At 57.5% G+C, this 56,674-nt stretch carries 56 protein-coding genes (2 of these 56 only partly in view); 26 read left to right on the top strand and 30 right to left on the bottom strand.

Translation table 11 applies throughout. From position 1 onward, the window contains the following. The 3 genes in view from trbG to trbI are tightly spaced (at most 15 nt apart) and all read left to right on the top strand, a layout consistent with a single transcriptional unit that may run on beyond the window. On the top strand, positions 1–480 hold the 3' portion of the coding sequence (gene trbG / locus AC27VQ_RS22040) for a P-type conjugative transfer protein TrbG (RefSeq protein WP_488717987.1). Its footprint begins 351 nt before the window's first position; only the last 480 of its 831 coding nucleotides appear in the window; its start codon lies off the left edge, out of view; the stop codon is at positions 478–480. A 3-nt stretch (positions 481–483) separates the two neighbouring features. Next, positions 484–930 carry a conjugal transfer protein TrbH gene (gene trbH, locus AC27VQ_RS22035; protein WP_488717986.1) on the top strand — a complete coding sequence of 149 codons (447 nt, stop codon included), beginning with the start codon at positions 484–486 and terminating at the stop codon, positions 928–930. Between the two features lie 15 nt (positions 931–945). Next, on the top strand, positions 946–2,247 hold the full coding sequence (gene trbI / locus AC27VQ_RS22030) for an IncP-type conjugal transfer protein TrbI (RefSeq protein WP_488717985.1): 1,302 nt from the start codon (positions 946–948) through the stop codon (positions 2,245–2,247). Positions 2,248–2,291: 44 nt separating this feature from the next. Here trbI and AC27VQ_RS22025 read toward each other — a convergent pair whose 3' ends face one another. Then, a complete protein-coding gene (locus AC27VQ_RS22025) occupies positions 2,292–2,957 on the bottom strand; it encodes an acyl-homoserine-lactone synthase (protein WP_488717984.1) in 666 nt (221 codons plus the stop codon). 116 nt (positions 2,958–3,073) lie between these two features. Beyond that, positions 3,074–3,793 carry a helix-turn-helix transcriptional regulator gene (locus AC27VQ_RS22020; RefSeq protein WP_488717983.1) on the bottom strand — a complete coding sequence of 240 codons (720 nt, stop codon included), beginning with the start codon at positions 3,791–3,793 and terminating at the stop codon, positions 3,074–3,076. 467 nt (positions 3,794–4,260) lie between these two features. On the opposite strand from AC27VQ_RS22020, the gene AC27VQ_RS22015 reads away from it, so the two are divergent. Then, on the top strand, positions 4,261–4,560 hold the full coding sequence (locus tag AC27VQ_RS22015; protein WP_488717982.1) for a transcriptional repressor TraM: 300 nt from the start codon (positions 4,261–4,263) through the stop codon (positions 4,558–4,560). Positions 4,561–4,571: 11 nt separating this feature from the next. Here AC27VQ_RS22015 and traR read toward each other — a convergent pair whose 3' ends face one another. Then, on the bottom strand, positions 4,572–5,276 hold the full coding sequence (gene traR, locus AC27VQ_RS22010; protein ID WP_488717981.1) for an autoinducer-binding transcriptional regulator TraR: 705 nt from the start codon (positions 5,274–5,276) through the stop codon (positions 4,572–4,574). A gap of 418 nt (positions 5,277–5,694) precedes the next feature. On the opposite strand from traR, the gene AC27VQ_RS22005 reads away from it, so the two are divergent. Both AC27VQ_RS22005 and AC27VQ_RS22000 read left to right on the top strand, forming a co-directional pair. Beyond that, entirely contained in the window at positions 5,695–6,333 is a 639-nt protein-coding gene (locus AC27VQ_RS22005; protein ID WP_488718002.1) for an XRE family transcriptional regulator, read from the top strand. Further along, entirely contained in the window at positions 6,334–6,948 is a 615-nt protein-coding gene (locus AC27VQ_RS22000; RefSeq protein WP_488717980.1) for an RES family NAD+ phosphorylase, read from the top strand. It begins immediately after the preceding gene. Positions 6,949–6,970: 22 nt separating this feature from the next. Here AC27VQ_RS22000 and AC27VQ_RS21995 read toward each other — a convergent pair whose 3' ends face one another. The 4 genes from AC27VQ_RS21995 to traA are packed head-to-tail and all read right to left on the bottom strand — an operon-like array spanning position 6,971 to position 12,918. Next, positions 6,971–7,582, bottom strand: a complete 612-nt coding sequence (locus AC27VQ_RS21995; protein WP_488717979.1) for a TraH family protein — start codon at positions 7,580–7,582, stop codon at positions 6,971–6,973. 17 nt (positions 7,583–7,599) lie between these two features. Beyond that, entirely contained in the window at positions 7,600–8,766 is a 1,167-nt protein-coding gene (locus tag AC27VQ_RS21990) for a conjugal transfer protein TraB (protein WP_488717978.1), read from the bottom strand. Beyond that, on the bottom strand, positions 8,756–9,325 hold the full coding sequence (traF, locus tag AC27VQ_RS21985; RefSeq protein ID WP_488717977.1) for a conjugative transfer signal peptidase TraF: 570 nt from the start codon (positions 9,323–9,325) through the stop codon (positions 8,756–8,758). The genes AC27VQ_RS21990 and traF overlap by 11 nt, the downstream gene beginning before the upstream one ends. Then, positions 9,322–12,918 (bottom strand): Ti-type conjugative transfer relaxase TraA, encoded by a 3,597-nt coding sequence (traA, locus tag AC27VQ_RS21980; RefSeq protein ID WP_488717976.1) that lies wholly within the window; start codon positions 12,916–12,918, stop codon positions 9,322–9,324. The genes traF and traA overlap by 4 nt, the downstream gene beginning before the upstream one ends. A gap of 263 nt (positions 12,919–13,181) precedes the next feature. Between traA and traC the strand changes: the two genes are divergently transcribed. The 6 genes from traC (at position 13,182) to AC27VQ_RS21950 (ending at position 16,808) form a co-directional block, all read left to right on the top strand. Then, the gene (gene traC / locus AC27VQ_RS21975) at positions 13,182–13,484 is read left to right on the top strand and encodes a conjugal transfer protein TraC (protein ID WP_488717975.1); all 303 of its coding nucleotides are present in this window, start codon (positions 13,182–13,184) and stop codon (positions 13,482–13,484) included. 4 nt (positions 13,485–13,488) lie between these two features. Then, entirely contained in the window at positions 13,489–13,704 is a 216-nt protein-coding gene (gene traD, locus AC27VQ_RS21970; RefSeq protein WP_488717974.1) for a type IV conjugative transfer system coupling protein TraD, read from the top strand. Continuing rightward, positions 13,691–15,628, top strand: coding sequence for a Ti-type conjugative transfer system protein TraG (traG, locus tag AC27VQ_RS21965; RefSeq protein WP_488717973.1), 1,938 nt, complete (start codon positions 13,691–13,693; stop codon positions 15,626–15,628). Before traD ends, traG begins: the two co-directional genes overlap by 14 nt. Positions 15,629–15,656: 28 nt before the next feature. Further along, positions 15,657–15,854 (top strand): hypothetical protein, encoded by a 198-nt coding sequence (locus AC27VQ_RS21960; protein WP_488717972.1) that lies wholly within the window; start codon positions 15,657–15,659, stop codon positions 15,852–15,854. A gap of 208 nt (positions 15,855–16,062) precedes the next feature. Next, on the top strand, positions 16,063–16,371 hold the full coding sequence (locus AC27VQ_RS21955; RefSeq protein ID WP_488718001.1) for a WGR domain-containing protein: 309 nt from the start codon (positions 16,063–16,065) through the stop codon (positions 16,369–16,371). A 65-nt stretch (positions 16,372–16,436) separates the two neighbouring features. After that, entirely contained in the window at positions 16,437–16,808 is a 372-nt protein-coding gene (locus AC27VQ_RS21950) for a thermonuclease family protein (RefSeq protein ID WP_488718000.1), read from the top strand. A 34-nt stretch (positions 16,809–16,842) separates the two neighbouring features. On the opposite strand, the gene AC27VQ_RS21945 is transcribed toward AC27VQ_RS21950, so the two are convergent. Beyond that, the gene (locus AC27VQ_RS21945) at positions 16,843–17,016 is read right to left on the bottom strand and encodes a hypothetical protein (RefSeq protein ID WP_488717971.1); all 174 of its coding nucleotides are present in this window, start codon (positions 17,014–17,016) and stop codon (positions 16,843–16,845) included. A 384-nt stretch (positions 17,017–17,400) separates the two neighbouring features. On the opposite strand from AC27VQ_RS21945, the gene AC27VQ_RS21940 reads away from it, so the two are divergent. Further along, on the top strand, positions 17,401–17,784 hold the full coding sequence (locus AC27VQ_RS21940) for a hypothetical protein (RefSeq protein WP_488717970.1): 384 nt from the start codon (positions 17,401–17,403) through the stop codon (positions 17,782–17,784). A gap of 87 nt (positions 17,785–17,871) precedes the next feature. Here AC27VQ_RS21940 and AC27VQ_RS21935 read toward each other — a convergent pair whose 3' ends face one another. Beyond that, entirely contained in the window at positions 17,872–18,021 is a 150-nt protein-coding gene (locus tag AC27VQ_RS21935; protein ID WP_488717969.1) for a hypothetical protein, read from the bottom strand. Between the two features lie 315 nt (positions 18,022–18,336). Continuing rightward, positions 18,337–18,648, bottom strand: a complete 312-nt coding sequence (locus tag AC27VQ_RS21930) for a DUF736 domain-containing protein (RefSeq protein WP_488717968.1) — start codon at positions 18,646–18,648, stop codon at positions 18,337–18,339. Positions 18,649–19,095: 447 nt separating this feature from the next. Here AC27VQ_RS21930 and AC27VQ_RS21925 point away from each other — a divergent pair, with 447 nt between their 5' ends. Next, the gene (locus AC27VQ_RS21925) at positions 19,096–19,272 is read left to right on the top strand and encodes a hypothetical protein (RefSeq protein WP_488717967.1); all 177 of its coding nucleotides are present in this window, start codon (positions 19,096–19,098) and stop codon (positions 19,270–19,272) included. Between the two features lie 23 nt (positions 19,273–19,295). Here the strand turns inward: AC27VQ_RS21925 and AC27VQ_RS21920 are convergent, their stop codons facing one another. The 18 genes from AC27VQ_RS21920 to AC27VQ_RS21835 form a co-directional block, all read right to left on the bottom strand. Continuing rightward, a complete protein-coding gene (locus AC27VQ_RS21920; protein ID WP_488717966.1) occupies positions 19,296–20,222 on the bottom strand; it encodes an ArdC family protein in 927 nt (308 codons plus the stop codon). A 290-nt stretch (positions 20,223–20,512) separates the two neighbouring features. Continuing rightward, positions 20,513–21,112: a hypothetical protein gene (locus AC27VQ_RS21915; protein ID WP_488717965.1), complete on the bottom strand. Its 600-nt coding sequence runs from the start codon at positions 21,110–21,112 to the stop codon at positions 20,513–20,515. Between the two features lie 319 nt (positions 21,113–21,431). Then, positions 21,432–21,881: a hypothetical protein gene (locus tag AC27VQ_RS21910; protein ID WP_488717964.1), complete on the bottom strand. Its 450-nt coding sequence runs from the start codon at positions 21,879–21,881 to the stop codon at positions 21,432–21,434. Further along, complete coding sequence (locus tag AC27VQ_RS21905; RefSeq protein ID WP_488717963.1) at positions 21,859–22,218, bottom strand: hypothetical protein; 360 nt, start codon at positions 22,216–22,218, stop codon at positions 21,859–21,861. Before AC27VQ_RS21905 ends, AC27VQ_RS21910 begins: the two co-directional genes overlap by 23 nt. Before the next feature lie 11 nt (positions 22,219–22,229). Further along, positions 22,230–23,126 (bottom strand): DUF7007 domain-containing protein, encoded by an 897-nt coding sequence (locus AC27VQ_RS21900; protein ID WP_488717962.1) that lies wholly within the window; start codon positions 23,124–23,126, stop codon positions 22,230–22,232. A gap of 89 nt (positions 23,127–23,215) precedes the next feature. Next, the gene (locus tag AC27VQ_RS21895; protein ID WP_488717961.1) at positions 23,216–24,973 is read right to left on the bottom strand and encodes a ParB N-terminal domain-containing protein; all 1,758 of its coding nucleotides are present in this window, start codon (positions 24,971–24,973) and stop codon (positions 23,216–23,218) included. A 723-nt stretch (positions 24,974–25,696) separates the two neighbouring features. Continuing rightward, positions 25,697–30,787: a DEAD/DEAH box helicase family protein gene (locus AC27VQ_RS21890; RefSeq protein WP_488717960.1), complete on the bottom strand. Its 5,091-nt coding sequence runs from the start codon at positions 30,785–30,787 to the stop codon at positions 25,697–25,699. A gap of 90 nt (positions 30,788–30,877) precedes the next feature. After that, entirely contained in the window at positions 30,878–31,480 is a 603-nt protein-coding gene (locus tag AC27VQ_RS21885) for a DUF1419 domain-containing protein (RefSeq protein ID WP_488717959.1), read from the bottom strand. 117 nt (positions 31,481–31,597) lie between these two features. Further along, entirely contained in the window at positions 31,598–32,566 is a 969-nt protein-coding gene (locus AC27VQ_RS21880; RefSeq protein ID WP_488717958.1) for a DUF3991 and toprim domain-containing protein, read from the bottom strand. Positions 32,567–32,746: 180 nt separating this feature from the next. Then, positions 32,747–32,923, bottom strand: a complete 177-nt coding sequence (locus AC27VQ_RS21875) for a hypothetical protein (protein WP_488717957.1) — start codon at positions 32,921–32,923, stop codon at positions 32,747–32,749. A 450-nt stretch (positions 32,924–33,373) separates the two neighbouring features. Continuing rightward, on the bottom strand, positions 33,374–33,601 hold the full coding sequence (locus AC27VQ_RS21870; protein ID WP_488717956.1) for a hypothetical protein: 228 nt from the start codon (positions 33,599–33,601) through the stop codon (positions 33,374–33,376). Between the two features lie 304 nt (positions 33,602–33,905). Continuing rightward, complete coding sequence (locus tag AC27VQ_RS21865) at positions 33,906–34,685, bottom strand: amino acid ABC transporter ATP-binding protein (protein WP_488717955.1); 780 nt, start codon at positions 34,683–34,685, stop codon at positions 33,906–33,908. Then, entirely contained in the window at positions 34,682–35,563 is an 882-nt protein-coding gene (locus AC27VQ_RS21860) for an amino acid ABC transporter permease (RefSeq protein ID WP_488717954.1), read from the bottom strand. Before AC27VQ_RS21860 ends, AC27VQ_RS21865 begins: the two co-directional genes overlap by 4 nt. Before the next feature lie 63 nt (positions 35,564–35,626). Beyond that, entirely contained in the window at positions 35,627–36,526 is a 900-nt protein-coding gene (locus AC27VQ_RS21855; RefSeq protein WP_488717953.1) for a transporter substrate-binding domain-containing protein, read from the bottom strand. Between the two features lie 49 nt (positions 36,527–36,575). Then, positions 36,576–37,784, bottom strand: a complete 1,209-nt coding sequence (locus tag AC27VQ_RS21850) for an amidohydrolase (protein ID WP_488717952.1) — start codon at positions 37,782–37,784, stop codon at positions 36,576–36,578. A gap of 51 nt (positions 37,785–37,835) precedes the next feature. Then, on the bottom strand, positions 37,836–38,729 hold the full coding sequence (locus AC27VQ_RS21845) for an amidohydrolase family protein (RefSeq protein WP_488717951.1): 894 nt from the start codon (positions 38,727–38,729) through the stop codon (positions 37,836–37,838). Between the two features lie 122 nt (positions 38,730–38,851). Then, entirely contained in the window at positions 38,852–39,520 is a 669-nt protein-coding gene (locus AC27VQ_RS21840; RefSeq protein ID WP_488717950.1) for an RraA family protein, read from the bottom strand. A gap of 100 nt (positions 39,521–39,620) precedes the next feature. After that, positions 39,621–40,448, bottom strand: a complete 828-nt coding sequence (locus AC27VQ_RS21835) for a creatininase family protein (RefSeq protein ID WP_488717949.1) — start codon at positions 40,446–40,448, stop codon at positions 39,621–39,623. Positions 40,449–41,427: 979 nt separating this feature from the next. Here AC27VQ_RS21835 and AC27VQ_RS21830 point away from each other — a divergent pair. Next, positions 41,428–42,135 (top strand): GntR family transcriptional regulator, encoded by a 708-nt coding sequence (locus AC27VQ_RS21830; protein ID WP_488717948.1) that lies wholly within the window; start codon positions 41,428–41,430, stop codon positions 42,133–42,135. A 499-nt stretch (positions 42,136–42,634) separates the two neighbouring features. On the opposite strand, the gene AC27VQ_RS21825 is transcribed toward AC27VQ_RS21830, so the two are convergent. Then, positions 42,635–43,831: an ABC transporter substrate-binding protein gene (locus AC27VQ_RS21825; protein ID WP_488717947.1), complete on the bottom strand. Its 1,197-nt coding sequence runs from the start codon at positions 43,829–43,831 to the stop codon at positions 42,635–42,637. A gap of 124 nt (positions 43,832–43,955) precedes the next feature. Beyond that, on the bottom strand, positions 43,956–44,885 hold the full coding sequence (locus AC27VQ_RS21820) for a cyclase family protein (RefSeq protein ID WP_488717946.1): 930 nt from the start codon (positions 44,883–44,885) through the stop codon (positions 43,956–43,958). Between the two features lie 541 nt (positions 44,886–45,426). On the opposite strand from AC27VQ_RS21820, the gene AC27VQ_RS21815 reads away from it, so the two are divergent. From AC27VQ_RS21815 to AC27VQ_RS21765, 11 genes are all read left to right on the top strand, one after another. Then, on the top strand, positions 45,427–46,362 hold the full coding sequence (locus AC27VQ_RS21815) for an acetaldehyde dehydrogenase (acetylating) (protein ID WP_488717908.1): 936 nt from the start codon (positions 45,427–45,429) through the stop codon (positions 46,360–46,362). Positions 46,363–46,367: 5 nt separating this feature from the next. After that, a complete protein-coding gene (dmpG, locus tag AC27VQ_RS21810) occupies positions 46,368–47,387 on the top strand; it encodes a 4-hydroxy-2-oxovalerate aldolase (RefSeq protein ID WP_488717945.1) in 1,020 nt (339 codons plus the stop codon). A 23-nt stretch (positions 47,388–47,410) separates the two neighbouring features. After that, on the top strand, positions 47,411–47,662 hold the full coding sequence (locus tag AC27VQ_RS21805) for a GntR family transcriptional regulator (protein WP_488717999.1): 252 nt from the start codon (positions 47,411–47,413) through the stop codon (positions 47,660–47,662). Between the two features lie 894 nt (positions 47,663–48,556). Further along, the gene (locus tag AC27VQ_RS21800) at positions 48,557–49,579 is read left to right on the top strand and encodes an Ldh family oxidoreductase (protein WP_488717944.1); all 1,023 of its coding nucleotides are present in this window, start codon (positions 48,557–48,559) and stop codon (positions 49,577–49,579) included. Positions 49,580–49,581: 2 nt separating this feature from the next. Continuing rightward, positions 49,582–50,793, top strand: coding sequence for an iron-containing alcohol dehydrogenase (locus AC27VQ_RS21795; RefSeq protein ID WP_488717943.1), 1,212 nt, complete (start codon positions 49,582–49,584; stop codon positions 50,791–50,793). A gap of 30 nt (positions 50,794–50,823) precedes the next feature. Continuing rightward, a complete protein-coding gene (locus tag AC27VQ_RS21790; protein ID WP_488717942.1) occupies positions 50,824–52,269 on the top strand; it encodes an NAD-dependent succinate-semialdehyde dehydrogenase in 1,446 nt (481 codons plus the stop codon). Between the two features lie 269 nt (positions 52,270–52,538). Further along, positions 52,539–52,964: a DUF2000 family protein gene (locus tag AC27VQ_RS21785; RefSeq protein WP_488717941.1), complete on the top strand. Its 426-nt coding sequence runs from the start codon at positions 52,539–52,541 to the stop codon at positions 52,962–52,964. 873 nt (positions 52,965–53,837) lie between these two features. Further along, entirely contained in the window at positions 53,838–54,635 is a 798-nt protein-coding gene (locus AC27VQ_RS21780) for a helix-turn-helix domain-containing protein (protein WP_488717940.1), read from the top strand. Between the two features lie 379 nt (positions 54,636–55,014). After that, positions 55,015–55,785: an ABC transporter ATP-binding protein gene (locus tag AC27VQ_RS21775; protein ID WP_488717939.1), complete on the top strand. Its 771-nt coding sequence runs from the start codon at positions 55,015–55,017 to the stop codon at positions 55,783–55,785. After that, positions 55,782–56,489: an ABC transporter ATP-binding protein gene (locus AC27VQ_RS21770; RefSeq protein WP_488717938.1), complete on the top strand. Its 708-nt coding sequence runs from the start codon at positions 55,782–55,784 to the stop codon at positions 56,487–56,489. Before AC27VQ_RS21775 ends, AC27VQ_RS21770 begins: the two co-directional genes overlap by 4 nt. An 11-nt stretch (positions 56,490–56,500) precedes the next feature. Further along, on the top strand, positions 56,501–56,674 hold the 5' end (the start) of the coding sequence (locus tag AC27VQ_RS21765; protein ID WP_488717937.1) for a branched-chain amino acid ABC transporter permease. 699 nt of this gene lie beyond the right edge of the window; only the first 174 of its 873 coding nucleotides appear in the window; the start codon lies at positions 56,501–56,503; the stop codon falls past the right edge of the window.

Raw genomic sequence — 56,674 nt, 5'->3', positions numbered from 1 at the left:
ATTGTGAAGCCTTCGGAGCCCGGCCTTGTCACCTCTATGGTGGTGACAACCTCGCGACGCACCTATCATATCCAGCTGAAATCGCATCCTTCTCAATACATGGCACGGGTAGGGTTCGAATATCCGGAAGATGCCGCGAACAAGCTTTCCGACATCAACGCACGTATCCAGGCTTTTAGTGGGCCGGCTGGTGGCACCGCGCCAGAGCAGCTCGCCTTTTCATTTTCGATGAGCGGCAGTGCGCCGTGGCGGCCGAAGCGCATCTATTCCGACGGGCAGAAAACCTACATCCAGTTCCCTCGTACGATCTCCGGACAGGATGCACCGGTCCTGTTCGTCGTATCGGGTGGCCAGAACCGGATCGTCAACTACCGGATGAAGAACGACATGATGATCGTCGACTACAATATCGACAAGGCAATCCTGGTTTCAGGGGTCGGGCGGCACCAGCAGAAAATCACCATCCAGCGGGGAGGTTAGGCCATGCGGTTTCAAATTGCCATCCCGATCGTCTTCACCCTCGGCCTAGCCGGATGCCAGACCGCGACCGATGGATTGTCCACAAGTGCCGCGCCCGCAGACATCACCGGTCCCGCTGCGAGTTCCATCGCCGGCGACCTGGCCGGGCGATATGCGGAGCAGGCCGGCCCGGCAAAAATGCCGATCAAGCTTCACAAGGACACGTCCGACTTTGCGGTCGCACTCGAGGCCGCGTTGAAAGGCTGGGGCTACTCAGTCCTGACCGATGACATGAGCGCAACCTCCACGGACGGGCCAAAGCCCGTCGAGTTGGCCTATTCGATTGTCTCGGCCGAGGGTCAGGTTCTCGCGCGCCTTTCGACCGATACGATGGAGCTTGGCCGCGCTTACTCGGTCAGCAGTGGCGTAGCGACGCCGGCAAGCCCCCTTTCCCTCATGAAGCGAAACTGACAGGCGGAAACGATCATGGTCCAATCGCTGGAACTGGGAACCTCTAATCGGTCCGCTGACGACAAAGGGATGAAGCGCCTCAATCGCATACCTCTTTTTTTCGGCATAGGGATCCTCGTCCTCTTCCTTGCGGTCCTCGTATACGGACTATCCTCACGGGGACTGCGGTTCGGCCAACCGAACCCGAATGAAAATGGCTCAAGCACCCCTGCTTCCACTTTCGCCGATCAACTGAAGAGAGGCGTGAAGGATGGTATCATCGGCGACCTGGAAGAAACGCCTCAGGTGTTTCAGCCAACACCGGTCTCACAGCGCCAGGATACCGTCCAGACGTTGGAAGTGGAATCGAAGGTGCAGCCGAGGGAAGATCGCCGCCCCCGCACGGAGACGGACGAAGAGTGGAACGCCAGGATGCTCCGTGAACAGCGCGAGCAGATATTTCGCGAGCAGCAGCGCCAGCGCATGGCGAGCCTCCAAGCCCGCGCCACCGCCTTGGATTCACCGCTAACGGTCGACATTTCAGAGATCCAGGAGTTGAAAACAGATGGCCGGGCATCGGGCAGAATATCTGACGCAACTGCGGCAAACAGCGCAACGGACCTTTACTCTGCGGCAATGAAATCCGGTCTCACGGGTCAAAACATCGACCCGAACGGCCAAACTGCGAAAGAAGAATTCTTCAACTCAGATCTTGCAAAGTTGGGATATCTGCCAAACCGCGTCGTACCGCAAATGTCTCGCTATGAGCTGAAACGAGGCTCCGTTATCCCCGCCACGATGATAACCGGCATCAATTCGGATCTGCCTGGTCGCATCACCGCACAAGTTAGCCAGAACATCTACGACACGGCGAGCGGACACTACCTGCTTGTGCCGCAAGGAACGAAACTTCTCGGCCGCTATGACAGCAAGGTCTCCTTTGGTCAAAGCCGGGTCCTTGTGGTGTGGACCGACGTCATTTTCCCCAACGGGTCGACCCTCCAAATTGGAGGGATGGCTGGAACAGATTCGCAGGGCTACGGCGGGTTCTCCGACAAGGTGGACAATCATTACTTCCGAACCTTCGGCTCAGCAGTGTTGGTCGCGCTTATCGGGACGGGAATTGATATGGCTGTCCCGCAAAGCTCAACACTCGCCACGCAAGACACCGCATCGGACGCCGCTCGTCGGAATTTCGCTGAGACCTTCGGCCGAGTTGCGGAGCAGACAATCTCGAAAAACCTCAATGTCCAGCCAACGATTAAGATCCGGCCCGGATACAAATTCAACGTGCTCGTCGACCAGGATATCGTATTCCCGGGCATCTATTCGAATTGAGCTGGCATGTCGCACAGGCTGCGACATGCCAATAGACGATATTGTTAGGCGGAGACCCTAGCAGGCTCCTGACCTGTAGCTAAGCCCCGTGCGCGGTATCCTCTGAACAGCGGGCTTTTGATGCCGAGAGAATGCTGCATACGCACTCGGACCGGTTCCGATACCTCGAAAATCCCGCAGCAAACCGGTGAACGCCCGTATCCCTCTGCACGACCAACCTCATGGACTCTCAGCCCAGCACGGCGATATATCCGGGCGAGGTGAGGCTCGTAGTTCGAGACGAGAGCCTTGATCCCATGCGCCAACCCGCATTCGCAAAGCGCGAGCAAGAGCATGCAAAAGGCTTTGCTGCTGTCGAGGGCTGGGAAGTCGACCGCGAGGTTCGCCTCATCGATGCACATCCTCGTCCCCTCATAGATGCCAGGTGCCGCAAGGCTGGCGTCAGGAAAAGTGTCACGGAATACATCGTAAAGAAGGGTCGGCCCGGTCGTCGGCATCAAGCGAACGGCGCCATACAGCCGATCGCAACGATCATTGCACCACATCAAGTAGGCCGGCCGCAGTGCATCATACTCATCTTTCTCACTGTCACCGGTGATCTTCACAGCCCATCCAAGCTGATCGTGAAAGACGCGCTTGCGTAGGCGAAAGGCCTGCTTCATCAGGTTTTCGTACCGTGCGTATTGATGAGCTTCAATCAAAATGAACATCGATTTCTCCAGCCTTTTCTGTGCGGCTGGAAGATGCTTCGAACGTGCTGGAGACTAAATTCCCGCAGATGGGCTCGCTCAAATGCGGGTATTGCAGTGCCTTCGCGCGACGAAGTTTAGATGGTGATCAAGCGTAGCTTCAGAGCGAGCGTGGCTGCTGCTGATATTGTCGCGCAGCCAAGTTTTGTACGGGCCGACTTCAGATAGGTCCGGGCTGTATGATGAGATATATCGAGGATTAACGCGATATCCTTATAGTCCTTTCCAAGCGCACTCCAGTAAAGGCATTCCCGTTCCCGAGCGCTGATTGCCGGCACGGGATCACTTTCACCATGCAATTCGAACACTGCCTTCTGATGGACAAGCTGCGCGAGATCTAGCCAGTCACCCCGATATGTCTCGACAAGCTGATCCCAAGCGTCAGCAGTCCACTTCGAGTTAAGAGAGAGAATGGCGCGGCGGCCAGCTTTGTCCGAAATGGGAATTGATAGGCCGAACGGCCCGACGCCATGTCGCATAGCGTCTTCAAGAAAAGGCAATGCCTCGATAGTTAGTTCGAGCTCCCGCCAATCGAAGGATAGCTGTCTGAGAAATCCCTCGCGCACGACGGGGTCGATCCTGACATATCCATTCAAAAGGTATCTTGAAACCCATGCCTCCGGATAGGTCGTCCGAACGAATGGCGCATCGAAGGAGCCGACGATCGTGGACGCTAGATGATAGGTGACGAAGTCGATGCAGTAGGCGGACTGCACTATCTCCAGAGCATCGGCGACCAAGCTTACCTCAGACACCCGACTTGCGATCTCATCATAATCTACCTTCGACTTTTGCAATCTGGGATTCCATGAGCGTGAGCGGGTTGCGCTAGATATATTTGATCGGCCAAAGTATTAACCGTGCGTCAGTTGCGCGCATGACCCTGTGAGGCTGCAACTCTTTGCTGCACTGCAACAAAAAATGCAAGTCCAGAAGCTCATAACTATTGGGCATCAATACACTCGCGGATTCGATGCCTGATCCAGCAGCAAATCTGCGGTGGCGCGGGCGGCGCGATCTCGCTATAAGCGCGGATGTGGCAGTACGCGCTGCCTCCGGGCTTTGTAACCCGAAGCATACCGGTTTGGTGCCCGCCGTTAGGGCTCCAGATTCCTCGACCTATGGTCGGGGAGCCGTGGACGCATGTCCAGGTTCCTCGGAACTAAAGGTCCATGGGCTGAGTATGCTCGGTTACAAACTCCCCGATCGCCAGGGGTCAGGATCAATGCGGGGGCGTACCGCGCATTCTTGATTTGGAGTAGCGATGGACGGCAATGAACGATTGAATAGGGATCTGATCGATCTGAAACCGCTTATCGGTTTGCTCGATGGGCTTCCGACGTCGATCGTTGAGAAGCTAACGATCGACGCAATCCGGGAACACCGGGATCTTGTTGAACAGGCGGAAACCCTGTTCAACGCACTGCCTGCAGAAATCAAGGCTGGCAAGCAAGCGGGTGGGGAGGCCCACACCACCTATCTCGAGGCCACAATCCGAATGCACGCTCAGATGTCAGCACTAACAACGCTGCTACATCTACTCGGTTACACGCCGAAAGTTTGACTGAGGCATGCTCAGATCAGTCCGCGACGGATCGCCAACGCAACGACTTGGGCGTGGTTTGAGAGATTGTAGCGCGTCCTGATGTCGTCGATCGCGGACCGCACGCCGGCATATTTTGCCTGCTCCAGCTCGGCGATGACCTCGACAGTCTTCCCCAGTGAAAGCCATCGCACATAGGTTGCCTGCTTCGGTGTCAGGATCACCTTTTCCTCAATAGACGGAGTGACCCGCAAATATTCGATGCGAGTATGCAGTTGCGAAACCGCAGAAGCAGCCATGATTGCGTCGATTTCAGTATCATTTGCGATTACCGGCTTCGACGAGGCAAAGGTCAGCATGGACATGGCACCGTTGGCAGTCGCGACCGGTATCGAGACTCCGGACCGAATGTTGAAGTCGGATGCGTCCAAGAAGAATTTCTTCTGCTCTTTGGAAAGGGCGCCCTTATCGTGCTCGCCTGACCACGCGAATGCTCGCTTGACGAGCTGAGCTTTCCGCATGACTGGATCGATAAACCGATGGTCGAGCTGATCGTAGATCTGCTGCCATTCGAGATCGTAGTTCGAAACGGCATATGTCTGCCCGGGTCGCAGGTTTACGAAAGCGTATCCCACAAAATCAAATCTGTCGGCAAGGTTGGCCAATGCTCCCTTAAGCATTGACTGATCATTCCCTATTGCCGTGACATCGAGAAGTTTTTCGACCCACTTGGTCACGTATATTCTCCTCTATCGATCGCAATCCTGTCTAGCTCAATGAAAGCATCCACAGTCAAACCGACTGTGGTGCGATCAAACAGTGTTTTTGCGAAGATCGAAGCATATTCAACCGCTTTTAGGTGACAATTCCACCTTGGGTTCTAATCGCTTTTTGTTTGAAATCAAATATTAGATTTACTTTCCGGCCGGACAAAATGGATTTTCGCGGCCGATTGCGATCATCACATGCCCCGCCGCTTTACGAACTTGACGAACTTGACGAAATTTGCCATATAGCGAGACACACGGAGGCAACGTTATGGCATCCCCTAAGGCAAAGTCCGGCGATCGAAGCGGCCCTCAACGTCAGCGCGAAGCAGGTGATCGTTCGATGGCCTTTTTTCTGGCTACAGGCGCCGGCGCGTTGCCGGAAGGCATGAGCGGCTTCAAGATCAATGTCCCGGATAATGCGTCCAAGGTGCTGTCCGACAAGCCGAAGCGCGTGCAGGCGCTGTTGCAGCAGTATGGCAAGGCGATCTCAAAAAGCCGCACCGCCGGCCGGCGTGTGAGCTTTCGCGTCGATGTCGATCCGGAAGGTGAGATGGTCGTTACCCCCGTCGAAGAGGAAGCGACGGTTGTGCCGGCACTCGTACAGGAAGGCGATGGTGCGGATGCAGAACTGGAGCAAGCACTCGCAGCAGCGCGTGGTCGCGGGCGCTCGAAGGCAGCGGAGATCTTAGGCGGCGCCGACATGCTCAGTGCCGAGGACTTTGCGCGCCTGCTGGGAACGACACGGGTTACCGTCAACACCAAACGGCAAAACGGCCAGATCCTCGGATTAGACGGTGCCAAGCGCGGATATCGCTTCCCCGATTGGCAAATGGATTCCGATGGAAAGCCGTTTTCTGCGCTCCCGATCCTACATGAACGACTGGGTGGGGCATGGGCGGTGTATCGTTTCTTGATCCAACCACAAAGCGAACTGGATGGCATGACCGGCCGCCAGGCTCTGGAGCGCGGGCGGACTGAGCAAGTGCTTAGCGCCGCGGAAAGCGTCGGACGAGATTTCCGGTAAATGGTACAGATTGTACCGCCTGCCGGTTTCGAAACATCAAACCTGCACCTGCAAGTCGTTGTGCCCGGATCACTGTTCGGCCGCATCTACCTCGCTCGATACCCTGATCCGCTTGGTTTTGGAAAGACGCCGAGCCGGTTCAGCGATCCGCGCCGCCGCAAGGCCGACAATCGCTTCGGCGTTCTCTACCTCGGGGATACCGTTAAGGTCTGCTTCCTCGAGGCCGTGCTACGGGACCAGCGTGACGGACTGATCGGAGATCTTCCAATCGCAGAGAGCGAACTCCACGACAGACAATACGCGCAGATTGAGGTCGTCGAGCCGCTGAAGATGGTCGATCTGCGCGACGATGGTCCGATCAAGATGGGCGTGCCGACAGATGTGGCGAAGTCATCCAGACAATCTCTCGCACGCGAGTGGGCTGTCGCTTTCCATGACCATACCGATCGAATTGATGGGATCATCTACCCGTCGCGGCTGAATGGGCATACCAATCTTGCGGTTTTCGACCGGTCTGTCGGCAGACTGAAAACGGTCGGTGCGACCAGGCTGATACGAGCGCCGGGTCTCGCCAGCGTTCTCGACGACCTCAATGTGGCGATCGTCGATCCTTGACATCGGAACTTGCTGCTCGGAGCTACTTCTGGCCGCTGATCCGCGAGAGATCAATCCTGATCCCTGCCGTTCCGACATCTTTTTCAGCAGAGGGCACCGCCTCGCTTTCAGACGGTGTTTCATCTGCAGGTCCAGGCTCCACCGCTTTTGCCCTGTCTCCCTGTTCCGCGATAGCTCCACCCGGGTCCTCCGCCTGAAACACGGCCTGGCCTTCGAATTGACCGGTGTTCCAAGCGTAGATCGCATCCTCGAACACCTGCGGGAATACCTCGGCATTTGTGGGATTTCCGTACCACTTGCTCACGATCCGGAGGATCTTTGCGAACATGGCCGACCCTTTGCGAAGATTTTCGCAGGGCTCGACGAGTTCTGGTCCGAGTTCCGAGACATCCTTGATGCCAACACCCGCCGGGAATTGCGTCACTCCGACACGCACCACCGCCTGACCGACATATTGTCTGACGACCTCCATGGCCTCGGCGGGGTTCTTCGGCTTGGGGACGAGGATAAGCCGTCCTCCCGATTTGACGGTTATCGCGAGCGGATCGCCAGAACCGACTGCTGAAACGAACTGCTCGACAATAGCAGGTTTCAGCCCTGGGTCAGCGCATTCCTTGATGAAGGCAGGGTCCATGACGATGGCTCCAAAGATCAAATGTTGAAGGATATGATGAGCGGAGTTCCGAACAGATCGGACCACGCCTTAGCGCTTGCGCGCTGTATCGCGACGATATTGCTGCCGGCCGTCCACCAGCCATTACCGATCAGCACGATGGCATCAGGTCGATGCAGCATTGACTGGAGAACCGGCCATAGAACGAGTTGTTCGTAGCAAATCAGAGGCGCGATCTTCCGTCCCGCAACCTCGACCACAGGTTTCTCGAAAAGGCTGGCTCGTGCGCTACCGACCTGGCCGGTCCAGCGCTCCCACGGCCGCCACATCGACACCGGAACCGGCATGCGCTCGTGATAAAGGATACGCCCTCCTCGCGCATCGATCGCCACCATGACGTTGTCGTAGCCATCGGGATCGACGAGGGCCGCACCGGCGATCACCGTGATCTGGGCGTTTCGCAGCTGGTTACGCCAGAAGCCTTCAAGCGTCGGCGTCCAGAAGCCAAGGCTACTTTCCGGGAGAACGATGACTGCTTTTTGTCCGCCAGCCGCAATACGAACCTTTTCGACCAGATCGCGTTGCCGAAAAAGAGACTGATCGCGACCAAGGCTCGCACCCATTTCGAGATCGACACCCCGCCATCCCTCAGTTAGAATCTGCTGCGTCCCCGATGCGGCGGACCAGAGCCAAAGACCTGCAAGGCCGATGGCGATAGCCGGCCCGTTTCGGGTTACGAGGCCCGTAAGGCCGGCTGTCATTGCAAGCAGTCCCCACCAGCCCCAACCCGGAAACAGAAGGCCGGCGCCGGTCAACGGATGCGCCCACCCCACAATTCCGAAGGGCGGCACAGCCATGAGCACCATCACCAACAGATATCGCAGTGCCTTCCCCAAGCCTTGTGACCCGGCCCATAGCGCAGAATGGACTGCCACAAAGGACACCGCGGCGACGATCCAGAAGCAAAGACCTACCCATAGATCCGCGCCAAAGAACTGGGCAACCCCGACCGGCAACCCACGGGACGCCGCCAGGAAATATCCGGCGGAGACTAGCGCCGCCGCGACCCGTGTCGGGGACCTGGACCAGACCAGCGGAAAGAGGACTGCAACGGGAAGGAGCTCGGCCTGTCCGCTCCATCCGACCGCGCCGATTGCAACAGACATTGACATGAGAATGACGGTCGGCAGGGTTTCACGGCGCATAAGTCCACACCTCCTGCGCCATGCCGATAACACCTGACATGGGAATTGGCCCGAAATAGCGTGAGTCCCAGGATCCTGGAAAAGCCGAATGGAGATAGACCGATCCCGGCGGTACGGTCCCGCTCGTATCGGGGACCAGCGAGCGGCCCTGTCCATCCATATCGACGATCCGCGACCCGGCGAGATCTGTACCGTCGACTGTCAGGTGATCCGTCACCTCGATGCGCTGGCCGGCCACCGCGACGATTGTCTTTATCAACGGCCCGAATCCTCCTGGGCACAGGCCGCGCCGTAGGTAGCCACGTCTAAGAGCCTCGAGCATCCTCTCGTTGCGGGGTGGGCAGACGAACACAGTCATTCCCGTCTGGATGGAGGACGGGGAGATCGGAACGATGCGCCATAGGCCGAGCGGTTCACTCGGCGTCGTATTGATCCGTAGACCGAACAGCGCGCCACCGGCGAGGACGATTAACAAGAAACCTGTTGCCACGATAAGTATGGCGCACGCGACATGACGTTGGCGATATTTCAAGATGGAGTGGTGGTTGGTGACCGTCATTTGAGGGACAGCCCCTTGGCCTGCGTCTGGCGGGCAGCTTCTGCCTGTCTGAGCGCCACCGTCGTTCGTTCATGCGCGGCAAGTTGCTGGACCGTGCGCATGCTCGTCCAAGCCGACTGCACCTCACTCTTCTGAACCGGGTTCATTCCGGCCGTCAGCTTCTGGAACGTCTCGCCATCCGCGCTCTTCGCAGCAATCGGTAGCAGGGTTCGTTCTCCGAACCGCTCCGACACGGCTTTGGCAAATCCTTCAAGCTCAGCCTTCACCATCTTGTCGGCCAGGGCGAACTCGAGGCCTGCGGGAAGATCGTTGCGATCGATCGCGTCCCGGACGCGTTCCAGCGTTTGCTTGGCTGATGGTGACAGGGCCGGGATCTCGATCGAGACCTTAAGCCGGGCCGCCCGCTCTTCAGTTTCGAACTTCCGCTCAGCTTCGGCGCGGACGGTGAGATAACGCTCCAAGTTTCGGGCAAGAGCCGGCGCGTTCACCAATGCGATATCACGCGCTTGCTTTTCGGCGCTTCCTGCAAGCAGCCCGGTCTTCCCCTTCAGCGCACCGAAGCTTTCCGGTTGCTCGGCAATCCGCACAATCGTCGTCGCGGCAACCGTCTCATTCGTCAGCATGGCATCGACATTGACTGCCTTGAAGGCGGCCTGCGGATCCGCGAAGACGAGATGGAAGCGGCCGGAAACCTCCTGCCAGCTGTCCTTCAGGCCAGTGTCTGCGGAAAGCCTATCTTCGACCGCCTGATCGACCGACCTGGGGAAGGTCGTCGTACCTGAGACCATGGGTTTTGCCTCCTTGATTGCAGATGTTGTCGATGCGGTTGACGTCGCTCCGCCAAGGCCGAGCCTTGTCGCAACGGCTGCAAGGCGCGCGCCGAGTGCGGCGATCCTCAACGATTGACGGACGGTCCATTGCAGCCGGTCATGTACGACGGTGCGGACGACGTTCATGAGATGGAGGCCACGCGCCTCTGCAAAGCGAAGCGCAGCGCGATAGTGCGAGGCGTGCTGATAGTCGAGCGTCGTTTCCTTCGATCCGGTACGGGAGAGTCGCTCATGGAGGCGGGCCATCGCCAGTTCCTCGATCGGCACGACCTTCCAGGAATTTCGCTCGACCTCCTTGCCATCAGGGAGCGTGACGCGCTGTGAGCCGGCATGTTCGAGTCCGATGCGATCACCGATCCTGGCGTCAGACGCTTCCATCGCTCGCGCGAGATCGACACCCCAGACGGTCCGTTCCTGACCATCGGAAAAGCCCAGCGTCACGAAGTAGCTGGCCCGGTTGCCCGGCTTGTGTTCGTAGGGTGCTTCGCCATGGGCTATCAGCACGCCGCCACGCCGCTGCGCGAACTCTTCCAAGCCGACATAGAGCTCGGCCGCCTCGCGGTGGCGGGTCATGGCGACATAGGACAGGTGTCGGTCCAGCGTGCTCGACGCCAACACCTTGACGCGATCAACCGTGGCGCCCTGACTCTTGTGGACGGTGGTGGCGTATCCGTGATCGACATTGGTGTAGAAGCGCTGTTCGACCACGACCTGGCGTCTATCTTCACCGCCGCCAATCTCGGCGACGATCCGTCCTGGCCGCGCCTCGACGACACGCGCCAACATGCCGTTCTTGACGCCGATAGACCCTTCATTCTTCAAGAAGACGATCTGATCGCCAGCCGCAAAATGCCTCGTCCCGTCTTCAGCCTTGAACGCATGGCCGGGCTCGATCACGCCTCGCTCGACCAGCTTGCCGCGCGCCATCTCGTTCAACAGCCGCACATCGACACGGCGATGGGCGAGGATCAGGGTCGCCTTCGCCGGATCGTATTCGCGGTCCCAATCGGCAATCAGTGCCGTAATCGCGTCGCCCTTCGTCCACCCGGTCCGCACCAAATCCCGCTGCGCATAAGCGTCGAGCGCAGCCGACACGTTTCCACGCGCCAGATCTAGGGAAGCATCGCGCATCCACTGCTCGCGCTGGCGGTAGATCGTCACGAGTTCCGCATAGCCGATCCGCTCGGAGATGGCGCGGAATGCAGCACCAGCCTCGATTGGCTGCAGCTGTTCTGGATCGCCGATCAGAACGAGCTTGGCGCCTAACTTCGTGACTGTTTCGACGAACAGCGCCATTTGCCGGGACGAAACCATGCCGGCCTCATCGAGGACGAAGACGGTCTTTTCATCAAGGCGGTCACGCTCCTGGTCCCACCGGAGTTCCCAAGCGGAAAGTGTGCGGGAGGTAATGCCAGCTTCCTTCTCCAGACCCTCGGCCGCCTTGCCCGCCAACGCACCGCCGACGACGCGATATCCGGCCGCCTCCCAGGCTTCGCGTGCCGCCTGCATCATCGTCGTCTTGCCGGCGCCGGCGCGGCCTATCACGGCGGCGATCCGCTCCTGTCCCGCGACATGTTCAATCGCAGCTCTCTGCTCGTCGGACAGGCGATCATGGCGAGAGAAGACCCTACTCAGTTCCGTCGACTTGACGCCATGAGAGGATCGCTGCGACAGCCAGATCGCTTGATTGGCCATCTGGGATTCGACACGGATCAGCTCCCGCGTCGTGAATTTCGCAGCCGCCCTCACACCGGTGGCGAGATCCATCCGCTCACGGTCCAGCCGGAGGGTTTGCGGGCTTTGCAGGATCCGCGCCATCAGGTCCTGGAAGAGCACCGCATCGTCGATGTAGCGGTTGAGAACCTTGGCAACATCGCGCTCTTCGAAGACGCTTTTCTCCCGGGTGATGAGGTCCAGCACGATCTCCGGATTGCGTTGGATCCGCCTGGCGTTCTCGGTGCGGCGCTCCTGCTGCATCTCGATCCGTTCGAGCTGCAGGGATGGGGCCGCGCCCGCCACGTGCGCCGTCTCTGCCTTCCGCTCGATCGCTGTCGCGCCAACGCCGATATGAATCGTTGGTGTTAGGTCTATGCCCTGCTTTTCGAACGAACGGCCATCAACGCGGATATCGAGACCGGCAAGCGCCAGGTGCCGGTTCTGGATAGCAAACCAGCCGTCCCGAAAGGCGTTAAAGTCTTCGGCGCCCCCGGCCCAAAGCTCGTACACGATTTTGCCGGCATCGTTGCGAACGGGATTGCCGTCGGGACCGACAACCGCAACCTTCTTGGCCCCGAAACCATCCTCGCTCAGCGGCCGCAGGGTCGTCATCAGATGCACATGCGGATTGCCGGGTGCGTCGTGATAGACCCAATCGGCGACCATGCCTTTGGCTGCAATATGCTGCGCGATAAAGTCCCGCATCAGGGCTATGTTTTGATCGGACGAAAGTTCGATCGGCAAAGCGATCGTCACATCTTTGGCAAGCTGCGCGTCCGACCGCTTCTCGAACATCTCGACCCTGTTCCAGAAGGCCTCGGAGGCTCCAGATACCGAGCGGTTCGCAATCATCGCGCGAAGCCATTCAGGGGCGTCGGCCGGCATCACGAATTCCTCGTGAAGCAGTCCCTGCTTGCGGGAATAATCGATCACGCGGGCCTCGCGCTCGTAGTCCATTTTGGCGCAGTGACGGTAGGCCGCAGACAGCACCGCGCTGCGGCCGGAGCCGCGCGCAACGACGGTGACTGAAAAATGCGGGACTGCCACGGGTAAGGCGCTCCATCTTCCGAATGAATTCAACATGTTCTTCGGGAGAGATCCGGCCCAAGTCACCCCATGGCAGGGCCTTCAAGCAGGGCGTCGCGTCAGCGACGTATAATTGCGCCCTTGGATCCGCTCCTTCGGAACGGCGGGATCATTCGCCAAATGCTGGCGCTTTGGCGAGCTACAAATTTGTACCTGTCCTGCTGCACGGAAATCGAAGAGTCTTTGCTAGCACCATTACTAAGACGACTGGAGATTGAATCGCGATGAAGAAACCGACTTCCAAAATCCGTGAAGAACTTGCTCGGCTGCAGGAACAGTTGAAGCAGGCGGAAACACGCGATGCCGAACGCATCGGCCGCATCGCGTTGAAGGCAGGGCTTGGAGAAATCGAGGACGGAGAGCTTCAGGCCGCGTTCGAGGACGTGGTGAAGCGGTTTCCCCTCGACAAGACTGCTGGCAAGGGCGGATCGAACGGGAAGGATAGGGGAGGGGCTGGCGCAAGCGGCCAGTCGGAAACCACGCCGCTCACATCTGGCGCGGCTTCGGGCCAGGGTGGCGAGGCTTGAACGCATGCAGCGGCTCACGACAGCAGAGGCTAGAAAGAAAGACGCCCGCGAGAAGATTGAGCTGGGCGGCCTGATCGTAAAAGCAGGCCTTCGCTACGAAAAGCGCGCACTCCTTCTGGGTGTTCTGATCGAAGCGCAAAAGGCGATTGCCGGCAATGAGGACGAGCGGTCCCGCCTGATTGCAATCGGCGCGGAGGCGTTTGGCAATGACGGTGAATAGGACCCTTCTTGCTGTCTTCCCGCCCTTGGTGATGATCGCCGTTGCGTTGTCATTGCCGGGGATCGAACAGTGGATTGCGGCTTTCGGATCGACGGCGAAAGCGAAGATGACGCTCGGGCGCATCGGCTTGTCCATGCCCTATGCGTTAGCGGCAGCAATCGGCGTCATTGCTCTCTTTGCCGCGAATGGTTCGATCAACATCAAGACGGCCGGATTTGGCGCAGCGCTGGGATCGGCAGCCGTTATTGCGATTGCCGCCATCCGCGAAGGCGTGCGGCTCGCGCAATTCTCCGGACAGGTGCCGGCAGGGCGGTCGGTCTTTTCCTATGTCGATCCTGGCGCAATTGGCGGTGCAGCCACTGCCCTCTTCTGCGGCTTGTTTGCGATCCGTGTCGCGAAGCTGGGCAACGCTGCTTTTGCGCGCTCGGAACCAAAGCGCATCCGCGGCAAGCGGGCGCTGCATGGCGAAGCGGAATGGATGGCATTGCCACAAGCCGAAAAGCTGTTCGGGGAGGGTGGTGGCATTGTCGTCGGCGAACGTTACCGCGTCGACCGTGACAGCACGGCCGCAATCTCGTTTCGCGCCGATGCAAAAGAGACTTGGGGCGCTGGAGGCAAATCACCGCTCCTTTGCTTTGATGGATCGTTCGGGTCGAGCCACGGCATCGTGTTTGCGGGTTCAGGCGGCTTCAAAACAACCTCGGTGACGATCCCGACGGCGCTTAAGTGGGGCAGCACGCTGATCGTGCTCGATCCATCAAACGAAGTGGCGCCGATGGTCAAAGCACATCGTAGCGCCGCGGGTCGTGATGTCGTCGTGCTTGATCCAAAAAATCCAGATGTTGGGTTCAACGCCCTCGACTGGATCGGCCGGCACGGTGGGACAAAGGAAGAGGACATCGCCGCGGTCGCCTCCTGGATCATGAGCGATAGCGGCCGCGCCAGCGGCGTGCGCGATGATTTTTTTCGCGCTTCGGGCCTCCAACTGCTGACTGCAATAATCGCCGATGTCTGCCTGTCCGGCCATACCGAAAAGGAGCGCCAGACTCTGCGAACCGTTCGTATGAACCTGTCCGAACCGGAGCCAATGCTGAGAGCAAGACTGCAGGAGATCTACAACAATTCCGGATCAGACTTCGTGAAGGAAAACGTCGCCGCTTTCGTGAACATGACGCCGGAAACATTCTCGGGCGTCTATGCCAACGCGATCAAGGAAACCCATTGGTTGAGCTATCAGAATTACGCGGGCCTGGTTTCGGGATCGACGTTTTCGACAGACGACATCGCAAACGGAAAGACGGATGTCTTCGTTGCCCTCGACCTGAAGACACTTGAGACCCATTCGGGCCTGGCGCGTGTGATCATCGGTTCATTTCTGAACGCGATCTACAATCGTGATGGATCGATGCCGGGACGGGCTCTGTTCCTTCTCGACGAGGTCGCGCGGTTGGGCTTCATGCGCATTCTAGAGACAGCGCGGGATGCGGGCCGCAAATACGGCATCACTCTGACGATGATCTATCAGTCCATCGGCCAGATGCGCGAAACCTACGGCGGCCGAGACGCGACCAGCAAGTGGTTCGAAAGCGCGAGCTGGATATCGTTTGCGGCCATCAACGATCCGGAAACGGCCGACTATATCGCCCGTCGCTGCGGCACGACGACGGTCGAGATCGATCAGGTGAGCCGGAACTTCCAGGCGCGCGGTTCGTCGCGAACGCGGTCGAAGCAACTTGCGAGCCGTCCTCTGATCCAGCCGCATGAAGTTCTCCGGATGCGCGCCGACGAGCAGATCGTCTTCACGGGTGGAAACGCGCCGCTTCGATGCGGTCGCGCCATGTGGTTTCGCCGGAATGACATGACCTCATGTGTTGGCGAAAACCGCTTCCACAAGAAGCCTGAACCGGTTGACGTTGAAGAGTGAGTTCCGCTCCGAATGCAGGATGCCGACAATGAGATATTGGGAAGCATGTGAAGCGCAGGTCACGGCAGAGGAGGCGATCGCGGAATGCCGCCTCCATCATATCGTCGCGGCTGTCCGCGATGGTGACCGGGCACTGGTCGACACCGAGACCGGCGACGTGATCGCTGATGCCGATGACGAAGGGGAATACTATGGCAGCGACATCCTCGGCTATCTCGGGTACTGAGCGCCACAGACGCGATCGCGAAAGGATCGTAACCCGAATGGGCGAAGACCGCTTGCGGGCTTCGTTCGCCCTGGCGAATAGAGCCGTACGCCGAAGGCGGATCGCCCGGAATATGACCTTGGCAACCCTTCACTCGATTGAATCAATGACCCGAAACCGATTCATAAAAGTCGTTGGACCCTGGATTCCGATCGCGCGATTCTGGGTCATGATCGCACAACCTTACCAGCTTTATGTGGAACGCACGGATCGCGCCAAGAACATGGCACGCTTCTATGCGATGTCGATCGACGCCAACCTCTTCGGCGAACTTTGCCTGACGAGACGATGGGGTCGGATCGGCGCCAAGGGCCAGACTTTGATCCACCATTTCGAGCGGGAGCAGGATGCCGTCACCCTTTTCCTGGACCTGACCCGTCAGAAGCGGGCGCGAGGTTATCGAACGAGATGCTCAATGAACCGTGAGCTGGTTGGTTCCGCGATCTCTGACATCCTGGAGCAGGGGGCGACCCGTTGAGCCGACACTTTATAAGCTGTGCTTTCATTGCACTCATTCTAGGCGCAACATCGCTTTCGACGTTCGTGGAAGCCGCGCAATCCACAGTCACTGCTCGTTTCGCAAAGTGCTCTTCCAGCATTCGAAGAAACTGTGTCGTTGACGGCGACACGCTCTGGCTCAACGGGCAGAAAGTGAGGGTTGCCGACATCGATGCACCCGAGATCAGTACCCCGAGATGCAGTTCTGAGCTTGCACTTGGGAATAGGGCGACGGACCGCTTGATCGAGCTCGTCAATGAAGGACCGTTCCAGCTTCAGGCCTGGCCCGGCCGCGATACAGATCGCTACGGCCGCAAGCTTCGGGTCCTCGTCCGAGATGGCAGGAGTCTTGGCGACCGTCTTGTCGCCGAGGGACTGGCAAGAACATGGTCAGGCCAGCGCCAACCATGGTGCTGAGAAACCGGCCCGCCGGAGCGGGCCGGTTGGCGCCTTACGAGCGCCGGTTCCAATCGGTCTCGAAGTTGACCTCGATGTCGACGAAGAACGGGATCTTGATTGCGACCTTCAGGCCGAGTTTCCCCTTGCGGAGAAAGTGGCCGGTGATCTTGCCAAGTGCGCGAAGACGGCGGCCGGTGTGGCGCAAGAATTTAGCGAGTTGTTGCATGATGTTTCTCCTGTGATTGCGTTTCATCGCGGGGATGAGATTGCGGATCGGGAAGGAGTGCTGCACCGGGACGGCCGTAGCGTAGCGGAGGACCTCAGGCAGACTGAATTTTGATGTTTCGCGAGGAAGCCGAAGGCGGGGAAAATTATGGCGGCATCAGGTTGCGGCAGGTCGATTGATCCGCACCATCCCTGATGTCGATGAAATGGGATCACAGGAGAACCGCAACAGTCGATGATACCCCGCAGTGCTATCCGCTGCCCCAGACAAAGCGCCCTCGGGTCACCAGATACGTCGATTATTGGCGATGGGTTCCGTGGTCAGGGCCCGCCGTATAAGATGATCCACCAATCAAAGGGGCCAGCTTCAGCTGGAATTGGACCAATGAACGATACGATCGACAGCGCACTGCTCATGGCGACGCGCGGCTATCGAATAGACACCCTGATCGTTACCAAGAGCGAGGATGGCGATCCGATGGTATCGATGTTCATCCTTGACGCCGACATGCAGCTGTTTCGCGTCGTTTACGACGCCAGCGGGGGCATTACGTTTAAAATCGAGGATCTTGACGACGTTATCTTCTCACGCTCGCAACTCGAAATGATTGCCAAAATGCAGGTTCTCGCCGATCGCAAGTGGAAACAGATCCAGCAGTTTTGGGTAGATGGCAAGGATACTTGGGAGGGGTTCGAACGTCTTCTCGATGACCCCGATGAAAGCTGGAAGCTGACAGCCTTAGATCCCAGCACGCAAACACCAAACTGATTGCAGGAACGTGCGCCGCCTTGCCCGCGCCTGCTTTAGAGGCGCGGGCAAGGCGGCCTACAGCGTTCCGGTTTTCGTAAGCCGCCCTCAATGAGGCGGCTCGTCTTCGACAAGGGCGTCAAGCTCTGCCTGAGCGACTTCCAGCTCGGCTTGGATCTGGCGACGTTCGCCGGCGTCGCACGTGTTACGCAGCTCGGCCCGCAGTTCCTCGATCTGGATTTCAATATCGTAGGTCATCGTCTGATCTCCTTATGTGTGAAAGACGACGTCACCAGCTGGGAGGGTATGGCGGGGTCAGGGATCGCGTGAGCGACCGGCGGAGCCGGGGAGTGGGGGAGCCGATTTTTGGAGGGCGCCGCCGGCGTCCGGAAAAAATTGGGGGAACCGCTCATCCTTGAGGCCGGCAGGCGCGAGCGGCACACTCCCGGTTTCTGAGCAGCTATCCCTCCCTCTCGTGTGCCACCAAAAAAGCCGGACCAGGCTCAATGCCTGATCCGGCTTTCGATCTCCGCCGAAGGAATGGCCCCGCCCTATCGGGTGGGGCCGGGCTCCTTAGTCCCGATTGGGGCGGGACCAGATCAGCTGGTAACCATCTTCGCCTTCGACCTCGGAGAGCGTCGCGTAGATCGGGGCGGGGAAGCTCGGGTCGTCGAGCTTGACGGAGAGGTAGTCCCGGTCGCTCTCGCTCGAGCGCTTCTGCCAGGCGGCGCCGAGTTCGACGGCTCCCGCGAAGATGCGGAACTGCGGGCCCTTGTCGGAGGGGTTTTCGATGCGGGCGATGCGGGCCTTTACGTTGAGGGCAAGGGTGCGGATCGAGCCGGTGAAGCCGTTTTCGGTGGACGTGAAGGTGCCGATGGTAGCCATTGTCGTATTCCTTTTCGCTGTTTCGGGCCGCTCCATTGCGGCCTCGATGGCAGTCGCAAAGGCCGGGGACGATCGGACCGCACCCGTAGGGCCGCAACAGCGTGAAGGGCGGCGCGGAATCGCTTTCTTGCTTCGCGAGGAATGGCGGCGCCAGCCGACAGGGGATGAAAGTGATGGAGCGCCGTTGCGGGAGTACGATCGAGGCGAAGCCGCTCTCCGACCAGACATGCCTCATCGAGCCCGCGAATGGAGCCCTGTCGTCAAGGGATAGGGATATGGCAATGGCGCCCGAGAACACATGGCCCCGATTTGACGCATCTCTGGATCGGCCAGATCACTGACGTCTCATTCAGGCACCACATATTCGCAACCTACCCACCCAGCACAGCTTGCGGCCTCATCCCTTCTCGGTAGAGTTGCCGGGCGATTCGTCGCCTTGGAGGATTTATGGCAAAGCAGACGAAACCGTTCATCGTAGAGATCAAGCAGTCCCGAAAGCTGAAAATCGGCAGCCAAAAGCCGTCGATATGGGGTTCGTTGGACTTGCGGATGGTGGATGATTGCTCACCCGCGATGGACCGGACAGATGAGCCGGCCGCCACTGTCGCTGGCGACCGTTCCTAGAGCATCATCTCTAACTGGCCATATCACGCAGCCTCCCTGATCTCGGCTTCGTTCCCCTGTAGCCCGTGGAGAAATGCGACCGCGCGCTGCGCATGGGCCGCCGCCTGAAAGATCGCCCGCTTGTCATTGGCCAGTACCGATAGCCAGGACTGAAGGTACGCCGCATGATCCGGCCGAGGTTCGAGTTCGGGCACTATGCCGAGGTCAGCACATAGAAAGCAGCTTCCGAGCTCGGCGATCAATTCTTCCCGCGCCCTCTCACTGCGATCCTTCCCATAGCGAGACAGGTCACGCCCGACGCGGTCCTTTGGTGACGTCCAATGGGTCGCCTCATGACTCAAGGTCGCGTAATAGCTCGCGACGTCCCTGAATGACTGAAGCGGCGGCATCTGGATGAGATCCGGCCCTGGGGCGTAGAAGGCCTGGTTGCCGCCGTGCCGGACGATCGCGCCGGTATTATGGAAAAAGCGCTCCGCGGCTTCTATCCGTTCGACCGGATCGACGTTAAGCACAGGTTGATCGAAATAATGCTCCGGCAGGCCGTCGATCTGCTCGATGTTAAAGACCGAATAGGCCTTGAGGAAGGGGATCTCGCGATCGATGGCGCCGCCGTTCCCATCTGCCTCAGACTTCGTGAAGCGGCTGGCGAAGACGACCGTCGAGCCCGTCTCGCCCTTGCGGACAGCGCCGCCCAGTTCGAGTGCCTGCTTGAACGTCATCCACATCGACGATGCAAAGCCGCGCGATATCTGTTCCGACCAGAGCAGCAGCACGTTCATCCCTGAGTATGGAGTGCCGTTGTGCCGAAGTGGGCGCGTAATTCGGCCCTCGGTATTGCCCGCACTCCATGGCCTCATCCAGGGACGGACACCCTCTGCCAGGTCCTCAATAATCCTGTCGGTGATCTTGTCATAGATGTCGCTACGCTTTGATTCCGGGTTCCTGCTCATTTCTTGTCTCCATCATTCTGGAACCGCGCCAATCGCGGTCCCGTCGCGGAGGAAGAAGGCAGGAGCCTCAGAGACGGGGGCCAAGCACCGGAACGGCTGAAACAACGTGAAGGACGGCGAAGCCGTTGCCTGGCGCCGGCGGCTCCTGCAGATCCGACGCCCGAGACGGGTAGCATTGGCGCTGTCAGCATCCTTTTCCGCTTCCCTCCGGCGGTAGTGAACATTCGAAAAGGCCGCCCCAACGGGACGGCCTTGAAAGATGGGGCGGGGCGAGCCCCGCCGTGATGGTCTCAGTCGAAAGCGGACATCTGTGCCTCGGCGGCCTTGCGATCGACGGACTGTCCGGGGTTTTCGACCGGACGATCGAAGGGCTTCCAGCTCTCACCGACGATGTGCTTGTAGGCGGCGACAGCACCTTCGGCTGCCATGCGCAGCGCATGGGCCTGGATCCCCATGTCGGCCGCGAACTCCCGTTTGCGATGTGCGGCACTATCGTAACCGACGGGGCCGTCGAGATCCTCGTCACGGGCATCGTTTGCAGCTTTGGCGGTGGCGTCGCGTGCCTGGGTGACGGCATTGCTGTAGAATTGACCGGCGCCGTGGGCGGAGCCGACATAGGCGCCGACGATCCGCTGGAGGTGGATCTGCATTGCACGTTCGCCAAGGCCCTCGCCGAGCGCATCCGCGGTCTCGGAAATGAGCCGCTCGTGGAGATCGCGGATCCCGTCGCTGTCGATGACCGCGGTTCCGAAGCTTTCGGCGATCTTGATCGCCTGGGCGCTGTCGGGGCAGGTGAGCCGGACCATTTCGACGGTGGCGCCCTTCCGGAGTTGGACGACACGTGCGGCTGGGCGGGCAGTCTGGCGAGGATTGTTTGCGGGCTTGGCCATGTTTCTTCCTTTCAAGCCGAAGCGGTTCCGGCCCCGTGCCGGCTTGCCCTTCGGTGCGGTCGACCCGAACCGGCGGAAGACGGGCGCTTCAGGGTCCGGGCCTGACCAAGCCAAGCGGAACCGATTTGCGAGCGAGCAGGGCAGAAGCCCTGTGATGTCGAGCGAAGCTGTTCCGCGAAGGATGGCGGGTTCCGGCCGCCCCGCGGCGCGATAGCGGCCTTGAAGTGAACGGCCGCTGGTTCAGACCGCAGCAAAACCGAAGGACAAACCGTCACGGTGCCACCACCGGACATGAGAAGGGGACTGGTTCCAGCCCGCGCTATTCCTCGACCTTACCAGTGTGCTCGCTCGATACCGCTGGCTTCACGTCAGGTCGGCTCCTCGTATCTGCCTTGGGCAATCGGTAGGATTGAAGCCAGGTCGGGCCATGGGTGTTTCGAAGCCCCCGCAGGATCCCACCATCGTCATGCGGCGGTCCACCCATCCAGACATTGTTGAGAATGCTCTTCCAGCGTCGGCCGTGCCTGGCGGCATAGGCAAGGAGTTCCGCTTCCTGATCGGTGCTGAGGACAGGCAATCGCGTGCGTGTCTGTTTCACGGGTTGCAGCGCCGTCCCGTCACGCTCGGAGATCATTCGCTTAAGCTCGGCGACGCCTGCGTCGAGACAGGCCTTGCCCTCCAGATGATGAAACCGCAGCCAGAACGCTGTGCGCTCGAGATCAGAATATCCGATCCCGGCTTGCCGTTCAAGGTCGCCAAGGGTCGACATGGTGCCAGCCCTCCCGGTTCGAGTGATGTTGCGCGTCGACCGCCAGCAGATTGCCCCGCAGCGCTGCAATCGCTGCGTCCTGTCGAGCCAGCTTCCACGAGAGTGCGTCGACCTCCGGTTGGCGTTCAGCTGTGATGCCAGCGAGATTGGCGCGATAGCGTTCGAGCACGGTGCGGCCATCGGGTGCTTTGCCTTTGCGGTAGCCAGTTTGCCGCCTGGCAATCTGCGGCATGATCGCTGTCATGCGACGGGTGATCTGCCGCTCGATAATCTGCAGCTGCTTCTGCGTCTGACGGCGAGCGTCCTCCATGCGGGAGAGCTGGGTTTCGGGAGACATGACTGATCTTATCATGCCGCCCTCGCGCTCCAGCCGGCGAAGCTCGACGGCCCCTCATAGATCGCGTGCAGTTGCAGATCGATGACGAAACCGAAGCTGCTGCGCTTGCTGTATTCCGTGTCGGGAACAAGGAAGCGTCGCTCATCCTGGCTAAATTCGCGTTTACCGCCTTTGGTGGCAATAACCTCGATCATGCCGACATGGTGAGATGAGGCAATCGCCGAGATGACGATCCAGTCGTTGGCATGAGCGCGATCGAAACACGCGCGATCCTTCGTCCGGGATTCCCCAGGCTCGAGCCGACGACCGCGCAGCTTTTCCCAGAAGGCCGGAAAGGTGTTCTTGGCGACTTCCTCGGCGCATCGACGTTCGTATCCAGTGAACACGCCCGGAAACGTGATAGCGACAACTGCCCATTCGCAATCCTCCTCGTACCAGCCGCCCTCGCTGCGAACGGAGGCATCGACAGAGCGATTTCGATCGGAAGAAAGATGGAAGCCGCCGTGGCCAGACGTCGAGTGGCTGACAATCCCCTCGACATAGATCGTAGCCATCTGCGAGCCGCCCCAGGGCGTGCTCGCCGTCATGCGCGTCTGGACACGAGCAAGCGCCGCGAGTTCCGACATGTGCTCTGCAGTCTCGATTGCGCGCAGGCGGAAGGCCGCTTCGTCGGCCACACGACCATCGTGACGATAGAAATGATGGCGTCGCACTTCGGCCAAGGGCTTGGTGAACCGCCAGGCGCTGGCGAGAAAGAAATCGCCGGTTCCGTTGGATACGAGGCCGAGAAGGACGTCGCCAATACGAGCAACGAGAAACCCGTCGGCGCTTGTCCCGAATTCGACACGGTCGGCGGCAGAATTGCTGCATAGAGGGTGTATGGCAGGCGCGATTGAAGGACCGCTCATTGCCGGGCTCCTTTCATAGAGGCTGTTGGAAATGCGAACCGCCGGCGCAAGGGCCGGCGGAGCAAAGCGTGATCTGAAGAGGTTTGCGGCTATTCAGCCGCGATCCCGTAAGCGGTCTCGTGATCGTCAAGCGTCGCCTCATCATCATCATCGGCATTGTCCAAATTGGAGCCACTGAGACCGTGGTCGGCATCCTCATTCTCGGCGTCGATGCCGGTGGCACTCCCATCCGGCGCCTCGACCTCCTCCTGCGAGCCTTCCTCCTGGTCGAGATGCTTGAGGATGGCAGAAACGTCAGCTGGCTCCGGCGCGAACAAGGCAGACGGATGGACGAGCTTCGCCTCGCCCTCGAAGTGGGTGACGAGAGCCAACCGGGTTTCGCGAACGCGCGCCCGCGGCTCGAGCCCGGCATCCTTGGCAACGGCTTCGAGCGCCTGGCGCGACAGGGATGCGAGGAAGTCCTCCGAACCCATGTTCGGCAGGTAGCTATCCGCGCCGATCGCATCGCCTGCGACACGCGAGACCACGCCGCTGTTCGACATGCCGCGACGGCACGACAGAACATCGATCAGAGCTGCCCGCGCCGAAGCCCGCAGCGTATCCATGTCAAACGAGAGCCTGCCATCCTCGCTGAATAGCCGAGCCGCGTGGCGGCCGAAGCGGGCGCCGCCATAGAGCGCACCGCCGGCGCCGGAATCGACCCGGACATTCAACCCAGCGAAAGCGAGTACAAGCAGCGCCATCAGCATGTCGTCCTCAATCGGTGCGTGGCTGAGGGCATCGTGAAGGGCGTCCGTGCGGAAATCACCGATCATGTCCTGCCCCTTCTGCGTGACATCAGGGCGTGCCTTCGGCGTTGCGACGCTCTCATCATCTATAGAGCCGACCGTACCCGGCGTCGTGCCGCCATTCGGCTTCGCTGCCTCCGGCATGCGGTAGTGGACAGTCTGGACCTTGCCATCGCGGTCGAGATAGACGCCCGTGTGGTCGGACTTGGAGGGCTTGCCGTAGACCTGGCTCGCCTTCTTCGGCAGTTCCGGCTGGCCCCAGGTGTTCACCTCGACGATGGCGCCGCGCTTCGGAAGGTTTGACGTCATCCATTCATGCTGGGCGCCAAGAAAGCCCTCAACATTGGTCGTGTAGCGGCTATCCTGATCGGCCGGTGCGAAGAGGTCTTCCACCCATTCGATGCCATAGGCCTCGCGAAGATCGTCGCCGAAGCTGGCATCCTTTGCATACATGCGCTTTTTCGTCAGCGAGTTGGCGATCGACCACCAGGCCGCGGTGTCGCCCTTCTTCGGCTTGTGTGCCTTCCACACCTCCTTCTGCTCGACTTCGCCCGCGGCGGCGATGATCCGCAGCTGCTGTTCGGAGGGCATGTCGCCGAGTGCCATCTGCTCGAGCATCGCCGGCAGGACGTTGGCCAGCAGCCGCAGCTTTCGGATCTGGCGGACGGGAAGGGCGAGAGCGACAGCGATCGCTTCTTCGGTCCAGCCGAGAGCGACGAGCCGCTCGATGCCACGCCATTGGTCGACGGGATTTAAAGCCTCACGAACGCTGTTTTCGACCATCGAGCGCATGGCCCCGTTGTCGTTAGCGGCATCGACAACCAGGATCTCGATCTCTTCGAGGCCGGCGGCGATCGCAAGGCGCACCCGGCGGTGGCCTGCATCGATGATGTAGCCATTGCCGCCCCCCGTTTCTGGGGCAACGATCGGCGGCTGAACGATCCCAACGGCTTTGATCGTGGCAAGCATCAACGCATCTGCCTGGGGCGACGACTTCGTCTGGCGCATGCGGTCGGGGTTTTCCTTCAACGCTCGGGGATCGACCTTCATGATTTGCATGGGAGAAGTCCTTTCGGGAGTTCAGCGAGCCGGCGCCTTGCCAGCCCTTCCTGTCTTCACTTCTTTCCGAAGACACCTCCCGGACCGCGGGGCGGCCGGACTGCCGCAACTGAGGCCGAGCATCCCTGACGGGAAGGACAAGCGGGGCCTCAGCCCTGCGATGGACGAGCGACCGGGATCGCGCAGGCGGCGGTTGAGCGATCGCGGCGACAGGAGGACCGACCTGCGACCGATATCTCTCTGTTTTCATTCTCTCTTTCCAAACCTCCTTTTTATTGTAGGAAAATAATTCAGCGTTTGAGGTTTAAAGCGCATTTTTCCTTTGAAGCCCCTTTGAATGCCTTTTGAACCCGTCTTGAAGGGTCTTTAAAGACCACGCTTTTCGCCGAGAAATGGGATTTCTTGCGCGAAACGTCGCCTCAGGCGATATGCGGCAGCAAGGCAGCGCGCTTATTTTTTTGCTGAGAGGTGCGCCGTGAAAGATCCAATCGACTACCTGTCCATAAAGCTGCTGGGAATGGAGGCATCCGCGAGCGGCCACTTCGCAATCGCAGCCGTTGTTCTGATAGCTTTCGCACTGCTGGCGGCACGCACACGCCGTTAGATGTGCTTCTGTCCGGTGCGCAGTGCATCCGAGTCAATAAGAAAGGGCCGACGGAAAACCGCGGCCCTTCAGGTGTGCAAGGCAAGTATCTTGAAAGTGGAGGACTTCTTGGGCCGGCCTTATGCAGCCACCGCCTTGTCCTCAATGTCGATGTCGACTGCCAGCTGAGCTTCGATTTCACGCAATTGGCGCCTTTTCTTTGCCAACTCGCCAGTGAACGTAAAGGAGCCGCCATCTCGCGACCGATACGACCTCAGTCGCCTTTCTGCGTCCTCCAGACGCTGTTGATAACGACGTTGCTCCTCCTCGAACCCATCGAGACCATGCTCCAGTCGCGAGATCGCGCCGAGCGGTGTCACGGTGATGGCCAGGTCGATCTCGTATTCGGCGCCGGTGCGCTGGAGGAGGGTCTGGTAGCGATAGCCATCACCCTTTCCGATACGCTCGCCTTCATAAACGAGATCGAAGCCGCCGATCATCGCCAAGTGAACCTCGCCATCCTGCTGCAGCTGGAGAAGGGTAAGGATCTCCTTCATCAGGGTTCGGCCTGCCTCCTTGCGCTCGGTATGGTATTGGCCGAGCACGGTCATGCTGAAGGCGTCGCCGGATGTGGGCTGCAAGCGCTCGATGTCCTGACCGACTTCAACGATACGTCGGGTCGAGACCTCTATCTCGCGTTCGGCATCACGCATCTGCCGGCGAACCGCATATTGATCATCCTCGTGCGCGGCACGGAGGCGTTCGAGCCGTGCGATGTCGGCTTCCAGCCCCGCCTTTTGCATCAACCGTTCGTCGCCGGAGGCGATCGCCTTGGCCATTGCGAACTGGTTGGCGGCCCCTTCTCCGACATCGTCCAGCCTGCGGATCGAGGTGTCGCCCGAAAGGGCAGCCGCGATGAACCGGGCCTTGCGCTCGTTGTTCTGCCACATAGAGGCGTCGAGCGAGCCTTCGGTCGCATAGGCAAAGATATCGACTTCGTCGTGCTGGTTACCCTGGCGGACGATCCGGCCCTCGCGCTGCTCGATCTGAGACGGCAGCCACGGCACGTCGAGATGATGGAGGGCTTTCAGCCGAAGCTGCGCGTTGACGCCGGTGCCCATCGTCTCGGATGAGCCGATCAGGAAGCGCACCTTGCCGGCGCGGACATCGCCGAACAGCCTCTGCTTGGCCTCGGTCTTCTTGTAATCCTGCATGAAGGCGATCTCGCCCGCCGGCACGCCGAGCCGGACAAGCTCATCGCGGATGAACCGATAGGCCGAGAAGCCGCGGGACTTTTCGACATTGATCGTGCCGAGATCGGAAAAGATCATCTGTGCGGCCCCCGGCAGATCGAAGTCCTTGCCGTCGGGGCGGCGATAGATGGCGTCGCCCGTCTCCTGCCAGATCCGATGCGCATTGCGGATCAGCAGATTGAGCTTGTTTTCATCCTCGTTCCCGGCGGCCGGCATGACGAAGCGCAAGTCGATCGCCGCATGGCGGCCATCGGTGATGACGGAGAGCAAGATGTCGTCACCTGGCTTGGCTGGTCCCTCGCGCTTTTCGATCGCCTTGATCCGGGTGTCCAGCGTCTGCTGATAGGTCTTGAACAGCGCCGTCGGCTTGGCCGTCAGGATCTGCCGGCGGCCGGTCGACAGGTTCGGCACCCTCACATACTGACGAAGGTCATCCGGCATGACCACATCGGCAAACGAACGGAACATGGCGATCAGTTCCGGCACGTTGACGAAAGAAGCGAAGCGGCTGACCGGCTTGTATTTGCCGGAGGGTTGGATCTCCAGCTCGGTCGTCGTATCACCAAAGCAGGACGCCCAGGCATCGAACTCGTGCAGACCGCGTTCATGGAGCGCTTCGTGGCCGAGCAGGCGCTGGATCGAGAACATCTCGCCGAGGGTATTCGTGATCGGGGTGCCGGAGGCGAGCACCAACGCCCGACCTGGGTTCTTCGTCTCGACATAGCGGGACTTCACATAGAGATCCCAGGCGCGCTGCGAGCCATTCGGATCGATGCCCTTGAGCGTCGACATGTTGGTGGCAAAGGACAGCTTGCGGAATTCCTGCGCCTCGTCGACGACAATCTGGTCGATACCGATCTCCGAGATGGTCAGAAGATCGTCCTTGCGGGTAGCAAGTCCCTCGAGCCGCTCCTGTAAGCCCTCCTTCAACCGCTCGAGCCGCTTGCGCGAGACGCGGTCCTCGCTATCGACCTTGGTCAGAAGATCCTCGTAGAGCTGCAGCTCATCCTGGATCATCGCCTGTTCGAAAGCAGACGGCACAGCGATGAAGCGGAACGCCGAATGGGTGATGATGATTGCGTCCCACGTCGCGGTGGCAGCCCGCGACAGGAAGCGGGCGCGTTTATCCTTGGTGAAGTTGGTCTCGTCGGCGACGAGAATTCGAGCGTTTGGATAAAGCGCCAGAAATTCGCGCGCCGCCTGCGCCAAGCAATGGCCGGGCACGACCAGCATCGCCTTGGCGATCAACCCGAGCCGGCGTTGTTCCATGATCGCGGCTGCCATCGTCATCGTCTTGCCGGCGCCGACGGCATGAGCGAGATAGGTCGAGCCATCGGCGATGATGCGCCAGATGCCGCGTTTCTGATGCCCATAAAGAGTGAAGGCGCCTGAGGCGCCGGGAAGTTTCAGATGGGAGCCGTCGAATTTTCGCGGGGCGATGTTGTTGAAGCGGTCGTTATAATCCCGCGCCAGCCGGTCGGTGCGGTCGGGATCGGTCCAGACCCAGTCCTGAAACGCCTGCTTGATCCGCTGCAGCTTGTCGCGCGCAGCCTCGGTGTCGACGACATTGAGCACGCGTCGTTCGCCATCGACATCCTTGAACACGTCGAAGATCTGCGGGACACGGCTGTTCAGCGCATCGGCGAGCAGCTCGCCGGCATGCCGGCGGCTCGTGCCCCATTCAGATGTGCCGGCTGCGGAGCAGCCAAGCTGGCGCGCTTCCACCGACCAGGAGCCGAGTTCCGGCATGTGGTGGATGCGGATCTCGGCCTCCATCCTCTCCTTCACGAAGGCGACAACGTCCGCCGCCGGGATCCATGGGGCGCCGAGACGGGCGGTAATATCCGATGGCCGAAGGTCGGCCGGCTGGACATCGGTCAGGGCGCGGACATTCCGCTCGTAGACCGGATCGAGCTCTGCCGCCGCCTGCGCGGCGATGAGCTTGGTGCGGACTGAGCCAGAGAGATAGGCGTCCGAGGTCTGCCAGATACCGCTGGCAGGATCCTGAAACACCTCGTCGCCGAGCGTTTCGATGACTTTTACGACGTCATAATGCAGCAGTTCGGCGATATGATCGAGATCGACGTGCCCTCGCTCGTTAAGGACGACCGCTAATGCATCTGCCGCATTGGTGATGACCGGCGACATCGGCGGAGCGATCACGCGGGAGCTGAATATCGGACCGGGCTTTGCCGTGTCGGTCTCCAGGTCATAGTCCTCGATCGAGGCCACCAGCCAGCAATCCGGATCGTCGCGGAACGGCGCAAGGTTCGGCTGGCGATGGGTTTCCTTGACCTCGCCGGTCTCAAGGTCCTCCTGAACCGAGACTGTGGTGTGGTTTATGGGACCGAAGTTGCGGACGAAGGCCGACCAGGCGAGGCGGAGCCGCACCTGAAGATCGCGCCACGGTCGATCGGTCTCCTGCGCCTTCAGCACTTCCCGGACGGCGTCGCGGATCGGGATGAGCTTCGAGACGATCCGGATATGCTTTTCCGGGATGCCATCGCCGGAGCGGCCCTTGCGCACGGCGATAGGAACGGCCGAACCGTCCAGCAGCTGCATCAGGCCTTTGGCTCGGTCGATGAAAAAGCTGCCTTCGCGGACTGGGCTGTCTTTCGGTCGGAGATCGACGATCTCGGCGAGTTCGTCCTCCAGATCGATGTCGATCGGGGTCGGCTCACCGTCATATAGCCCGGCCGGAAGAAGATCGATCACCCCCGCGAGGGCGGTGGCGAGATCCACGTCGGCGCGGAGCCGGCATGTGTAGGTCCCACCGAATCGCCCGGAGGTAAGAGCATGGGTGCCGAGCACGAAATCCGGATGGTGCGCGAACCACCGGTTCACCCGAATAGCTCCCTCATCGTCCGCGGCCGATCGCACCTCATCGGCATCGAGCCATGTCTGGTCGCCTTCGGGTTCGCCGGTCTTGCGCTTGCGGAAGAAGAGAATGTCGACGACGACATCTGTGCCGGCGTCGCGGCGAAAGCTGCCTTCAGGCAGGCGGATTGCTGCGATCAGGTCGGCGGATTTGGCGATGTGCTCGCGGGCGGTCGTGTCGGCCTTATCCATAGTGCCGTGCGAGGTGACGAACACAGCCAACGCGCCAGGCTTCAGCAAGTCGATCGAGCGAGCGATGAAATAGTCATGCAGCCGCAAGCCGAGCGACCTATAGGCTCGGTCGGAACGAACCGTGCGATCGGAAAAGGGCGGGTTGCCGATGGCGAGATCGTAGATCGGCGCCAGGTCCGTGCGGGCAAAATCGCCTTCGATGATCCGAGACCGCGGTTGCAGCAAGCGGACGATGCGCGCCGTGACCGGATCGAGCTCGATCCCGGTGACATAGGCGGTCTCCCGATAGTCTTGAGGTATAAGGGCAGGGAAGAGACCCGTCCCAATGCCCGGCTCAAGCACCCGGCCGCCGCGCCAGCCGAGCCGGTGGATCCCGGACCAGATCGCGCGGATGATGAATTCCGGCGTGAAATGCGCATACTGCGTGCAGCGGGCCAGCGAGGCATAATCGGCTTCCGAGACTGCGGTTTCGAGCGACGATCCGAGTGCGTCCCAGCCGTCACGGAAGTGGACCTCGCCCGGCCGGCGGAACATGCCATTGGCAAGTTCCGAAGCGCCGAAGCCAGTGAAGCGGATCAGCTGAGCCTGTTCCTTCTCGGTCGCTGACCGTTCTTGCTTGGTAATGCCATCCGCGACCAGAATCGCCGCGACATTGGCGCGTGCGCGATCCTTCCAGGAAATGCCGAGGCCGCGTTCTTCCGTCAGCACGTAGTTCTGGCGCTGGCCAGTTACGCGCTTCGGCGCTGTGGCCACCGGCAGCGCCGGGGCAGGGGCCGGCGGCGTGGGATCGGGATCGTCATCATTGGCTGCGACGGTATCGAAACCGCCAAAGGCGGTGACGCCGAGACCGAGGCCGGACGACAGTGCCGAGCTGCCAAACATGTCGAAGGTGAACGGATCATTGCTCATGAGGAGCGCTCCTTTTCGGGCGTGCGCCATCGACCACCCGTCGTGGCGGGCAGGTCGAGAAGGCCGGAGAAGTTTGGGAATGGGCGGCGATTAAGCCGCGATGCCGGGCAGATGCCGCATGTGAACGGGCAGCTTTGCTGCGATCTCGGTATCGGTGAGATCGTCCAGGAGCTTCAGGATCGTGCCTCTGGCGGTGCTCCACAGCATCACTGTGCGCCGACCCTTCACTCCCGGTGGAAAGCGATCGCCGGCATGGCCGCGATAGGCGTCTGCGGTGCTGCTCCAGATATGCTCGAGCCGCTCCTCGCGGCTCATGGCGCGAACAGGCTGCGTCTCGCGCTCGAAGATCGCCGCCCGCATCGTCTCGACCGAGCTCGTATCGGAGAGATCGCAATAGCCGTGGAAGTATCTGGTCTTCCCGTCGATCCTGAGCGCGAAGAAGACGCTGGTGATCGAACCTGTCAGAAATTCACGCAGCGCGAAGATCGGGCCACGCATCCACAGCGGCGGCAGGATGTTCAGCATGTAGTCATAGAGATATTCGTCGATTTCGAACCACTCACCGGAATAGAACGGTGCTGAGTCGGTCTGCCACCGGTCGGGGCGCTGGTTATGTCGATCGAAAAGGCGGAACATTTGCGGGCGCGTTGCAACGCCTTCAAAGATTTTGCGGATCGGGGAAACGGTGTTCATCTCTGGCTCCTTCAGGGTTTTGGGACCAGATGATGACCGCTTCGATCAACTCCTTTCAGTCCCTCATGACGCCTTCCGGAACGCCGGCTTGCCCGTCGGCCGGGTCAAGGGCCGGCTTCAGCCGGGCGAAGCTTCCCTTGATGCGGTCGATGGCGATGCGGCACGCCTCTCTTCATTCTCATCTCTGGCTTTTTCTCTTTTCTTATCTTTCAGGACCTCGTTCCAATCCTCCAGCAGTGGCCGCAGGCGTACCGATCGACGATTGTGCTGCGCGGCCAGAGCCTGAAGTCGTTGAGCAAAGGTATCGCCCTGCCGGTTGGCATCGGTTGCACAGACGAGAAGGGCTTCCGGGCGAGCAAGCAGGTCGACCAAGGCCGCCTCGGTTCGAGGCGACCAACCGCCACCAGTGCTAAGATAAAGGCTGCCATCCTGCAGGCCCTCGATAGCGGCAAGGCTCATCGCATCGATGGCCGCCTCTGTGACGCAAAGTCGGAGAGCATCATCTCGCCCCAAGCGAAAGAGAACTTTGTTGCCGCCCGTCGAAAACCCGCGCCAGTCGGGCCCGCGCTCCTCCCAGCCCACCACCGATCCGGAATTGTCCCGGTGGGCCGCCCACATGCTCCCGAACGGCCCCTCCCGCATGAGGCCCTGACTAATGGCAGCACGAAGGATCGAGGTCGGGATCGCCCGCGTCCAGCAGAGATAGCGCCAGGCGCCAGAACCCGCCCCCGGGAAGCGGCGCGCTTGCCAACGGGTGGTCAGGTCCACGGGTTCGGAGTTGGTCGAGGCCTTTTTCCAGACCACAGGCGCCGCCTGATAGCCGATCAATTCGCCAGCGCGATCGACGGCGTCTGGAAATGACAGATGCGCGAGTAGGGCGACAAGGGTGAACACGTCACCCTTGTCCTCGCTCAGCGGATCGAACCAACCGCGGCCGTCATGCGTAACGATGACGATCTCCGATCCTCTGCGGAACTTCACCGCCCGCCGCGTGCTTTCCTTAGTATCGAGTGCGAAACCGGCCTGCTCGAGCACGGCGGCGCAGCTGACGGCCTCGCGGATTTTTTCGATTTCTTCTCTCTTCATGATTTTTCCGATCGCTCCTCGATTTAACTCCCCGCATGATTGGCGGGACATTTCCCGGCAGCCGCGAAGAGCAGAGGGGGCAAGGGCGCGGGAAGCAAGGTGCAAATTTGCACCGCCCGCGGCGGAGCTTCCCTTGCCGCCGGCAGGTCGCCAGCGGCACCCGGAACGGCAGTTTCCGGCTCAATGAGCCGGCCAAGGCAAGAACTCATGCAGGATGTCGAGGTCGTCGCTTGCGTCGATCTCGTCGGAGGGCAGGACGCCGTATTCACCGTCGACCTCGAAGACGGTGACCGGGACCATGAGGTCACGGGAAAGCTGGAATGCGTGAGAGTTTGCGAGTGAAAGGTCCTGCGACATTTGAGTGGCTCCATCCGGGAGCGGGCCAATTCCCGCTCGATGGCTCCTCAAGAGGCCTGAGGACGGGCGCGATCACCGCGACGGCGTAGCCGAGCGGCCGCAGCTTGCTAGCGGACCCCTTGCGGGTTGATCGTGGAAGATCCGGACTTGGGCCAGGACGCCATTACTGAAGAGCGGGATTGCGTTGCTTCGATTGCGCCACGACGACGCGAGGCGCCGTCACGAGGTTGTCCACGGCTGCGCTGTGGTTCGGCGTTCCGTTGGTCATCGGGATGTTTTGCTACAATGTAGGTTTCCGATAGATCGGCTCGACGTTTCCAAGCTTGGCACGCATTCGCCGCGATACGCGTTCGGAGACTTCGAATGTCTCGCAACAAACCGGTCCGCGGCCATATCCGTCCGCTCGGCCCAGCTCATTCAACTCGGCGCCAGCCTTCTAATAGATACTTTTCATGTCGGTTCGTAATTGGAAATCAGCGTGTCAATGCCGTTATCAAGCGCCACTTCGCACAAATCGCGCAAGAGGAGGCAGAATGCCCTATCGGTAAATGCAGGGAATTCCGACAAGTCGGCTTCGCCGTAAAGCTTGGTTTGGGTTTCATCGCACCACAGCACGTATACAGGTCGCAGATCATCGTAATAATCTCTTTCCTGATGACCGACGATCGAGACGTCCAACCTGAGTTGCTCTGCACACACCCACTTTCTCAATTTTTAATGACTGGTCAAGGAGAAGCGAGTGCCTGTAAATATCGGTGGCTTGGACAGAGGCTGTTCGCCAGCTTCCGTTCGTTATTTGACCCCGACCAAGGGTAAAGACAGGAACTTGCGCACATTCACCAACTTTCGTATAATCGCGTCAACTTTCCCAACGGCTTTACTTACTTACGAAAACCGAGGCATTGCCGCCACGCCACTGTGGTAGCTAAGGGGATTAACCTCGCTCGCCATCTATGTCTTTCACCCTACAAACGCTTTTTGTTCAGGAGTTTCCGATCGCCCGCAGGAATGTCCTAAGGCGGGGATTGTCATTGTCCTCAAACACCTGCTGCGGCGTTCCCACTTTCTGAATTGCACCATCTGCCATGAATACGATCCGATCGGCGACGTCTCTAGCGAACGACATCTCATGTGTGACTAGCATCATAGTCTGCCCTTGCGCAGAGAGATCTCGAATAACGCGGAGCACCTCTTCAACAAGTTCTGGATCGAGCGCAGATGTCGGCTCATCGAAAAGCAAAACCTCTGGTTCCATCGCGAGTGCTCTGGCAATGGCGACCCGCTGCTGCTGCCCGCCAGAAAGTTCTGAAGGATACCGACTGGCGTGATCAGCAAGTCCTACACGATCAAGCAATGCCATCGCCTGCTTTACCGCTTCGATGGACTTGACACGACGTACGTTGACCGGTGCGTGAGTGACATTCTGCAACGCGGTCATGTGCGGGAATAGATTAAACTGTTGGAACACCATGCCAAGCCGGCGGCGTTGACGGGTAATATCGGCTTTGCTCCGATGAAAAACCCGACCGTCGATAACCTCGTAGCCAACGAGTTCATCGCAGACATAGAGCGCGCCGCTATCAATGCTTTCCAGCTGATTGATGGTGCGTAGGAAGGTAGATTTCCCGGCACCAGAAGGCCCGATCAGAACCATAACTTCACCAGGATATACGTCCAGGCTAACGTCGCGAAGCACCTGCAAGTTTCCGAAGAATTTGCTGACATTTTCTGCCCGCACAATAGGGGTGGTGGGCTTGCTCATTTTGCTGATTCCTCGTTGTCTGGAGACTTTTCGGGTGCATCCTTCTTCATCGTACGACGAACGAAACCGCGTCCGAAACGCTTCTCGATCCGGGATTGCAACACATAGAGCACGGAAGTGATGATGAGATACCAGAAGCTTGCAACGATCAGAAGCGGAATGACTTTGCCATTCGTTGTGTAGATCGCTTGAGCCGAGTAGAATAGATCGTATACCGCCATCACAGAGACCAGTGATGTCCCCTTCAGAAGAGTGATAACTTGGTTGCCAGTTGGTGGTATTATGGCCCTCATTGCCTGTGGCAATATGATCTGCATGAACGACTGACGCGAAGACAGTCCAAGCGAAGCAGCCGCCTCCGCGTGACCCGGTGAAACAGATTGCAAACCTCCACGAACGACCTCGCACATATAGGCAGCTTCGTTCAATGCCAACCCGAGCAACGCGGCCATCAGGGGAACGATTAAATCGTTGGTGGACGAATCTACCAGTACGAGTTCGGTGAAGGGAACGCCGATTGTGATGCGTGGTATGAAGATGGCGATATTATACCAAAAGATAAGCTGTACTATCAGTGGTGTACCTCGGAAGAACCAGACGTATGACCCGGCGATGGCGCGCAGTAACCAATTCGGGGACAACCGACAAGCGGCGAGGATAACCCCGCCGACAGTACCGATGGCCATTGCGGCCGCAGTGAGCCACAATGTCGTTACAAGCCCCTCGAGAATACTCGGGAAGAGAAAATAGTGTGCTATAAGGTCCCACTCGACGGTAGGATTGACTGCAAACAGCCATACAACGGCGATTGCGATAGTTAAAACGACTATCGTCGCAAGCCATTGCCAGGGTCGGCTTCGATGACGGGCAGTGGCCACGTCGACTTTTGTCAGAGATATGTTCACAGCAATCCTTCCAGTCTGAAGTGTAACGAGCAGCGCTTACTTCGCTGTCGCGAGATTGATGCCGAACGTTTTCAGTGCGTTTTTCTCGATGCCATATTTTTTAAGAAGTGCATCGTAGGCGCCCGATTCCTTCATGGCTTTGAAGCTTTCGAGCATTACCGATGTCAGAGGAGAGCCCTTCGGCGTGTAGCCACCAATCCAGAACTCCGGGAAACCGTTCAGTTGGTTGGCTCCGGCGAGCTCAAGACTTCCTGGCGCTTGCTGCACGTAGTAGGACAGGGGAATCTGAGAGGCAAATGCCGCATCGGTACGCCCTGACTTCAACGAGAGCACTGCGGTATTTTGATCTGCAAATGTGCTGATCTGTACTTTCTCGGCTCCCGCCGCAACACAGTCTTCGCTGGCCTTTATGATGACTTTCTCGGCCGTACCACCTTGGAGCGTAGCGATTTTCTTGCCGCACGTAGACTCAAGGGAGCTAATGGCCTTGGGATTACCGGCCGGCACTAGAAACACGACATATTCAGCAAGCCAGTCGACGAAGTCAAAACTTTTTTGTGTCGCAGGGAGATCCGACAAGGGTGCAATGCTCGCATCATGACGACCAGAGGAGAACCCCGTCGCGATATCGGCGATCGTGGGGGCGATATCAACAGTCACATCAATCCCCAGAATCGATTTGAACTGTTCGGTCATATCGACGTTCAAACCCTGAAGGGTTTTCCCATCTTCCTTGAGGTATGCATACGGAGGCAACATGGTCGCCACGAGGCGCAACTTACCAGCACTTTTGATGTTACTCGGCAGCGAATCTTGAATTCGCTGATTAAACTTTGTCATCGGCACCTCTTGCGCAAAGGCCGGAACCGGCACAGCAGCAAGGGCAGCAAGGGCAGCAAGGATTACCGCTTTAGGAAGATGAGGAACTTTCAACATGTATGCGTCTCCGTCAGGTTTAGAGTGCAGGTTTTGATGAAGTTAATTGCTACTGCGTTGAGCTCTCAGGTGTCCCGAGCTCATCAAGTGCGAGGCGAACCCAATATTTGACGCCGATGGGGATGATCTCGTCGTTGAAGTTATAGAGGGGGGTGTGCAGTCCATTCACGGAGCCATCTGGATTGGAGCCGTTTCCAATCCATAGAAATGCACCTGGTCGGACCTCCAGCATATTTGCAAAGTCCTCACCGCCACATGATCTAAATAGATTGTCTTTGTAGTTGTCTTCGCCAACAGTGCTGGCTGCGGCACCCGAAGCGACCGCATACGGCAACTCAGCGTTTATGAGTACGCTCGTAAGCCTGTTGAACTTGAATTCTGCGCGGCAGCCCCAAGTCTTCGCAGTAAGATCGGCGAGTTCCGACATTCTCGTTTCGATCACGTCACGGGTCTCTGCACTGAAACTACGAGTGGTGCCGCCTAGAACCAATTCAGATGGGACAACGCTAGCTGCGCCATTTGAGCCGCCATGGACATAGCCTACACTTATTACCCCCGTTTCTAGAGGTGGAAGCGACCGGCCGACTATCCCTTGTAAGCCCAGAACGAATTGGGCCTGTGCATAAGTAACATCATTCGTCAGGTGAGGTGCGACACCTCCATGGCCACCGGCCCCTCGGAACCGAACCTCCCAAAAGTCAGCTGCGGCCATTGATGCACCTGAACGACCACTCATCACACCTACGGGAATACCAGGTCGGTTGTGAAGTCCATAGATGTGCTCGCAAGGGAAGCGGTCAAATAGGCCATCAGCCATCATTGCATTTGCGCCGCCTCGCCCTTCCTCTGCTGGTTGGAAGATAAAATTGACGGTACCAGCAAAATCACGGTTCTGCGCCAGATAGAGAGCTGCACCGAGAAGCATGGTGGTATGGCCATCATGACCGCATGCATGCATGCAACCCGCGTTCTGGGAGGCGTATGGCAGTTCCGTTTGTTCGATAATCGGAAGCGCGTCCATATCGGCTCGCAGACCTATCGAGCGTTGACCTGAGCGGGTACCACGAATAACACCAACGACGCCGGTTCCACCAACCCCTTCTGTGACTTCGACATTAGCTTTACGCAGTGCCGCAGCTACCAGTTTCGAAGTCCTGAACTCTTCCAAGCCCAGCTCAGGATGTGCATGAATATCCTGACGAATAGCAACTAACTGGTTTAGGTTCTCAGCGAGCCAGTTTTCGATTTCAACATTCATAGGACTGTCCTCGTGTGTTGGTTCACGGTAAACGCATCGGAAACGGGCAAGTTAGAACCGGTAGAACTTTTGCGCGTTGTCGTGAAAAAGCTTACGTTGTTCTTCCAATGACATATCCACGACAGATAGTTTGAAAGCGTGGTATATTTGCTCGAATGTCATTCGACGGCGCGAAACCGGATAATCACTTCCGAACATCGTCCGTTCGACACCAAAACATTCTATGCAGAATCTTGCGACGTCGCCGATGCTATGAAAGGTCCACTCGGGATCGTATGCTCCAGGATTCGAGATTTTGAGAGCCAGGTTCGGAAGCTCGGAAATGCGTTTCAGCCCGTCCCGCCACCTTCGCATTCCCTCTTCATCCCGATCGATTGGGCTGCCACAATGATTTATGATTATTGGCATGTCCGGAAATGCAACGCCCAGATCATAGACTGCTTGAGCCTGGTAAGGAAACATCATCAGTTCAAGGTGGAGTCCGCAGCTTTGTACGGTAGAAACATCACGGCGCCACTCTGGGGAGTAGGCGAGATTTGGATCGGATATGAAAGACCTTGCGGGATTTGGGTGGTGACTTAGAACCGACCGAATACCAATCACTCTTTTGAACCGGGCTTGCTCCTCAATCACGCGCGACGCTTCGGGCTTCCCGAGTGGCGCTGCCGCTACGTATCTAGTCGCGATATTGTCCGTCTTGTCCAACGATTCGAGCCAACGGGTCTCATCAACAGGATCGCCAGACCACAATGCTTCGATATGGACTGACCCAACAATATTGTGGCCCGACACATCCCGAGAATAATGCTCGACCAAGTAATCCTTAGCGATTTCAGCAAGGTTAGCTAGATTGCTCGCTCCCTCCTTGGGGAAAAGCCAAGGATGACGACCCATGGACACATCCCAGAGATGATGATGCGCGTCGATAATCGGCCCAGAGTACATGTCACTTCCCATCTCTAATTGGCCCATCGATAGATCTTCATTACTTGATATCCGATGAGGGGGCTTAAACTTACGTTGCTGAGATCTGCTGCGAATCATTCTTCGCGGACTGATAGGACGGCTTATAAGGCGGCGTCGATTTTGGCCTTGATCCCAAATATTTCAGAAAGTTTCTCGCCATGCTTAATGCGCTCTTGCGCTTTTAGCACGTCGTGCTGCATCGAAATCGCGCGGCGTGCTTCATTCTCTGCGTCGCCAGGCGGCAGGACCAGCACACCCGTCTCGTCGCAAAGAACATAGTCCCCCGGGGTAACAACCACCCCGCCGATCGATGCCGCGAAGTTCAGTCGTCCGCCTAGATCGTCTCGCCGTGTAGTGATAGGAGACATCCCAGTACACCAGACGGGAAAGTCGGACTCCCTGATTTCTTCAAGATCAGTGCAGGGGCCGTCTACGACACCGGCAACAGCTCCTGCCGCTTTGACTGCGATGGTTAGTCCACCACCCCAACATGCGAAACGATCGTCGCCCAGCCGATCAACTAGCAAAATATCGCCAGCCTCCAGCGTGTCGACTGCATATTGGAGCATCAAAGAACAAGAGGCTGGAATAGAGACCGTTATCGCTCGCCCAACAACCCGGCGCTGACCCAGGAGAGGCTGAATTCTTCGATCGCAGAAACCCCACTGGCGCCAGTGACCGATGGTTGCGACTTCGCACTGGGACAAAAGGTCCAGAACTTCACCGCTGAGGGGGTTAGGTTTAGGACCGCGCTCGTACTTTGCTGTCATCGTACACTCTCACTTTTGGTCAATGCAGAATTTAGGACGTGCCTTATTTACGGCGAACGCTAGAGAACCTCGTGCCGGCTCCCTCACTTCGACTTAACGACTAAGGCTTCGTTCTGACTTGGCTCATGCGCTTCGCGAGCTCGATGATTGCGATGCAGATCTCATCAACTAAAACCTTACCGGTTTCCGCATCACATAAGTTGGGGTCACCACCTCCCATTCCGTCATTATGAATCTCAGTGAAATCGCTAGGCATACCGACGGTTACCTTCCCAAGCCGAGCCTTGCCCAACATAATAAAATCCAAACCCAGGACTGGGTCCGGATTCATATTGCGTTGTTTGGGAACGTACTGCTCATGGTAAGTCTCTGGAAGCAAATGTAGACCCACGCTACCAAGAGGATCTGCGCCGTGGCCTCCGCGTGCTTTGGCTGCATCTGCGCCTGCCTCCTCAACCAGAAGGTTATATGCTACCTCCCACAGGTAGAGATTGGGGATCAGAATGCCCTCTTTGCGGTAAATACTCTTAGTGACTTCAGCGATCGGCGCTGAGTTGCCGCCGTGACCATTAAGGAGAATGATATTGGTCAATCCGTTGCCAATCAGTGACATCACAATATCATTGAGAAGAGCGGTGAAGGTTTGAGGCTCAACAACTAGCCCACCAATGGACTTTCTGAAAAAATCGTCAGCGCCGTACGGAATAACGGGCGCTACGTACGCGATCACTCCCACCGCGCGTGCGCGCCGCGCAGCCTCGAGCGCGATGCTTTCCGCCAACAGATAGTCACCCATTGGCGCGTGAGGACCTTGGTTCTCTTGGCTTCCCATAGCGATCATGATGACGGGATTGCCCTTGAGAGCTGTCATGGCAAAGGCCGAGGGGAGATGGCTAAGTCGCACCTCATCAGAGAGTTCAGTCGCCATATCTGTTCCGCGCCTCATTCAAAATTCTTCGTGTGTACGTCATGTATCCGTAATGACAGCGTTTGATACAATGTGTCAACTGATATTTTCCACGGCGGTCAGTTCAGACCGTCTCGAAAAAGAGACGAGGATGGGATTTTTAACGAGCACCTAGGATCGCGGATTAATAGCTCGATAGCAGCGAATAGGCTGGAAAATGACACCAAAATCCAAGGTTTAGCAGGTATTCGTGTCTATATTTCAGGTTATAGACGCCATGCGAGCGCGTTGAATAATCGCGCGCTTTCGTCTGAAAGCACCAGAACCACGTTAGATTTAGGAGAGCGTTTTTGGCGGAAAGCCCCCCATAGTCGCCAAGAATCTCTGCCATATTGTGCACGTCACGTATACGTGACGGATTTGCATTGTCATTTTTTTTGTTCTTTGATATGCCTCAATGGTACGCGACACGTGGAACTGGACGCGGGTCAGGCTTGCCACAACTAGCGTCGTTAAGCTCTTCAGTGACACCGCGCCTCACTGTTCGCCAGCGTTCCAATGCAAGTGTGCTAGGTGCACTAAAGCGCCATGAAATCGGAGGCCAAGAGCAACAGAGAATGAAGGATGAGCATCTTAGTAAGCGGACGAAACACTTCTCTGAGGACGACGGCAAGTGCAGCAAGTAGTCATCTTCCGCAACGGACCTGGCCATAACGAGAAGTGAAACCGCAATCCATTTGTCAACAATCGGAGATTGATTAACCCGCAACCTTGCTGAACATTCTCTGATCACTTGAACAATCTTAAGTTCGATCTAAGCCCAAACTCTTTCGCAGGCAGAAGTAAATGTCGCGTAAGGCAGCTTCGACAGAAGCTACCGGCCGCAGTGACGGCCCTGCAAATGAGGCTGGCACAAAACGTAACACTCGTCGTAGACACTAAGTGTGTATATCAAGGCACGACCTGAGATCGTCGCCGACTAAAAGGACTTTGGATATTAATGGCTGCTTTCAACCGGCAGGGACGAGCCGCAGAGCCTGATACTACTATGGGCGCGGACGGAAAAGCAGGGCAGCTACGAAGCACCCCTTCAGAGCGCCCGACGCGAGAACGCGTTTACGAGTATGTTCGCCGAGCTATTCTCACTGGGGAATTCTCTGGCGGTGCCTTTATCGAAGAGGAGGAAATCGCGCGACGTATAGGCGTTTCACGCACCCCAATCCGAGAGGCCTTCCACATGTTGAAGGCAGAGAGGTACATCGATCTTGTCCCACGAAAAGGAGCCTTGGTCAGACAGGCGAGTGTACAAGAACTTCAGGGCTTGTTCGAAGCTCGAATGCTAATAGAAGGAGGCGTTCTGGAAATTATCTGCCGTGAACGTATTCCAGTCCCGCCGGTTATGGGCGAACTCATCGAAAAAATGCGGCGAATGAAAACTGCCTTATCTCAAGACGATCAATTAGAGTTCATCGCGCTAGATTGGCAGTTACATTGCGCAATAATTGAAATGAGCGGGAATGAAGTACTTGTGGACGCTTATAGATCAATGAGATCAAGATATGATCGGGTAGTCCGCACAATAGAAATGTCTTCGGGCCAACTCGAGAAAGTTTACGATGAGCATGTCCGTATTTTGGGACTTTTACAAATCTACGACCTGGACGGATTGAAGGAAACTCTCCAGATGCATCTTTCGGTTTCTCAGTAATTGTGCGGCGTCCTGACTAGTTCGATATCACCTATATGGTTATTTTTTACTATCGCAAACTGCGTGGCCGAACTTGGTAGCGGAGACTTATTGAAAGTGGCTAACCAAAAACCCGAATGCGTGCGGTGAGATGAGTGGATTGCGACGTAGCCACAGCGCTTTGTTGATCATCTCGTGTGGGTGGATAGAGTTTCGGATCAACTCGTGATCCATGGCACCAATTGAAGTGGTGTAGCTGCGCATCTCCACTGTTCCGTTCGCCAACATAGGGCTTTCGAAACTCCGAATGATCTCGATCTCAAGGGATCGAGCGATAGCCGTGCTTTACGAGGTGATGTTTTCGCAGTTCACTAAGGCTGGACATCACACAGCGGACCGAAGCCAAATATTATATCATAGCATCAAGTCGAGGCCGAAATCGCCTGACTTTAAGGTAACTCGTCTTACACCGATGTAGAGACCGAGAAGGTGCCCGACACAGCCGGGCACCTGCACGTACTTACTGCATCTTTTGCACGAATTCGTAGCCGCCAGCGCCAACCTTGTAGAGACCATAGCTACCAGGAACGTCACCATCCTTATCGAAGTCTAGGCTACCCGATGCTCCCTGATAATCTATGTCCTTACCGGCCTTGATAAGCTCCTTCGCCTTCTTCCACTCACTCGCTGAAACAAGCTCTCCTTTTCCATCGGAGATCGAGCGCAGTGACGTCGAAAGCTTCGACTTGTCGCCCTTAGCATGTTCAATCGCCAACGCCACCATGAATACCGCATCATAGGCGTTTGTCACCGAGAAAGCAGTCGGATCGCCGCCTGCCTTCTTGAATTCCTCATTGAACCACTTCAGGGAATCCGACTCCTCTCCGATTGGTGAGGACACAAGGAAATTCGCAAGATTGTCGGCGCCGATGACCTTAATCAATGCAGGGTCTCGCATGCCTTCGCCACCGTAGATATGCTCAAAGAACCCATTCTCGATTGTCTCACGCATGACCGTCAAGCCAGACGTTGCACCGTAATCAATCAGGAGCATCGTATCGGCACCACCCTTAGCGAGTTCGGCTAGGTCCGACCGATATGAAGGCTTGTTCTCTTCGTGAGCAGCATAACCAGCGATTTCGCCGCCCTTCGCTTCGTATTCGGCCTTGAAGGATTCGGCAAACCCCTTACCATAGTCGTTGTTGAGATAGGAAACAGCGATCTTCTTGACATTGCGCTCAAGCAGCGTGCGGGCCAAGACTGCGCCCTGGTAGGAATCCGACGCCATTGTTCGAAACACAGTATCATTGTCTTTGAGTGCTGTGATGGCGGGAGACGTAGCGTTGGGCGACACGAGGAGCACGCCGGCTGGGATCGCGACCTGGTTGGCAGCAGCGATCGTCGCGCCTGAGCACCAAGGCCCAATCAGAGCGATCACCCCGGATACATTCACAAGTTTTCCTGCCGCGTCTGCGCCGATCTGCGGGCTGCAACCATCGTCGGCAATCACACCTACGAGCTTCTCGCCATCGAGGATTCCACCCTGATCGTTGATTTGTTTAACGGTGAACTCATAGGACTTCATGATCTCCGGCGCGAGAGCCGCAGTACCGCCGGTGATCCCACCGAGCAAGCCAATTTTCTGGTCCGCGAGCGCGGGCGTGCTCAACGCTGAAGCGCCGAGGAGGATCGAAGCAAGTGCGAGATATTTTTTCATACCATTTTCCATTTTTGTTCCCCATTGGGTGTTGGTTTGAAATTCCGATTAATTGTCGTTGAGAGCCGTCTTCCTTTCATCGGCTTGCTTAGAAATGAAGCCACACTGTCGTAACGGATCCGTGCTATTCGCGAACACGCGTTCCGGCGGCGTCCGACCACTTGAGTGGCTTGTCAAACTTGGGCAGCGGCGCTTCCGGGATTTCGCCAACCGATACGCCATATTTCCAGTCGGAAGGGCAAATGCCCACATAACGCGCGTAACCGCCAACGCCACCTTTGAATTTCGGAAATCCGATCGCAACCAAGCAACCGGTCTCCTTGACCTTATCGAGATTGTTCAATCCTTCGGCCTGTGCATAGCCGTTGTGCATCAGCCAGTATTCGCCTTCCAGCGTCGGTGTGCCGTCGGTGTCAAGAGGCTCGTGGCCGTGAAAGAGGATCTTGCGCTGAAGATGTAGGAACTTTAGGGCGTCGAGGCCTACGCCAGGAAAAGGTCGCTTTTTAGCAAGATCCGGATCGGACCAGCCTGCAGACCAACCAGAGCGAATAAAGACGACTGAACCCTCAGGGATCTTGCCGTGAGTCTTTTCGAACGCCTCAACGTCCGCCACCTGCAAGTGGTATCCGGCATCTTTGGCCACTTGAGGTTCTATATTGATAACGACGAGCGGACGTAGCGTGTAAGTTGCAGGAAGTTCGTCAATACCTGGATACTCCGGCGCCCAATGCGCGGGAGGATCCAGCTGCGTTCCGAGCTGGTCTGTAGGAAGAAAATATGATGTTCCTTCAAATCCTTGCTTTTCGAAAGTGAAGACGTCACCTTTCTTGGAATAGCCTTCGACATCAACCGCGGATTTAGTCTGGGCAAAAGTGGGCGTTCCGAAGCCGATCCAAACCGGCATTTTCGGCGTTATGACGTGCGAGAGTTCAATGTACTTCGCGCTCTTTAGGCTTTGGTCGTAAACCTGCCACAACCCCTTGTCTTCAGCCACTACGACTGAGGAAGCACCAAGAGAGAAAGCGGCAAGGCAAAGTGAGGTCTTTAGTTTCATTTCTGTTCCCCCTCAATTTTGCGTTGACGAGATGACATGACGTCATCCAACGACGCTGGACGATACATGACGAGGCGGATCGTGATATTTTTCACCAGTGCCCAATTTTTCACAGGAAGGACGAAAACAAGGGAACTGAACAGGATGACCAACGACCGCGTCCACCGCTAACATTCCATCAGTCGATTAGTACGCACGCGAACAGTGCCGACCGCAAAACTCTCAAGCGGCTAAACACCACATTAATCCTGTGACAAGCCCGATCTCGCAGCGCATAACCGGCCTACGATCATGTTTTGCCGCACCACAGTTGATAGATAGAAAATCTGGCGCCCGGTCGGCTCGTAGCGCTGGCAGTAAGTCGGAGCACGGTGTTCCGATGATTGCATGCCGCTTCACACCGCCGGCCTCAACAGTCAGCTTCCGCAGCATCAGTCAGTGGCAGTTTACTGGTATAATTGGCTCTATGCAGGAAGCACGAAGGCCCTCTGCTCGGTAGGATCTCATCAGGCTGAACTTCATCCTGATTGAGAGATTCTAAATGCCCAAGATCAAAACCGCCATCATCGGTTCCGGCAATATCGGTACCGATCTCATGATTAAGATCATGCGCAACTCCGATCGCCTTGAGATGGCGGCACTTGTTGGAGTTGATCCGAATTCCGAGGGGCTCGCGCGCGCCGCGCGCCTCAAGGTCGCGACAACGCACGAAGGAATTGACGGGCTCGTACAGATGCCTGAGTTTAAAGACATTCAGATTATTTTTGATGCTACCTCGGCTGGTGCTCACAAGCGTCACAACGAGATTCTCCAGCAGCACGGCAAGCAAGTCGTCGACCTTACGCCGGCCGCCATCGGTCCCTACATCGTCCCTACTGTCAACCTGGACAACTACCTTTCCGCGCAGAACGTGAACATGGTCACGTGCGGCGGGCAGGCGACCATTCCGGTCGTGGCCGCAGTCAGCCAGATCGCAAAAGTTCACTACGCCGAAATCGTTGCCTCGATCGCTTCAAAGTCGGCGGGTCCGGGAACGCGTGCCAATGTCGACGAGTTCACGGAAACGACAGCTCGGGCCCTGGAAACAGTTGGCGGCGCCGCACGTGGCAAGGCTGTCATCATTCTCAATCCGGCCGAGCCGCCGTTGATGATGCGCGACACGGTGCAGTGCCTGTGCGATTTTGCCGACGAGGACGCGATCAAGGCATCCATCAACGACATGATCGCTTCGGTCCAGAGCTTTGTTCCCGGTTACCACCTCAAGCAAGACATCCAGATCCAGCGGATCGGAGACAATGCTCCGCTGCAAATGCCAGGCCTGGAAAAGCCTTTCACCGGCTTGCGAGTGACCGTCTTCCTCGAAGTCGAAGGTGCAGCCCACTACCTTCCGGCTTATGCGGGTAACCTCGACATTATGACCTCTGCAGCGCTCCGGACAGCCGAGCGTCTGGCCGAACTGCGCAACTGGACGGAATAATCGACATGACAAAACTATACATTTCCGACGTAACGCTCCGTGACGGCATGCATGCCATTGGCCACCGTTACGACCTGGGTCATATCCGTGAGATCGGTGCGGCACTTGACGAAGCTGGCGTCGATGGCATTGAAGTGGGTCACGGCGACGGCCTCGAAGGATCGAGCCTCTCCTACGGCTTCAGCCGGCATACCGACGTCGAGTACATCAAAGAAGCAGCCAAGGTCGTAAAGCGCGCGAAACTAACTACCGTGCTTCTCCCAGGCATCGGTACCATCGAAGACATGAAGCATGCTCGTGATGCTGGAATCCAGTCAATCCGCATCTCGACCCACAGCACCGAAGCCGACGTTTCCGCACAGCATATCGCGGCTGGCAAGGAGATGGGTCTGGAGGTCTGGGGCTTCTTGATGATGTCTTCTGCGTGCGCGCCTGAGCAACTCGCTATTCAGGCCGCCAAGATGGAGAGCTATGGTGCCGATGGCGTTATCGTCGCCGATTCCGCAGGAACGATGACGATGAAAGCGATCGAGGATCGCTTCAAGGCGCTCCATGGCACCTTGAGCCCCACGATGGACCGTGGCATCCACGCGCACGAGAACCTGTCTCTTTCGGTGGCCAACTCGGTGACAGCAGTACTGAACGGCGCGCGGCGCGTCGATGCGTCTCTCGCCGGTATGGGTGCCGGTGCAGGCAACACGCCCCTCGAGCCATTCATCGCCGTCGCGAACCTGTATGGATGGGAGCATAACTGCGACCTGTTCAAGCTTCAGGATGCAGCGGACGATCTCGTTCGACCGATCCAGGATCGCCCGGTGCGCGTCGACCGCCAGACGCTGACGCTCGGTTACGCCGGTGTATACTCAAGCTTCCTTCGTCACGCTGAACGGATTGCAGGCGAATTCAACATCGATGCACGGCAAATTCTTGTCGAGATCGGCAAGCGCGGACTTATCGGCGGTCAGGAAGACATGATCGTCGACGTCGCACTCGACATCGTTCGCAAAACCGAAAAGATAAATTAACAGCGCCGGCTAGCGAAAAAAATCTGGTTGCTCTTCGACACCGCGAAGAGCAACCCTCTGCTACCAACAACAATGACTATTCGAGTCTTCCTCTCGGCAGCCATCCGTCACTCGGAGAAGAGGTTTACGAGGCATTGCTGAGACAGTTGATAACTCTCAGGTTACCGCCAAGTGGCAAACTATCCATCTGTTCAGTTGTTCATAATCTTGTGGTCTCACAAACTCCGATCCGAGCGACGCTCATTAAGCTAGAAGTAGAAAGGTTGGTGGTTTGAAAGCATGATACTGGCTTTAGCGCTGCCCCAATCCCCACAGGCGAGCGGTTTCGTCCCATCTGAGACTTACTGATGTTACTACACCCCGCTGCCGCCATCGAAACCCAGAGGCTATCTTATGCGCACCGCAATCGCTTGCATCATATCAGCGAAGAGTCGGGCGCCCCGTTTGGCGAATAATGAAAATCGACGTATGGGAAATTCGCCGTTATGGATGCCAAGGCCTATGAAATCATTGCGAAATCGTCTGGCATCGAGTCGATCGTTGAATAGCTGAGGCGACTCACCACGTACGTGCCTCTTTTCCGGTTACGCTATCTTCAACACTAGCGGTCGTGGCCTTCGAGGAGCATCTCGCGATCATCGACGCTATGTGTGAGGCAGCAGCGTCGGATGCCATCCGCACTCAAGTACAATCACAGCATACGCTTATGAAGCCTCTCCGTTCGGTGCGCAGTTTACACGGCACCATTTAGAGAGGCAGTAGCGGGGTCCAGGAATTGTCCTGGACATTGTGACAACGGCATGAGCGCAGCAATCCGTCGGCCATACTTGGGATGGCGCCCGGAAGCGGGGACTCGATTGCAGGCCACATCCCGCTATGCGCTCACACGCTCTTAACGTCGTATTCGCCAATCGGTCACCGTAATCTTTGCGCCTTGAAAGTTTAATCGAGCATTCTTGCCACCAAGGATCTTATGGTGTAGTCATAATATCGTATCGGAAATATTATAATAAATGCACTTCGGTTTCCGCATGCCGTTCGCTAGCGAGCAACGTGTCCGTGGATCGCAACAAGAAAGACCGCTCTGAAGGGCACGACATCGACGCAAACCATCTCCGCTCGTTTCGCTGTAGCTGAGATCGCAAGCGTTTCATTGAAAGGGAGTGACCATGCCTCATATCGAAGAGATAAAGTCAACTGCACTCAAGGCGCTGACCACCGCGGGGGTATCGCGCGAAAACGCTGAGATCCAATTGTCTCTACTTTTGGAAGCGGAGTTGCGCGGTGTTGCATCTCATGGTCTCTTGCGCCTGCCGCGCGTCATTGAACGAATTCAGAACGGGGCAACTGATCCGTCGATCAGCGCCATTTACAACTGGCGTGCAACAGCGTTGCTTGAGGTCGACGGGCGACAGGGTCTCGGGCCTGTCGTTGCCAGGAAGGCTCTCGACAAGATTTGCGAACGTGCCTCCGAGACAGGTGTTGCGTCGGCGATGATCCGCAATTGCGATCATCTTGGCATGCTCGCGTGGTATGCAGAATATGTGGCGAAACGTGGCCAGATCCTGATCGCCCTCACGGTTAGCGAGGCGCTCGTACATCCATGGGGAGGCCGACAAGCCATGCTTGGGACCAATCCAATCGCCATCGGCATACCTACGGATTCCGATCCTTTTGTATTCGATATGGCAACTAGCCTAGTGTCGATGGGCAAGGTTCACGACCACGCCAATCGCGGCGTTCCGATCCCGATGGGCTGGGCGCTTGATGCTGAAGGTAATGCCACCACTGATGCCACGGCCGCCAAAAGCGGCGCAATCGCACCTTTTGGCGGCGCGAAGGGGTATGGCCTTGGTCTGGCCTTTGAGCTTTTGGTTACCAGTCTGACAGGTGCCGCCATAGGCACCGCGGTTAAAGGCACGCTCGACTCGACCATGCCTTGCAACAAAGGTGACGTTTTCATCGTGATCGAACCGTATTCAGGTATCGGACCGGTGATTTCCCAATTCATGGATGACTTGCGCAACTCACCCGCAATCGATCCGGCCGTGCCCGTAAGAATTCCCGGTGATCGCGCGAGATTGACCCGTGGTCAACGGGTCATTGAGGAGATTCAGCTGCCAGCAGAGATCTGGAGCAAGATACAACAATATGCAGGACCGACCAACCGGTCAGAAAGAATGGGAGAATGATCATGAGGCCTGATTACGGCGTCACCCGCGCGCCCTCGCGCTTGATATTTGGAGCAGGTCAACGCAGAGCCCTCGGCCGGGCAACCGCTGATCTGGGCAAGCGTGCCTTGATCTGCACGGATGTACGTTTTGCGCAGCTGGAGGTCATGAGGGAAATCATTAATGACCTTGAAGCACATGGCGTCGAGGCCCGTGTTTTCGATGGCACCGAAGCCGAACTGCCTTTGGCCAGCATCCTTGACTGCGTGGCCCGCTATCGCGATTTCGATCCAGAAGTCGTAATCGGCCTCGGCGGCGGTAGCTGCATGGACTTGGCCAAGCTGGTGAGCCTGTCCTTCGCTCATCCCGGCCCCCTCTCCACCTACTACGGCGAGTTCAAGGTCCCCGGTCCCGTGCGTCCCATTATCGCCGTCCCAACCACGTCGGGAACCGGCTCGGAGGCAACACCCGTCGCGGTTCTTGCCGATCCGGAAAGAACCATGAAGGTCGGGATATCCAGCCCTTCGCTGATCCCGCATACCGCAATCTGCGATCCAGAACTGACACTGAGCTGCCCCAAGGGTCTCACCGCAATCTCTGGCGCAGACGCGTTATCACATGCCATTGAATCGTTTGCTGCAGTAGCGCGCACAGCCGACCCGCAGATGGCCATGACTCGAGTTTTTGTCGGGAAAAACACGCTCAGCGATCACTATGCGCTCACTGCAATCAAATTGATTTTCGCCCATCTTGAACGAGCCGTCGAACATGCCGATGATCTCGCCGCACGTTCGCACATCATGCTCGGCTCGACATATGCTGGTCTTGCCTTTGGCAGCGGCGGAACGGGCGCTGCTCACGCCATCCAATATCCCGTGGGTGCGGAAACTCATACGGCTCATGGGCTGGGCATTGGGATTCTTCTGCCTTACACCATGGATTTCAACAAAACCGCCGCTTTGGCTGATTATGCCGAGATCGGCCGAGCAATTGGTGTTGCCTCTTTGGGGGATTCCGACGAGACGGCTTGCGACGCTGCAATTGTCGCGGTCCGCACACTTTTTGCAAAGATCGGTATCCCGTCCAGCTTGAAGCATATCGATATCCGTGAAGAGCGACTTGACGCAATCTCGGAACTTTCCATGAACGCAGCGCGGTTAGTGGAAAACAATCCTGCTACCCTTTCCCCGACAGCAATCCGTTCCATCCTCGTCAACGCCTTAAAGGGCGCTTAACGTTCTGCCGATACCTATAAGAGGTTTAAGATGACCGACATTTCGTATGTTCCAACCGAGCTTTTCATCGCTGGCAAATGGCGGAAAAGCAGCCGCGAAAACCGAATTGATGTACTCAATCCATCAACCGGCCAAGCGATTGCAGCCGTTGCAGATGCCAGTATCGAGGATGCGATTGACGCCGTCAACGCAGCGAGCGAAGCTGCAAAGAGCTGGGCTGCAACCCCCGCACGCAAGCGCTCTGAGATACTGCGCAAATGCTTCGAGCTCATGACACGCGATGCCGAACAATTGGCAGAGCTGATCTCGTTGGAAAACGGCAAGGCGCTAAGGGACGCACGCGGCGAGATTGCTTACGCAGCTGAGTTCTTCCGTTGGTTTGCAGAGGAGGCTGTGCGCATCAACGGCGATCTTTCTACCGCCCCGTCAGGCGCAAACCGCATCCTGGTCCAATACCAACCTATTGGCGTGTCGCTGATGATCACGCCATGGAACTTTCCGGCTGCGATGGCCACCCGCAAGATCGCACCCGCTCTCGCGGCGGGTTGCACATGCGTTCTGAAGCCCGCAACGGAGACGCCATTGACGGCCTATGCCGTTGCCAAAATCCTCGCGGAAGCCGGCGTGCCGGATGGTGTCGTTAATGTCATCACTAGCTCGACAACATCTAAGATCGTCAATGCGATGCTGGAGGATCCGAGAGTCCGTAAGCTTTCCTTCACCGGGTCAACAGAAGTGGGCCGTGTCCTTCTGCGCAAGGCGGCGGACCAGATCATTCATTGCTCAATGGAACTCGGTGGCAACGCGCCGTTTGTCGTCTTCGATGACGCTGATCTCGACAAGGCGGTAGAGGGCGCTATGGTTGCGAAAATGCGCAACGGCGGCGAGGCTTGCACTGCGGCGAACAGGATTTACGTCCAGCGCGGTGTTGCTGATGAGTTTGCCTCGCGTCTCGCTCAGCGCATGTCGGTGATGAAGGTTGGCCACGGCGTCCTCGCCGATACCGATTGCGGACCGCTGGTAAATGCTGCTGCCGTTGCAAAGGTATCGGAACTGGTCGATGAGGCGATCGCCAAGGGAGCCAATGTTCTTTGCGGCGCGAAGCGCGGTGAGGGCGAAGGCTACTTCTACCCGCCTACAGTCCTGACGAATGTATCTGCCGACTCCGCGATGGCTAAGGAAGAGATCTTCGGGCCGGTCGCCCCCATTTATGTCTTCGATACGGAAGAAGAAGCCATCGAACGCGCCAACGACACTGAATATGGGCTCGTTGCATATGTCTACACACGCGATCTCGCTCGTGGCCTGCGCGTCTCTGAAGGCATCGAGGCCGGCATGCTGGCGCTCAATCGCGGTCTTGTCTCTGATCCTGCCGCTCCGTTCGGCGGTGTCAAACAGAGCGGTCTCGGCCGTGAAGGCGCTCATCATGGGATGCTTGAATTCATGGAAGCAAAGTATATCGCCACCGACTGGTAGAAGCCGACTATTCCCACCATATACCTGGCGATTTTCGTCTGTACATCGCCACTAGACTATCGTTCGAATATGAGCAACCCGGCCTCTTTTCTGGAGCCGGGTTGCCATCTCTAAGCCAAATGTATCACCGTCACTGTGGCCAATATACCTTCCACGGTCTGGAGCAGGCGCTCGCCGCAGGCGACACTGGTTCCTGACGTTGTCATTTCGGAAAGTAACATTGGCTAACGCGAAATCGCATCGACGGGTTATCTGGTTGAGGGACGCAAATGAGCATTTTAAATGAGAATTACAGGTTCGTCTGCGTAATCAATCGCAACATCCAAACGTCGGTAATGCTTGTTGCACTTGCGGAAACTATGACAGGGTTGGTCAGTGATCTGACCAACATCTCGCTCAAACTAGTCCATTTCGAGAATGAAGCACAAGACTTCTTAGCACGAATGTCGTCATGGCCGACAGCGATACTACAGACAGCCAGCAGTGTTGAGCTTGAAACGTTGCGCCGGGCCGCTGATGACATTCTGGTCCCCAACAACGCGTTCGTGTCAACGATGACAGGGGGCTCACTCGAGGAGCGGGTTCAAAACACTCGGAGCACCGTAGAACCTGTTGAATACTGGGTTGTAGCGCTGTTCGGGTCCGAAAGAACTCTGCAGAGGTTGACCGAGAACTGCTCGACCTACTCGGATTAGTCGCCGCCAATGTGTTATTCTGTTCGCAAGCGTTTATTCCGGAAAAGCCAGCTAAACCTAGTGCGGTTCACGACTGAAAGCAAGGGAGACTGTGCTAATACCTTAATACTCGCGGAGCACAACGAAAGCTCCGGGGAACCCATCGGTCAAACTATAGGAAAGAGCTGCTTTAAAGGTTCATGGAGCGCTATGTCTAACTGTGAGCGAGTTCCCGGCGACCGCGCGCCACCGCCCATCCGTGCTTTAAAACCGATCCGTGGCCACACTCGCAAGCAGCCTAACAAACATAACCTAAACGGCGGACGGTGCAGCTGGGACACATATTTTGCCGAAGCGGGCAGACAAATGCGCTCGCGCCGGCTATTTTGGGTTGCGTTACGCTTCATCATTTGCCGTTATGGTGGCTCTTGCGGCCGTCGGAATTTCAAACGGGTAGGCACGTCGCTCGCAGCCGCCCACTCAACTGCAGACTGCAGAGCGCATCCAGATGTGATGCTTCCGCGCATGAAATTCGCCAATCAACACAATCGCACAAAGCACGACCAACGCTGGTTGAGCGACAGTCGACATCACATATACTGTACTTACAGTCATGCCCTCACGAGTACGGTTGGGGGCCGTGCCCGTATTCACTATGACGGCAACGCACTCTCAACAGCATCGAACCAGTTTGATATTGCGTATTCTTCCGCACGTGCAGTAGAATTCATCATCGAAAGATTGCCTCAGCTGTAAGACACTGGTCTTCGACGCGCACTAGGACGACATCCCATGACGGCTACGTGGAGAGACTACTCGGACTTTTATAGAGGGTCAGGCTATGCAACCTTCCCTCAAGAACACCGAAAGTCGCTAGGGCGGCTCGGATTCCGAATGATTCAGGTCGATCAAGGACCTCACAGTTTCATCGACCCGATGTTGCCAGAGACAATCCTTACGCTTCCTCTCGCAGTCGAAGAACATTGCAGTTGGAGTTGGACGATGGGTGACACTCGACACCGCCAGAAGGCAGAGGTCGGTCAAATGCTAGTCGTCCCCTCCGACATTGAGAGCGTCTGGGAGGTGGACGGGAGTAGAAAGCTGCTGGCACTGGTAGTGCCTAACGAGACGATAAGATCTATCCTCGGTCCGTCCTGTCCATCAAAAATTAGCAGTGCCTTCGAGAAGCTCTCGCTTAATACTTGGTCAGACCCATTCATCGAGGCGATGATGACGCGTCTTTGGGATACCGCTGCCGGCAAGGAAGCCGCAGACGTTTTTTTGGCTGACGGTATAATTATTTCCATTCTTTCCCAGTTGCTTATTAAGGCGGGCACGAACCTTGATGGCAACACATCAGTCGCTCTCCCACAATGGCGTCTGAAGCGCGTTAAGGCCTTCGTCGACGCGAATTTGGGGCGCGAACTCAATTTAGATGAACTCGCTGATGCCGCCGGGCTCAGCAGACGTCATTTTGCTCGCAGTTTCCATGAGGAAATTGGTGAAACTCCACATCGCTGGCTGATGCAACGACGCCTTGATCGGGCCAAGGAGCTACTTGCGGGCACCGACGCCCCGCTTTGCGAGGTAGCGGATGTCTGCGGGTTCTCCAGTCAGAGTCATCTGACCACAGCGCTGAAACATGCAACTGGCATGACGCCCCACAAGTGGCGGCAGCATTTCCGCCAATAGGCGCGGCTTTCATCGAGGATGCACGCCATCGTCCGGTGGCGGGCCAAACTTGTGTTAGCGAGTCGCGTGGTTCCCTTCAGCCAATTTGTGACGTCCTTCAGATGATATTTGCGGCCTCTTGGCGCAAGCTATTACTTAGCAATTCTACTAGATTGTTCGCAACAAAGAGCAGTCGAGGGGCTGCCGAAAAAGCTATTGACTGCGTTCTCTGACACGTCCGATTGGGTGTCAACGCATTTCTCTATCTCTCGGCATCCTCGACGGCTGATGTCCGCGCACTTGAACGTGGCGTGCCTCCGTTGTGTTGAACGCCCAAAGCAGCGGGCCGGCTTGTCCTCCCAAGCAGCCGGTCCGCACCGAATTGAGGAGATGGAAAGCGATGCTCCAATGCGATCAGGTCACCATGGAGTTTGGTTCATTCCGAGCGGTGGACAAGTGTTCTTTCTCGGTTGAGCAAGGGTCCATAACGGGCCTGATCGGGCCCAATGGCGCTGGCAAGTCCACAATGTTTAACATGATAGCCGGGGCGTTTAGCAACACTTCCGGCCGCATTGTCTACGAAGGCGAGGATATTACCGCCTTGACCACCGATAAGCGCTTTCACAAGGGCCTCGTTCGGACATTTCAAATTCCACATGAATTTCACAACCTCACCGTGCTGGAAAACTTGATGATGGTGCCGCCACGGCAAAGTGGCGAGACGCTGTTCAACAACTGGCTTTCGCCAAGAAAGGTCGCCGAGGTCGAGCAGCAGACATATGCCCGCGCGATGGAAGCCCTTCAATTCCTGGAACTCACACATGTAATGGACGAGCGCGCCGGTCGGTTGTCCGGAGGGCAGAAGAAGTTGTTGGAACTGGGACGGACGATCATGACCGACGCCAAGCTCGTTCTGCTCGATGAGCCCGCCGCTGGCGTCAATCGCACCTTGCTCAGGAAGCTTGAGGAAAAGATCCAGTATTTGAACCGAGAACGAGGGTACACGTTCATTTTGATCGAACATGACATGGAAATGATCGAGAAGCTCTGTGGTCCAATTATCTGCATGGCCGAAGGAAAGGTCCTTATCCAAGGCGATTTCCAAACCGTAAGATCAGACCCTCGCGTTCTAGAGGCCTATCTCGGCGAACGCCAGGAGGTGCTCCATTGAGCGCTATCCTTACCTTGTCGAATATTCGCGGCGGCTATGGCGATGCTGACATCCTCATAGATGTTTCGATGGAAGTCTCGCCTGGTGAGATCGTCGCAATCGTCGGACCAAACGGAGCCGGCAAATCGACATCCATGAAGGCCATCTTCGGACTGCTGAAGGTGCGAGCCGGCGCTATCAAGGTCGACGGCACCGACATCACCGGCTGGGCTCCGAACCGCATCGTGCAGCAGGGCGTAAGCTATGTGCCTCAGGTCGATAACATCTTCGGCGAAATGTCGGTGCATGAAAACCTTGAGATGGGCGCCTTCCTTCGAAAAGGCGATTACTCGGCAGCCTGCGACAGGGTCTACGGGTTGTTTCCCGACCTCAAACTGAAGCGGAAAGCGGCGGCAGGAAGCTTGTCGGGAGGGCAACGTCAGATGGTGGCGATGGGCCGGGCGCTGATGCTCGATACAAAAGTGCTCCTGCTCGATGAGCCGACGGCCGGCCTTTCACCAAAGTACATGGAACAAATCTTCCAGATCAGCCGGAACATACGCGACACTGGTGTTGCGATCTTGCTGGTCGAACAGCACGCGAAGCAGGCTCTCGCCTTCGCTGACCGCGGCTACGTTCTCGCTGCCGGGACCAACCGGCATCATGGAACAGGCCAAGAGCTTCTTGCCGACCGGGCAGTCGCTGAAATGTTTCTGGGTGGGTAGGCAGAGCGACGATGGACTTTCTGAGCTTCGTAAATTTTCATATCATTCCCGGCGTCGTGATTGGGTCAATCTATGCGCTTGGCGCTATCGGCATCACTCTGGTGTTCTCGATCATGCGCCACGCTCATCTCGCGCATGGCGACATGGCGGCTTTGGGCGCATTCCTCGCATTCGCGGTGGTGGCA

It is taken from the genome of Shinella sp. 20P9.1.1 (genome assembly GCF_057798995.1).
The sequence above is the reverse complement of the archived record's forward strand: the minus strand, read 5'-3'. Positions and strand labels throughout refer to the sequence as shown.

Excerpts from the sequence above, each read along its gene's own strand:
- trbH (WP_488717986.1), top strand. The coding sequence starts at position 484 with ATGCGGTTTCAAATTGCCATCCCGATCGTCTTCACCCTCGGCCTAGCC.
- trbI (WP_488717985.1), top strand. The coding sequence starts at position 946 with ATGGTCCAATCGCTGGAACTGGGAACCTCTAATCGGTCCGCTGACGAC.
- AC27VQ_RS22025 (WP_488717984.1), bottom strand. The coding sequence starts at position 2,957 with ATGTTCATTTTGATTGAAGCTCATCAATACGCACGGTACGAAAACCTG.
- AC27VQ_RS22015 (WP_488717982.1), top strand. The coding sequence starts at position 4,261 with ATGGACGGCAATGAACGATTGAATAGGGATCTGATCGATCTGAAACCG.
- AC27VQ_RS22005 (WP_488718002.1), top strand. The coding sequence starts at position 5,695 with ATGAGCGGCTTCAAGATCAATGTCCCGGATAATGCGTCCAAGGTGCTG.
- AC27VQ_RS22000 (WP_488717980.1), top strand. The coding sequence starts at position 6,334 with ATGGTACAGATTGTACCGCCTGCCGGTTTCGAAACATCAAACCTGCAC.
- AC27VQ_RS21995 (WP_488717979.1), bottom strand. The coding sequence starts at position 7,582 with ATGGACCCTGCCTTCATCAAGGAATGCGCTGACCCAGGGCTGAAACCT.
- AC27VQ_RS21990 (WP_488717978.1), bottom strand. The coding sequence starts at position 8,766 with ATGCGCCGTGAAACCCTGCCGACCGTCATTCTCATGTCAATGTCTGTT.
- traF (WP_488717977.1), bottom strand. The coding sequence starts at position 9,325 with ATGACGGTCACCAACCACCACTCCATCTTGAAATATCGCCAACGTCAT.
- traC (WP_488717975.1), top strand. The coding sequence starts at position 13,182 with ATGAAGAAACCGACTTCCAAAATCCGTGAAGAACTTGCTCGGCTGCAG.
- traD (WP_488717974.1), top strand. The coding sequence starts at position 13,489 with ATGCAGCGGCTCACGACAGCAGAGGCTAGAAAGAAAGACGCCCGCGAG.
- traG (WP_488717973.1), top strand. The coding sequence starts at position 13,691 with ATGACGGTGAATAGGACCCTTCTTGCTGTCTTCCCGCCCTTGGTGATG.
- AC27VQ_RS21960 (WP_488717972.1), top strand. The coding sequence starts at position 15,657 with ATGAGATATTGGGAAGCATGTGAAGCGCAGGTCACGGCAGAGGAGGCG.
- AC27VQ_RS21955 (WP_488718001.1), top strand. The coding sequence starts at position 16,063 with ATGATCGCACAACCTTACCAGCTTTATGTGGAACGCACGGATCGCGCC.
- AC27VQ_RS21945 (WP_488717971.1), bottom strand. The coding sequence starts at position 17,016 with ATGCAACAACTCGCTAAATTCTTGCGCCACACCGGCCGCCGTCTTCGC.
- AC27VQ_RS21940 (WP_488717970.1), top strand. The coding sequence starts at position 17,401 with ATGAACGATACGATCGACAGCGCACTGCTCATGGCGACGCGCGGCTAT.
- AC27VQ_RS21935 (WP_488717969.1), bottom strand. The coding sequence starts at position 18,021 with ATGACCTACGATATTGAAATCCAGATCGAGGAACTGCGGGCCGAGCTG.
- AC27VQ_RS21930 (WP_488717968.1), bottom strand. The coding sequence starts at position 18,648 with ATGGCTACCATCGGCACCTTCACGTCCACCGAAAACGGCTTCACCGGC.
- AC27VQ_RS21925 (WP_488717967.1), top strand. The coding sequence starts at position 19,096 with ATGGCAAAGCAGACGAAACCGTTCATCGTAGAGATCAAGCAGTCCCGA.
- AC27VQ_RS21920 (WP_488717966.1), bottom strand. The coding sequence starts at position 20,222 with ATGAGCAGGAACCCGGAATCAAAGCGTAGCGACATCTATGACAAGATC.
- AC27VQ_RS21915 (WP_488717965.1), bottom strand. The coding sequence starts at position 21,112 with ATGGCCAAGCCCGCAAACAATCCTCGCCAGACTGCCCGCCCAGCCGCA.
- AC27VQ_RS21910 (WP_488717964.1), bottom strand. The coding sequence starts at position 21,881 with ATGTCGACCCTTGGCGACCTTGAACGGCAAGCCGGGATCGGATATTCT.
- AC27VQ_RS21905 (WP_488717963.1), bottom strand. The coding sequence starts at position 22,218 with ATGTCTCCCGAAACCCAGCTCTCCCGCATGGAGGACGCTCGCCGTCAG.
- AC27VQ_RS21900 (WP_488717962.1), bottom strand. The coding sequence starts at position 23,126 with ATGAGCGGTCCTTCAATCGCGCCTGCCATACACCCTCTATGCAGCAAT.
- AC27VQ_RS21895 (WP_488717961.1), bottom strand. The coding sequence starts at position 24,973 with ATGCAAATCATGAAGGTCGATCCCCGAGCGTTGAAGGAAAACCCCGAC.
- AC27VQ_RS21890 (WP_488717960.1), bottom strand. The coding sequence starts at position 30,787 with ATGAGCAATGATCCGTTCACCTTCGACATGTTTGGCAGCTCGGCACTG.
- AC27VQ_RS21885 (WP_488717959.1), bottom strand. The coding sequence starts at position 31,480 with ATGAACACCGTTTCCCCGATCCGCAAAATCTTTGAAGGCGTTGCAACG.
- AC27VQ_RS21880 (WP_488717958.1), bottom strand. The coding sequence starts at position 32,566 with ATGAAGAGAGAAGAAATCGAAAAAATCCGCGAGGCCGTCAGCTGCGCC.
- AC27VQ_RS21875 (WP_488717957.1), bottom strand. The coding sequence starts at position 32,923 with ATGTCGCAGGACCTTTCACTCGCAAACTCTCACGCATTCCAGCTTTCC.
- AC27VQ_RS21865 (WP_488717955.1), bottom strand. The coding sequence starts at position 34,685 with ATGAGCAAGCCCACCACCCCTATTGTGCGGGCAGAAAATGTCAGCAAA.
- AC27VQ_RS21855 (WP_488717953.1), bottom strand. The coding sequence starts at position 36,526 with ATGTTGAAAGTTCCTCATCTTCCTAAAGCGGTAATCCTTGCTGCCCTT.
- AC27VQ_RS21850 (WP_488717952.1), bottom strand. The coding sequence starts at position 37,784 with ATGAATGTTGAAATCGAAAACTGGCTCGCTGAGAACCTAAACCAGTTA.
- AC27VQ_RS21845 (WP_488717951.1), bottom strand. The coding sequence starts at position 38,729 with ATGTACTCTGGGCCGATTATCGACGCGCATCATCATCTCTGGGATGTG.
- AC27VQ_RS21840 (WP_488717950.1), bottom strand. The coding sequence starts at position 39,520 with ATGACAGCAAAGTACGAGCGCGGTCCTAAACCTAACCCCCTCAGCGGT.
- AC27VQ_RS21835 (WP_488717949.1), bottom strand. The coding sequence starts at position 40,448 with ATGGCGACTGAACTCTCTGATGAGGTGCGACTTAGCCATCTCCCCTCG.
- AC27VQ_RS21830 (WP_488717948.1), top strand. The coding sequence starts at position 41,428 with ATGGCTGCTTTCAACCGGCAGGGACGAGCCGCAGAGCCTGATACTACT.
- AC27VQ_RS21825 (WP_488717947.1), bottom strand. The coding sequence starts at position 43,831 with ATGAAAAAATATCTCGCACTTGCTTCGATCCTCCTCGGCGCTTCAGCG.
- AC27VQ_RS21820 (WP_488717946.1), bottom strand. The coding sequence starts at position 44,885 with ATGAAACTAAAGACCTCACTTTGCCTTGCCGCTTTCTCTCTTGGTGCT.
- AC27VQ_RS21815 (WP_488717908.1), top strand. The coding sequence starts at position 45,427 with ATGCCCAAGATCAAAACCGCCATCATCGGTTCCGGCAATATCGGTACC.
- dmpG (WP_488717945.1), top strand. The coding sequence starts at position 46,368 with ATGACAAAACTATACATTTCCGACGTAACGCTCCGTGACGGCATGCAT.
- AC27VQ_RS21800 (WP_488717944.1), top strand. The coding sequence starts at position 48,557 with ATGCCTCATATCGAAGAGATAAAGTCAACTGCACTCAAGGCGCTGACC.
- AC27VQ_RS21795 (WP_488717943.1), top strand. The coding sequence starts at position 49,582 with ATGAGGCCTGATTACGGCGTCACCCGCGCGCCCTCGCGCTTGATATTT.
- AC27VQ_RS21790 (WP_488717942.1), top strand. The coding sequence starts at position 50,824 with ATGACCGACATTTCGTATGTTCCAACCGAGCTTTTCATCGCTGGCAAA.
- AC27VQ_RS21785 (WP_488717941.1), top strand. The coding sequence starts at position 52,539 with ATGAGCATTTTAAATGAGAATTACAGGTTCGTCTGCGTAATCAATCGC.
- AC27VQ_RS21780 (WP_488717940.1), top strand. The coding sequence starts at position 53,838 with ATGATTCAGGTCGATCAAGGACCTCACAGTTTCATCGACCCGATGTTG.
- AC27VQ_RS21775 (WP_488717939.1), top strand. The coding sequence starts at position 55,015 with ATGCTCCAATGCGATCAGGTCACCATGGAGTTTGGTTCATTCCGAGCG.